47 protein-coding genes, 2 tRNA genes and 1 pseudogene are annotated in these 52,793 nt (G+C 61.2%); 18 read left to right on the top strand and 32 right to left on the bottom strand.

The annotated features are described in order from the left end of the window. The 7 genes and pseudogenes from SYN63AY4M2_RS00750 to SYN63AY4M2_RS00720 form a co-directional block, all read right to left on the bottom strand. Positions 1–374: pseudogene (locus tag SYN63AY4M2_RS00750) on the bottom strand (RNA-guided endonuclease TnpB family protein); the annotation flags it as partial. 233 nt (positions 375–607) lie between these two features. After that, on the bottom strand, positions 608–904 hold the full coding sequence (locus SYN63AY4M2_RS00745) for a hypothetical protein (RefSeq protein ID WP_099834899.1): 297 nt from the start codon (positions 902–904) through the stop codon (positions 608–610). Positions 905–1,011: 107 nt separating this feature from the next. After that, positions 1,012–1,350, bottom strand: coding sequence for a hypothetical protein (locus SYN63AY4M2_RS00740; protein ID WP_099812128.1), 339 nt, complete (start codon positions 1,348–1,350; stop codon positions 1,012–1,014). 76 nt (positions 1,351–1,426) lie between these two features. Next, positions 1,427–1,499: transfer RNA gene (locus tag SYN63AY4M2_RS00735), tRNA-Ala, on the bottom strand. Next, complete coding sequence (locus SYN63AY4M2_RS00730; protein WP_099883985.1) at positions 1,490–2,164, bottom strand: Uma2 family endonuclease; 675 nt, start codon at positions 2,162–2,164, stop codon at positions 1,490–1,492. Before SYN63AY4M2_RS00730 ends, SYN63AY4M2_RS00735 begins: the two co-directional genes overlap by 10 nt. A gap of 66 nt (positions 2,165–2,230) precedes the next feature. Beyond that, on the bottom strand, positions 2,231–2,611 hold the full coding sequence (locus SYN63AY4M2_RS00725; RefSeq protein WP_011430270.1) for a hypothetical protein: 381 nt from the start codon (positions 2,609–2,611) through the stop codon (positions 2,231–2,233). A 228-nt stretch (positions 2,612–2,839) separates the two neighbouring features. After that, positions 2,840–3,139 (bottom strand): ferredoxin, encoded by a 300-nt coding sequence (locus tag SYN63AY4M2_RS00720; protein ID WP_099813185.1) that lies wholly within the window; start codon positions 3,137–3,139, stop codon positions 2,840–2,842. A 483-nt stretch (positions 3,140–3,622) separates the two neighbouring features. Here SYN63AY4M2_RS00720 and SYN63AY4M2_RS00715 point away from each other — a divergent pair, with 483 nt between their 5' ends. The 3 genes from SYN63AY4M2_RS00715 to SYN63AY4M2_RS00705 all read left to right on the top strand — a co-directional run bounded on the left by SYN63AY4M2_RS00715 (position 3,623) and on the right by SYN63AY4M2_RS00705 (position 9,621). Further along, on the top strand, positions 3,623–5,416 hold the full coding sequence (locus SYN63AY4M2_RS00715; protein ID WP_143597404.1) for an Ig-like domain-containing protein: 1,794 nt from the start codon (positions 3,623–3,625) through the stop codon (positions 5,414–5,416). Positions 5,417–5,557: 141 nt separating this feature from the next. Beyond that, a complete protein-coding gene (locus tag SYN63AY4M2_RS00710; RefSeq protein WP_099887132.1) occupies positions 5,558–6,751 on the top strand; it encodes an RNA-guided endonuclease TnpB family protein in 1,194 nt (397 codons plus the stop codon). A gap of 26 nt (positions 6,752–6,777) precedes the next feature. Next, on the top strand, positions 6,778–9,621 hold the full coding sequence (locus SYN63AY4M2_RS00705; RefSeq protein WP_168175096.1) for a tetratricopeptide repeat protein: 2,844 nt from the start codon (positions 6,778–6,780) through the stop codon (positions 9,619–9,621). On the opposite strand, the gene SYN63AY4M2_RS00700 is transcribed toward SYN63AY4M2_RS00705, so the two are convergent. Genes SYN63AY4M2_RS00700 through SYN63AY4M2_RS00690 form a run of 3 tightly spaced genes read right to left on the bottom strand, consistent with a single transcriptional unit; the run spans position 9,608 to position 13,222 of the window. Then, complete coding sequence (locus tag SYN63AY4M2_RS00700; protein WP_099887130.1) at positions 9,608–10,804, bottom strand: hypothetical protein; 1,197 nt, start codon at positions 10,802–10,804, stop codon at positions 9,608–9,610. The genes SYN63AY4M2_RS00705 and SYN63AY4M2_RS00700 overlap by 14 nt on opposite strands. Before the next feature lie 21 nt (positions 10,805–10,825). Then, entirely contained in the window at positions 10,826–11,692 is an 867-nt protein-coding gene (locus SYN63AY4M2_RS00695) for an FkbM family methyltransferase (protein ID WP_099887129.1), read from the bottom strand. A 21-nt stretch (positions 11,693–11,713) separates the two neighbouring features. Continuing rightward, a complete protein-coding gene (locus tag SYN63AY4M2_RS00690) occupies positions 11,714–13,222 on the bottom strand; it encodes an FkbM family methyltransferase (RefSeq protein WP_099887128.1) in 1,509 nt (502 codons plus the stop codon). 136 nt (positions 13,223–13,358) lie between these two features. Between SYN63AY4M2_RS00690 and SYN63AY4M2_RS00685 the strand changes: the two genes are divergently transcribed. Both SYN63AY4M2_RS00685 and SYN63AY4M2_RS00680 read left to right on the top strand, forming a co-directional pair. Further along, a complete protein-coding gene (locus SYN63AY4M2_RS00685) occupies positions 13,359–13,955 on the top strand; it encodes a hypothetical protein (protein ID WP_143597403.1) in 597 nt (198 codons plus the stop codon). A gap of 31 nt (positions 13,956–13,986) precedes the next feature. After that, positions 13,987–14,868, top strand: coding sequence for a hypothetical protein (locus SYN63AY4M2_RS00680; RefSeq protein WP_099887126.1), 882 nt, complete (start codon positions 13,987–13,989; stop codon positions 14,866–14,868). Between the two features lie 54 nt (positions 14,869–14,922). On the opposite strand, the gene SYN63AY4M2_RS00675 is transcribed toward SYN63AY4M2_RS00680, so the two are convergent. From SYN63AY4M2_RS00675 to rpmJ, 15 genes are all read right to left on the bottom strand, one after another. Further along, the gene (locus SYN63AY4M2_RS00675) at positions 14,923–16,191 is read right to left on the bottom strand and encodes a class I SAM-dependent methyltransferase (protein ID WP_099887125.1); all 1,269 of its coding nucleotides are present in this window, start codon (positions 16,189–16,191) and stop codon (positions 14,923–14,925) included. A gap of 39 nt (positions 16,192–16,230) precedes the next feature. Further along, positions 16,231–17,373 (bottom strand): ABC transporter ATP-binding protein, encoded by a 1,143-nt coding sequence (locus SYN63AY4M2_RS00670; RefSeq protein WP_099887124.1) that lies wholly within the window; start codon positions 17,371–17,373, stop codon positions 16,231–16,233. Between the two features lie 229 nt (positions 17,374–17,602). Beyond that, on the bottom strand, positions 17,603–18,043 hold the full coding sequence (locus SYN63AY4M2_RS00665) for an Hsp20/alpha crystallin family protein (protein ID WP_099887123.1): 441 nt from the start codon (positions 18,041–18,043) through the stop codon (positions 17,603–17,605). 184 nt (positions 18,044–18,227) lie between these two features. Then, positions 18,228–18,521 carry a PepSY domain-containing protein gene (locus SYN63AY4M2_RS00660; RefSeq protein WP_099812119.1) on the bottom strand — a complete coding sequence of 98 codons (294 nt, stop codon included), beginning with the start codon at positions 18,519–18,521 and terminating at the stop codon, positions 18,228–18,230. Between the two features lie 75 nt (positions 18,522–18,596). Further along, positions 18,597–21,230 carry a bifunctional aconitate hydratase 2/2-methylisocitrate dehydratase gene (gene acnB, locus SYN63AY4M2_RS00655; RefSeq protein WP_099887122.1) on the bottom strand — a complete coding sequence of 878 codons (2,634 nt, stop codon included), beginning with the start codon at positions 21,228–21,230 and terminating at the stop codon, positions 18,597–18,599. Between the two features lie 74 nt (positions 21,231–21,304). Further along, the gene (gene prfA / locus SYN63AY4M2_RS00650) at positions 21,305–22,390 is read right to left on the bottom strand and encodes a peptide chain release factor 1 (protein ID WP_011430291.1); all 1,086 of its coding nucleotides are present in this window, start codon (positions 22,388–22,390) and stop codon (positions 21,305–21,307) included. Positions 22,391–22,460: 70 nt separating this feature from the next. Beyond that, entirely contained in the window at positions 22,461–22,682 is a 222-nt protein-coding gene (gene rpmE, locus SYN63AY4M2_RS00645) for a 50S ribosomal protein L31 (RefSeq protein WP_011430292.1), read from the bottom strand. 77 nt (positions 22,683–22,759) lie between these two features. Then, complete coding sequence (rpsI, locus tag SYN63AY4M2_RS00640) at positions 22,760–23,173, bottom strand: 30S ribosomal protein S9 (protein ID WP_011430293.1); 414 nt, start codon at positions 23,171–23,173, stop codon at positions 22,760–22,762. Further along, on the bottom strand, positions 23,170–23,625 hold the full coding sequence (gene rplM, locus SYN63AY4M2_RS00635; protein WP_011430294.1) for a 50S ribosomal protein L13: 456 nt from the start codon (positions 23,623–23,625) through the stop codon (positions 23,170–23,172). The genes rpsI and rplM overlap by 4 nt, the downstream gene beginning before the upstream one ends. A 49-nt stretch (positions 23,626–23,674) precedes the next feature. Continuing rightward, positions 23,675–24,538 (bottom strand): tRNA pseudouridine(38-40) synthase TruA, encoded by an 864-nt coding sequence (truA, locus tag SYN63AY4M2_RS00630; RefSeq protein WP_011430295.1) that lies wholly within the window; start codon positions 24,536–24,538, stop codon positions 23,675–23,677. A 5-nt stretch (positions 24,539–24,543) separates the two neighbouring features. Beyond that, entirely contained in the window at positions 24,544–24,894 is a 351-nt protein-coding gene (rplQ, locus tag SYN63AY4M2_RS00625) for a 50S ribosomal protein L17 (protein WP_011430296.1), read from the bottom strand. 72 nt (positions 24,895–24,966) lie between these two features. Next, entirely contained in the window at positions 24,967–25,962 is a 996-nt protein-coding gene (locus tag SYN63AY4M2_RS00620; RefSeq protein WP_011430297.1) for a DNA-directed RNA polymerase subunit alpha, read from the bottom strand. 122 nt (positions 25,963–26,084) lie between these two features. Continuing rightward, a complete protein-coding gene (gene rpsK / locus SYN63AY4M2_RS00615) occupies positions 26,085–26,471 on the bottom strand; it encodes a 30S ribosomal protein S11 (protein WP_011430298.1) in 387 nt (128 codons plus the stop codon). 88 nt (positions 26,472–26,559) lie between these two features. Further along, positions 26,560–26,943, bottom strand: a complete 384-nt coding sequence (gene rpsM, locus SYN63AY4M2_RS00610) for a 30S ribosomal protein S13 (RefSeq protein WP_011430299.1) — start codon at positions 26,941–26,943, stop codon at positions 26,560–26,562. A gap of 214 nt (positions 26,944–27,157) precedes the next feature. Continuing rightward, complete coding sequence (rpmJ, locus tag SYN63AY4M2_RS00605) at positions 27,158–27,274, bottom strand: 50S ribosomal protein L36 (RefSeq protein ID WP_011430300.1); 117 nt, start codon at positions 27,272–27,274, stop codon at positions 27,158–27,160. A 167-nt stretch (positions 27,275–27,441) separates the two neighbouring features. Between rpmJ and SYN63AY4M2_RS00600 the strand changes: the two genes are divergently transcribed. From SYN63AY4M2_RS00600 to SYN63AY4M2_RS00580, 5 genes are all read left to right on the top strand, one after another. Further along, complete coding sequence (locus tag SYN63AY4M2_RS00600; protein WP_240530462.1) at positions 27,442–29,400, top strand: carboxypeptidase regulatory-like domain-containing protein; 1,959 nt, start codon at positions 27,442–27,444, stop codon at positions 29,398–29,400. Between the two features lie 58 nt (positions 29,401–29,458). After that, a complete protein-coding gene (locus SYN63AY4M2_RS00595) occupies positions 29,459–30,496 on the top strand; it encodes a carboxypeptidase-like regulatory domain-containing protein (RefSeq protein ID WP_011430302.1) in 1,038 nt (345 codons plus the stop codon). 186 nt (positions 30,497–30,682) lie between these two features. Next, positions 30,683–32,335, top strand: coding sequence for a phospholipid carrier-dependent glycosyltransferase (locus tag SYN63AY4M2_RS00590; RefSeq protein ID WP_099812116.1), 1,653 nt, complete (start codon positions 30,683–30,685; stop codon positions 32,333–32,335). A 108-nt stretch (positions 32,336–32,443) separates the two neighbouring features. Next, the gene (locus SYN63AY4M2_RS00585; protein WP_011430304.1) at positions 32,444–33,493 is read left to right on the top strand and encodes a Gfo/Idh/MocA family oxidoreductase; all 1,050 of its coding nucleotides are present in this window, start codon (positions 32,444–32,446) and stop codon (positions 33,491–33,493) included. Continuing rightward, complete coding sequence (locus SYN63AY4M2_RS00580; protein WP_240527664.1) at positions 33,444–34,499, top strand: sulfite exporter TauE/SafE family protein; 1,056 nt, start codon at positions 33,444–33,446, stop codon at positions 34,497–34,499. The genes SYN63AY4M2_RS00585 and SYN63AY4M2_RS00580 overlap by 50 nt, the downstream gene beginning before the upstream one ends. Positions 34,500–34,616: 117 nt before the next feature. Here SYN63AY4M2_RS00580 and pheA read toward each other — a convergent pair whose 3' ends face one another. From pheA to sppA, 4 genes are all read right to left on the bottom strand, one after another. Next, on the bottom strand, positions 34,617–35,516 hold the full coding sequence (gene pheA / locus SYN63AY4M2_RS00575) for a prephenate dehydratase (protein WP_011430306.1): 900 nt from the start codon (positions 35,514–35,516) through the stop codon (positions 34,617–34,619). Between the two features lie 3 nt (positions 35,517–35,519). Next, a complete protein-coding gene (locus SYN63AY4M2_RS00570; RefSeq protein ID WP_041438331.1) occupies positions 35,520–35,894 on the bottom strand; it encodes a late competence development ComFB family protein in 375 nt (124 codons plus the stop codon). A gap of 452 nt (positions 35,895–36,346) precedes the next feature. Further along, positions 36,347–37,651, bottom strand: a complete 1,305-nt coding sequence (alr, locus tag SYN63AY4M2_RS00565; protein ID WP_240527663.1) for an alanine racemase — start codon at positions 37,649–37,651, stop codon at positions 36,347–36,349. A gap of 25 nt (positions 37,652–37,676) precedes the next feature. Beyond that, a complete protein-coding gene (gene sppA, locus SYN63AY4M2_RS00560) occupies positions 37,677–38,717 on the bottom strand; it encodes a signal peptide peptidase SppA (RefSeq protein WP_011430309.1) in 1,041 nt (346 codons plus the stop codon). 248 nt (positions 38,718–38,965) lie between these two features. Here sppA and SYN63AY4M2_RS00555 point away from each other — a divergent pair. From SYN63AY4M2_RS00555 to SYN63AY4M2_RS00540, 4 genes are all read left to right on the top strand, one after another. Further along, positions 38,966–39,038: transfer RNA gene (locus tag SYN63AY4M2_RS00555), tRNA-Ala, on the top strand. A gap of 659 nt (positions 39,039–39,697) precedes the next feature. After that, positions 39,698–41,164, top strand: coding sequence for a hypothetical protein (locus SYN63AY4M2_RS00550; RefSeq protein WP_099812113.1), 1,467 nt, complete (start codon positions 39,698–39,700; stop codon positions 41,162–41,164). An 8-nt stretch (positions 41,165–41,172) separates the two neighbouring features. Beyond that, positions 41,173–43,599: a primosomal protein N' gene (gene priA / locus SYN63AY4M2_RS00545; protein WP_228375198.1), complete on the top strand. Its 2,427-nt coding sequence runs from the start codon at positions 41,173–41,175 to the stop codon at positions 43,597–43,599. 159 nt (positions 43,600–43,758) lie between these two features. Continuing rightward, on the top strand, positions 43,759–44,865 hold the full coding sequence (locus SYN63AY4M2_RS00540; RefSeq protein ID WP_011430312.1) for an isocitrate/isopropylmalate dehydrogenase family protein: 1,107 nt from the start codon (positions 43,759–43,761) through the stop codon (positions 44,863–44,865). Between the two features lie 31 nt (positions 44,866–44,896). On the opposite strand, the gene SYN63AY4M2_RS00535 is transcribed toward SYN63AY4M2_RS00540, so the two are convergent. Next, on the bottom strand, positions 44,897–45,823 hold the full coding sequence (locus SYN63AY4M2_RS00535; protein ID WP_011430313.1) for a D-isomer specific 2-hydroxyacid dehydrogenase family protein: 927 nt from the start codon (positions 45,821–45,823) through the stop codon (positions 44,897–44,899). 272 nt (positions 45,824–46,095) lie between these two features. Between SYN63AY4M2_RS00535 and SYN63AY4M2_RS00530 the strand changes: the two genes are divergently transcribed. The 4 genes from SYN63AY4M2_RS00530 to queA all read left to right on the top strand — a co-directional run bounded on the left by SYN63AY4M2_RS00530 (position 46,096) and on the right by queA (position 51,345). Continuing rightward, positions 46,096–47,382 carry a phosphodiester glycosidase family protein gene (locus tag SYN63AY4M2_RS00530; RefSeq protein ID WP_240527662.1) on the top strand — a complete coding sequence of 429 codons (1,287 nt, stop codon included), beginning with the start codon at positions 46,096–46,098 and terminating at the stop codon, positions 47,380–47,382. Between the two features lie 1,352 nt (positions 47,383–48,734). Continuing rightward, positions 48,735–49,385: a cob(I)yrinic acid a,c-diamide adenosyltransferase gene (locus tag SYN63AY4M2_RS00525; RefSeq protein ID WP_011430318.1), complete on the top strand. Its 651-nt coding sequence runs from the start codon at positions 48,735–48,737 to the stop codon at positions 49,383–49,385. A gap of 84 nt (positions 49,386–49,469) precedes the next feature. Then, positions 49,470–50,063 (top strand): dCTP deaminase, encoded by a 594-nt coding sequence (gene dcd, locus SYN63AY4M2_RS00520; protein ID WP_011430319.1) that lies wholly within the window; start codon positions 49,470–49,472, stop codon positions 50,061–50,063. Between the two features lie 91 nt (positions 50,064–50,154). Beyond that, positions 50,155–51,345, top strand: coding sequence for a tRNA preQ1(34) S-adenosylmethionine ribosyltransferase-isomerase QueA (gene queA, locus SYN63AY4M2_RS00515; protein ID WP_099835927.1), 1,191 nt, complete (start codon positions 50,155–50,157; stop codon positions 51,343–51,345). Here the strand turns inward: queA and SYN63AY4M2_RS00510 are convergent. After that, positions 51,342–52,118 carry an HAD family phosphatase gene (locus SYN63AY4M2_RS00510; RefSeq protein WP_011430321.1) on the bottom strand — a complete coding sequence of 259 codons (777 nt, stop codon included), beginning with the start codon at positions 52,116–52,118 and terminating at the stop codon, positions 51,342–51,344. The two genes, queA and SYN63AY4M2_RS00510, sit on opposite strands and share 4 nt — an antisense overlap. Before the next feature lie 28 nt (positions 52,119–52,146). Then, the gene (locus tag SYN63AY4M2_RS00505) at positions 52,147–52,644 is read right to left on the bottom strand and encodes an aldo/keto reductase (RefSeq protein WP_240530461.1); all 498 of its coding nucleotides are present in this window, start codon (positions 52,642–52,644) and stop codon (positions 52,147–52,149) included. Positions 52,645–52,793: the final 149 nt, after the last annotated feature.

Below are 52,793 nucleotides of genomic sequence, written 5' to 3'. Positions count from 1 at the left end.
ATCTTGAGCTTGAGCCATACTCGCCCACTTATCAGGGTCACACCCACGGCTTGATCGGACTCTCGGTACTTAAAAGTACGCACATCCAAAGTCAGGCTGGTGGGGCGAAACTTGTGGACTTGTTTCACCGCTTTGGCGTTGCTAATCACACGGCGGAGCGCCTGACAGACGTGGTTGGCTTTCAACCCCGTTGCCGCTCTCACTGGCCTATAAACCAAGTGGTGCAGCTTGGCGGTGTTCCAGCAGTTCTTTTGTTTGGCGGTGTCGAGAATCTGGTTGCAAGCATTCGCAAAGCCCTGCAAAGTGCGGTCAATTTCTTGACGCAACTCTTGTGGGACTATCAGCTTGCAACGTACAGAGATGGTCTGGCTCATGGGCTTATTGTAGCTCATCCAGGCTTTGACTAGCAGGCGGGCTTTCCTCCCGGCACCAAGCCTGCGGCTATGGTGCGGGCCTCCAGCCCGAAAATAGGTGAGGCCAGACAAAGTTCCTCTAGATTAATCTAGGTGGGATCCCTTCCTACCCAAAATCCCGCCAATTTCCCCTCTCCCTGAGAGAGAGGGGCTGGGGGTGAGGGCGTCGGCAATGCAGAGCGCTTGGGCCCAAGTTACCGCCGTTCCAAAAAGTCGCGGCGCAGATCCCGAATCTCCTGCCGCATCTCCCGCATCTCTTGGGCCATCTCGTCAGTGCGCCGTTCCAAAGCCTCGGTGCGCCGTTCCAAAGCCTCGGTGCGCCGTTCAATGGCTCGGGTGCGCTCGTCAAAGCGATCCAGCGCCTCGCGGAAAAACTGCGCCAGCATCGCCTGCCCTTCCCGCAGCTCTTGGATCAAAACCTGCTGGTTTTGCTGGGCAGCTTGCAACTCCTGGACGGCCCGAATCAGCCACTGCTCTTGCTCAGGTGTCATGGTTACCAAGGCGCTACAGAACAAGGAAATCCTACCACCCTAAATCTCCTCCTGGGAGAAGGATCCGGGGATGGTTACACTAGCAACGCAGAGCGCTTGGGCCCAAGCTACCGCCGTTCCAAAAAGTCGCGGCGCAGATCCCGAATCTCTTGCCGCATCTCCCGCATCTCTCGGGCCATCTCGTCAGTGCGCCGTTCCAGTGCTTCTGTGCGGCGTTCGATGGCCCGAGTACGCTCGTCAAACCGATCCATTGACTCGCGAAAGAACTGCGCCAGCATCGCCTGTCCCTCCCGCAGCTCTTGGATCAAAACCTGCTGGTTTTGCTGGACAAGACGCAGCTCCTGCTGGGCAGCTTGCAATTCTTTTTGGGAGGCTTGCAGCTCTCTTTGGGAGGCTTGCAACTCTTGGATGGCTTGAATCAGCCACTGTTCTTGCTCGGGCGTCATGGTTACTGAAACACTACAGAATAAGGAAATCCTACCACCCCTCTCCTGCTGGGAGAGGGGCCAGGGGTGAGGGCGATGGAGAGTAGGGAACTCGAATCCCTGACCTCTGCGGTGCGATCGCAGCGCTCTACCAACTGAGCTAACTCCCCGTAGCTTTACCAGAATAACCCGAATCCGCAGCCAAGATCTCCCCCGCCTGCAACTCCAGCTTGGGAAAGACCTTTGAGGATACCGGATCGGATCCCTTCAGCTCCAGCACATCGTACCAGCCTTCATGAAGCAGCAGCAGGCTCACCTTCTCCTCCAAGGGATCCACAACCCAATACTCGCCGATCCCCAAAACGCAATACTCTGCTTGCTTGGCCCGGTAGTCCGCCGCCCGGCTGGATTCGCTCACCACCTCCACCACCAATAGCGGCGGCGGATCCTCCAAGCGAATCAAAGCCTCTCGGGATCCCATCTCCTGCCACTGCTCCAAAGGCAGCACCACCACATCCGGGATCCGCACCGTTTCCCAGCGGTTGCCCCGCGGCGACTGGATCCCCAGGCCGCCCTGGATTGTTGTCCAAGGCAACTGCCGTCTGGCGATCTCCGCCTCAAAAACCTGGCTGAGAAACTTTTGGATCTGGACATGCCGTCCGGTTGGAAGGGCCATGGGCACCAACTCCCCCGCCACCAACTCATAGCGGGTATCGCCGCCATCGGAATACTTGAGGTACTCTGCCAAACTCAGGCGAGCCGTTGTCGATCCAGAAGCAGAAACGGATCCGATCGTCAAAGCCACAGCCACCTCCAAAGGCTGCTCTGCTGCCATCCTAACCCCCCTCTCCCTCAGGGAGAGGGGCTGGGGGTGAGGGCCGGCGCGGAGCACTTGAGGCTGCTACCGCCGTTCCAAAAAATCGCGGCGCAGATCCCTCATCTCCGCTGCCATCTCATCAGTGCGGCGCTCTAGGGCTTCCGTGCGCCGTTCCAAGGCTTCTGTGCGCCGTTCCAGGGCTTCGGTGCGGCGTTCAATAGCGCGGGTGCGCTCGTCAAAGCGATCTAGCGCCTCGCGGAAAAACTGCGCCAGCATCGCCTGCCCCTCGCGCACTTCCTGAATCAGAACCTGTTGATTTTGCTGGCCCGCTTGCAGCTCTCGAATCAAAACCTCCTGGTTTTGCTGGACAAGGCGCAGCTCCTGCTGGGCAGCTTGCAGCTCTTTTTGGGCAGCCTGCAGCTCCTGGACAGCTCGGATTAACCACTCTTCTTGTTCTGGGGTCATCGTCAAAAAGTTCTACAGAGGATAAAAAAATCCTACTCCCCTCTCCCTCAGGGAGAGGGGCTGGGGGTGGTCGCGTTAGCGGCGCGGAGCGCTTGGGCTGGGAGAGGGGCTGGGGGTGAGGGCCGCCGGCGGCGCACAGCGCTTGAGGCTGCCGGAAAGAACCACCCAAAACAAAAACCCCTCTCCCCATGGGAGAGGGGCCAGGGGTGAGGGATCGGAGGTGAGGGCTCAGTACAGCGCTTCTTCTTGGTGGGTGATGATGGTGCAGTCGGAGGTAGGGTAAGCCACACAGGTCAGCACATAGCCCTGCTCGATCTGATCGTCATCCAGGAAGGATTGATCGCTTTGATCCACCGTGCCGCTCACCAGCTTGCCGGCACAGGTCGAACAGGCCCCGGCACGGCAGGAATAGGGCAGCTCGATCCCTTGCTCCTCCGCCACATCCAAAATGTACTCGTCGTCCGGCACATCGATGGTGACGTCCAGGCCCCGCTCTTCGTTGATCAACCGAACTTTGTAGACAGCCATCCTGGTTGGATCTCCAGAAAAAACATCCACTCCTCATCCTGCCACCCTTCTGCCCCGGATCAAGCCCTCTTGGGCCAGGAAATAGGCAAATCTTCGGGTTTTGGGCACTTGGATCCGGGAAAGCCTTGCCAGACAAAGATCCCGGCCATGTCCCACCTCGCCTGCCCTGCTGCAATCCAGCACCCTTGAACCAGGGCTCTCCGAAGCAGCAGCCACCGGATCGTGAGCCACGAGCAAGCTCGTGTTCTCCGTCTGTGACCCAGATCACTCTCATTTCAGCCTGCGAAAAGGAGAAAACCCTTGCCAAAACCGACAAATCTACCTGTATGATTGACGGAGAAACAGACCAACCGCCAAGCGGCGTGTCTGCGTCTCCCCTCGATTGGCCACTCCCCAAAGGGCATAGGTTGCCCTGGGTAAGCCGATCGAGTAAGTTAAGGGAAGTGTTCAGCCAAACCCTGCTTTTTGGTTAAGAGGAGAAACATGAACGGAACAATGCACAAGTGGCTGCTCAAGTCACTCGGGTCTCTGTCTCTGGCTTCGACGGTGGTGCTGCTGCCCATGCTGCTCACCGGTTGCGGCGAAGATAGCTCCGGCACTGCGGTGCCCGTACCGCCCCCGCCCCCGCCGCCAGCTCCCCCGGCTCCCCCGGCTCCTACCCCCACGCCCACGCCTGCGCCGGTGGGCCGTGTTATCAGCATTAGCCCCTCGGACGGCTCTACCAACGTTTCCATCAACACCTCGATTGTCATCCGTTTCAGCGAGCCGGTGCGGGAGGCTCCTTTGAAGCAGGCTCTTGGAATTACTTCCGTAGCGCCGCAAGAGGGGAGGGTGCCGCCGCGAGACATCGCCTTTAACGCCGACCGCACCGAAGTTACCATCACCTTCCGCGAGCCACTGAGCAATGACTCGGTGTATCGGGTTACCATTTCGCGGGCAGTGCCGGACTTGTTTGCTTCCGGGCGCAGTCTGCCGGAAGATTTTGTAGCCACCTTCACCACTGGCAATGTGGCTGTTTCGGGCGGCCCGATCAGCCTGCTGCCGACGCAACTGGCCGCTCTCACCCCAACAGGGCAAGTCTTCTCTAACCCCACCGCTATTCCTGTTGGCTTTGGCATCCGCCGCGCAGGTGCGGCTGAGAACCTGCCGGTGGGGGTTTACGACGACTATCGGGCGGTGCTGTCCTTCCCGATTCCGGCCAGCATTCCGGGCAATGCGGTGGTGCAGGCAGCCCAGTTGACGCTGGTGCAGTTGCCCTCCAACGACTCGGCCACCATTCCTGGTTTTGGCAACCAGGGGCGGGGCTTCTTCTTCCTGGATCCGACACCGCACAACCTGCCGTCCAACAACGTGGTGTTCCAGGAAGTGACCTTGGGTGCGCCCAACAACGTGGTTTCCAGCGACTTCTTTGCGCCGGCTTCTAGCCCCACCTTTGTTGCCCTGAGCATCAACGGCAACGTGTTGGGTGGGGATGTGTCGGCGGGGCCGCGCACGGCGGATGTACGGCCTGGGGTGCAGCGGGCGGTGTCGGCGCCAGGCCCGCGCTTCTACCAGGTGCGGCTGCAGTGCGCCAAGGAGGTGTGGAACAACCAGGCTACCCCTGTGTTCCCCAGTGGCTCCACCTTCGTCACCACCTTCGCCTCCACCTCCTCCATCACCGTCACCAACTCGGTCAGTGGCAGGGCCAGTGGATCTCTTTTCTTCCAGGCGGTGGGTCCCGTCACGGTTGGGGTTACAGGGGCTCGTCAGGGACCGGCAAATAATAATGTCTACACCGTTGCTTTGAACAACCCTGTTACGGTCACGATTGCCTTTTTTCCCATCGACCCCATCACGGTGAGCTTCAGTGCGGCGGGCAGCACCTTCTCGGCCTTCTTGCCCACCAGCAGCACGACCGCTAGCCAAACTGGCCTGGTATTTAGCCAGTTTTTTGGACAGACTATTTCTTTTTCGCTCACCCCCCCACCCCAAGAACTTCCTGACGCCGCCTCAACAACCCTCACAGCAGGCCCTTTAGCAGGTGCCAACCCGCTCTCCCAGACCTTCTCCTACACGGCCAGCGTCTCGACTAGCTTCACCGTCAGCGACGTCATCGCAACCACGTCCACGTCAACGGCAGAAGCGCCAGCTGACACGGCTGGTTTTGAGATCAGCCAGGGGGCTACGGGCACCTGCCGCGCCGAGTTCGACAAAGAGCCGGCTACAGGCACGGGTACTGCCCCCATCACCACGGCTCGCGGGCCACGGCTGGACATTACTTTCACTGTCCCGCGCTAGTCGGCAGGCTGTTTAACCCCTCGGCGGGCCTGAAAGTTCAGGCCCGTTTTTTTCTCGCGAAACTCAGCTAGAAATCGCAGGAGCCCCGCACTGTACCCGTAGGGTCAGTGTCGGGAGGAATGCGGAAGTTATGATAGAACCATGACCCAAGTCCTGACTGTAGCTTGCAAACTCAAGGTGTCCCAGTCGCAAGCCGCCAAATTGGACGCGACAATGGATGCCTTTGTGCAGGCGTTGAACTGGGTCAACCAAAACACACCAGAAAAAGTAGTCAACGCAGTCAAACTCCAATCCCTTTGCTATTACCAGATTCGCGCTCGGTTTGGCTTGTCCAGTAATCTGGCCCAGCAGGTCTGCAGACGGGTGGCAGGCGCTCGCAAAGTGGCGAGACAGCGCAACCGTCCAGTTAAAGAGTTCAAGCGTAGGTTCGTTACCTACGATGCACGTATCTTCTCGTTTCGCGAGAAAGACTGGACAGTGTCGCTTGCCACGGTTGATGGAAGAGAACGCTTTGAGCTAGCCATTGGCAACTACCAGAGGGGAATGCTGGCTGGCTCTAACCCCAAATCGGCCACCCTAGTCCAGCGGAAGGACGGCTCCTACTCCATCCAGATTTGTGTCGAGGCAGAGCCCCCCAAGCAACAGAACACCGACAAGGTGATTGGTGTTGACCTGGGACGGCGAGACATTGCACATACCTCCGAAGGAGACAACTGGAATGGACAGCAGCTGAACAAAGTCCGAGATCACTACTGTCGGTTAAGAGCGTCTCTTCAGCGCAAGGCCAGTAAGGGCACCCGCAGTTGCAGGCGGCGATGCCGTCAACTGCTGCAACGGCTGTCTGGCAAAGAGAGACGCTTTCAAGCTTGGGTGAACCACAGTATCGCTAAGCGCATCGTTAAAGCAGCTCAATCTCTTTCTGCCTGCATTGGGATTGAGGACTTGAGCGGCATTCGAGAACGCACCAATCAACACCCCCGCAGTCGTGAGGAGCGGCGGCGTAGCAATAGCTGGGCGTTCTACCAGCTGCGGCGGTTTATCGAATACAAGGCTGTGAGGGCGGGTGTCAAAGTGGTAGTTGTCCCTGCGGCCTATACCTCGCAGATCTGCCACAAGTGCCCGCATATTCATCCCGACTCCGCTCAATCCTATCGCAAGGGTAAGCAGTTCAAATGCGGGCACTGCGGTTGGGAAGGGGATGCGGATTTTAACGGTGCGAAGGTGATTGCGCTTTTGGGGGCTGCCGTAAACCAGCCTAGAGGTCCGTGGTTGGCTTGCCAACTGCAGGGCTACCGAAAGCCCGCCCTGTACTGCGAAGCAGTCAGGGTCGGGTAGTTTACATGGGTGTAGGATTAGAGGTTATGAAATCTAGAGATCCAGGCCAAGTGACACCCGATGCGCTGATAGCTACTTTGGAAGTGGCCATCCGCCACCACCAGGCGGGGGATCTGCAGCAGGCGGAGGCGGCCTACCGGCAGGTGCTGGCTCTCCAGCCCGACCAACCGGAGGCTCTGCATTTTCTGGGCATCCTCTGCTACCAGACGGGCCGCCTTGAGGAAGCCGCGGCCCACATGGCCAAAGCCACTCAGCTGCGGCCAGAGCAGGCAGCTTTTCACAGCAACTTGGGCGCTGTATATCAAGCGCTGGGCAAGCGGGAAGCAGCCATCGGATGCTACAGCCAAGCGGTGGCTCTGCAGCCCGATTACCTGCAGGCCCTCTTCAACCTGGGCCTCTGCCACTTCCAGCTGGGCCAGTATGACCAAGCCGAGGAGTATTACCGGCGGGCCCTGGCCCTGCAGCCCCAAGATCCTCAGATTTTGACAGATTTGGCCCACATTGAGCGGCAAAAAGGGCGGCTGGCAACGGCCATTGAGCATCTGGAGCAGGCGCTGGCGCTAGAGTTTACCCCAGAGCGGGCGCAAGAACTGGCCGAGCTCTGCCGCGAGGCGGGGCAGTTGGAGCGTTCTGTTGAGCTCTACCGGCAGCTTCTGGAGCAGGATCCGCAGCAAGCGGCCTTGCACAATGGCCTGGGCTTGACCTTGGCAGAGCAAGGGAACTGGGAGGAAGCTATTGCTGCTTTCCGCCAGGCGCTGGAGCTGGATGGGCACTTGGTGGAAGCTCACATCAACCTGGGCACTGCTCTATTGGAGCAGGATCAGCCGGAGGCGGCCATTGAAGCCTATCGGGCGGCTTTGGCGCTGCAGCCGGATCGCCCGCGGGTTTACTTCAACCTGGCCACAGCCTATCGCAAGCTGAAGCAGCCGCAACGGGCGTTGGACTACTACCATGTGGCCATTGGCCTGCAGCCTGAATATGCCGAAGCCTACCGGGGCTTGGCGAGCTTTCTGTCGGATCGCGGGTTGCGCAAGGTGTTCCCTTGCGGCATGGCCGATAGCATGGCCCACCTCAGCCGCGCTCTGGGCGTGCGGCCCGACTTTGCCCAAGCCTACTTTGAGGCCGGCTGCCTGCTGCTGGATCAACTAAGGTTTAAGGAAGCCATCCCCCTACTGGAAGCGGCCCTGGAGCACAAGCCCGATTTTGCCCTGGCCTACAACAACCTGGGCCTGGCCTATCGGCATTTGAACGAGCCGGAAAAAGAAGAGATTCAATATCGGCAGGCGCTGGTGCACGACCCGGAGTTGGGAGAAGCCTACTGCAACTTGGGGCTGTTGTTGCAAAGCCAGCACCGCAACGAAGAGGCCCTGCCGGTTTTGCAGGAAGCGGCCCGCCTCAAGCCGGACTTCCTGGACGTTCACCGGGCCCTGGGATCCGTTTACAAAGAGTTGAACCGCCTAACCGAGGCGCTGGAATCTTTCCAGCGCGCCCTGGAGATCAACCCCGAGGATCCTTCCACCTATGCAGGGTTGGCAGGCACCTTCCTCCAGCAATGCCGCCACGAGGAGGCCATCAAAGCCTATCGCAAGTCGGCCAAGCTGGCGCCGGGGGTGATCGCCTTCCACGGCAACATCCTCATGGGTCTGCACTACGCGCCCGATTTCGATCCCGAAGAGACCCTGCGGGAGCACAAGAAGTGGGGGGATGCCACCCAAGCCTCGGTGGCCCATCTGCGGCGGCCCTACCACCGGGATCGCGACCTAAAGCGGCCTCTGCGCATTGGCTACATCTCCGGTGACTTCAAGCTGCACTCGGTAAGCATGTTCTTTGAACATGTCTATAACCACCACGACCACGAGCGCTTCCAGATCTACTGCTATTCCAACACACCGCACTCAGACATGGTGACCGAGCGGATGAAAGAGAAGGCCGATGGCTGGCGGGATATCTACAAGATCCGCTCCGACGTGGAAGTGGCCGAGCTCATCCACGAGGACAAGATCGACATTTTGGTGGATCTGGCTGGCCACACCGCCTACAACCGCCTGGGGGTGCTGGCGCTCAAACCTGCCCCCATCCAGGTCACCTATCTAGGCTACCCCAACACCACTGGCTTAACCTTGGTGGACTACCGCATCACCGACGCCTATGCCGATCCGCCGGGCATGACGGAGAAATACCACACGGAAAAGCTGATGCGGCTGCCCAAGAGCTTTCTTTGCTACAACCCTGTGGATATTTTCCCGCCGGTTTCCGAGCTGCCGGCCCTCTCGGCGGGCTACATTACCTTTGGCTGCTGCAACAACCCCACCAAAATTACCCCCAACGTGGTGGCCGTGTGGGCGGAGATCCTCAAGCGGCTGCCCAACGCCCGCATCCTGCTCAAAAACATGCGCTACACCGACAGCAGCGTCTGCGAGATCTTCTGGGGGCACTTCGAGCGGCACGGGGTGGATCGGCAGCGGGTGCACCTGGTGGGAGATCGCCGCAGCATTCCAGAGCACCTCCAGATCTACAGCGAGATTGACATTGGCCTAGATCCTTTCCCCTACAACGGCACCACCACCACCTGTGAAACCCTCTGGGGCGGCGCGCCGGTGGTGGTCTTGGCGGGCAACGCTCATGTCTGCCGCGTGGGGGTCTCCATCCTCACCAACGTGGGGCTGCCGGAGCTGGTGGCCCAAACGCCGGAAGAATACGTGGAAATTGCCGTGAACCTGGCCACGGATCTGGAGCGGCTGCGCCATTTGCGCCACAGCCTGCGAGGCATGATGGAGAAATCGCCCCTGCGGGATCCGCAAAGCCATGCTCGCGCTTTGGAGCGGGCCTATCGGCAGATGTGGAAAAACCTGGTGGTCAGCGGCCAGTAAGTTTGCCGCCAGCGGCTGATCCTGGTGATTCCTGGGATTCGCGGGAAGTCTCACCAGGGGGGGCAACCCGGTCAAAGATCTCCCACAGCTTGTCGGCAACGGTTGACCAGCTCAGCTCCTTGGCCTGTTCCAACCCCTTGGCAATGAGGGGAGAGCGTACCGGGTAGCTCTGGATGCGCTGCAAGGCGTCAACCAGCTCTTGAAGAGAGCCTTGGCAGAGCAGGGCTGTCGAGTTCTGCAAGGGATCCTTATCTTTTTTCTCTCCAGAGGCAGTTGCCGACTCCGAGCCGGAGGCATTTGGCTGCTCATCCCGGTAATGCACCACAGGACAGCCGCAGGCCATCGCCTCAAGGGGGCTGCTGGGCCGAAAGGTGGAGTGGAAAACCAGCGCCAGAGCCGAGGAATAGGCGCAGGCAAGCTCGGGATTGTTCAGGCTGAGGTAGCGAATGCCTTGTTTTTGGGGCAGTTGCGCTTTGACGGGATCCACCTCCAGAGGACTGGGAAAGGCAAAGACCAGCTCGGTGCGGGAGAGCCTTTGGCCCTGCAGGATCTCCCAAGCTTGGCTGACAGCCTGGATGCCACGGTAATCAGCCAGCTGTTCGGGCAAGACGGCCAAGAAAAAAGGGCGAGTCAACTGAAACTTGCGGCGAAACTCGGCCATGGCATCGGGAGCAGCCGGCTTGGCCCAGCCTTCAATGGCCGGATAGACCAGCGACATCTGCTCGGGAGGGATCCCGGGGTAGTGGGTTCGGAAGCCAGCAAGCACTTCATCGGAGAAGAAAACGTAGTGGGCAGCAGCCAGGATGGCATTTTTCTTCTCGATGTATTCCGAGTGAAATTGGCTGCCGGCCTCTGCTTCTAGGTCGTAGATGAAGGCGATGGAAGGGGTGGAGATGGGGGTGGTGTAGCCGGTGGAGAGAAACAGCCTGGCCTTGAGCTGGTCGCAGGCGCTCTGCAGGCCGGTGCGATCCTCATCTGCCTCTGCAAAAGCAAAGCGGGGGATCTCGGAAAAAAAAGTTCCCGGTGGCAACCAAGTTTGCCCGCGGGTGAGCACCACAAACTTCGTTGCCTTCTTGGCCTTGACCCACTCTTCAATGAGGCTCAGCCACAGGTAGGACTGATCCAAAAGTGGAGAGCGAGAAAACCCTTCCGACTGCCAGATAACCCCGTCGATGACGATCATCCCCCACCTCGTCTGAGCAATTTAAGAGACATTGAGAGCGGCAAACATCCTGGCCAGGTAGAAGTCTTTGTAGCGGGTTTGGGCAATTTGGTCATGGACGCCCAGGATGAAAGCTACCAGATCGTAGGACAGGTAAATCTCATGCAAAACTACCGCCATAGCCAGCCGCTGGCGCGAGGAAAGCCGACCCAAGTGCATAAAGTTTTTTACGTAAACATAGTCGCACCATAGCACTTGGGTGTAAGGGCGATAGGTTCTGGCTGAAAAGGGCTTGAGGCAGGCGCCAATGTTGCTGGCCATGCCGTGGAGGAGAAAGCCCTCTTCTCTAAGGGCAATATCCACATCGCTAAAAAGAGGCTGGTTTTTGTAGAGGGGTATGTACTCGACTTCTGTTTGGATAACAGTAACACTCTGTAGAGTTTTTCTAGCGCCCCGGATAACATCCAGCTCGGCTCCCTGAACATCCATCTTGAGAAAGTCCACTTCGCCCAGTTCTGGAATGTCATCTAGCCGAGTAGTCTGGACTTCCTCGACCCGAGTTACCCGACAAACTTCCGCCAAGTTCTCAAAATGCTGGGCCAGCTCCTGATCGGGCTCGTAAAGAGAGGAGGTGTAGCCGGCATTGGTGAAATAAAACTTGCGCCGGGATCCATCCCCAATGAAGTAGGGAAAGTACTGCCGTCTGACCTGGTCGGCGCGGGGAGCCTCAGCCAGAGCCCTAGCATTCAGCTTTTCGCATTCTTCTTTTTGGGGCTCAAATCCTATCACTTGAGCATGCCCTTGCTGAACCAGCTTGTCGATATCGCCGACGAGAAACATCGCCCCCACTTCTGCAATTCGGATAAAAGGCATGTCTTTGTCGAGGATCTCGCTAATCGGGAAAGGCATTGTTCTACTCCACAGAAACGGCTAGATTAGACCGGCTTTGCTGACAAGAGAAAAGCGATTCGGATGCACAGCAACCAGGTTGAGCGCAGTTGGCATTTGCACAGAAGCCTGAACAGTGCTCAGATCTTGGATTACCGGGTTATAGACATAAATAAGATAACCCCACTCAGCAAGAAGCTTTGCCGATTCCAAACCGGAAAACTGACCGGTACTTTGATTCTCAAACAAGATCACCGGAGCGCAAGTCTCAATGAGCTTTCTACCGCCCTTCAAAACAGGAACCTCTGCCCCTTCCGCATCGATTTTGACGAGATCAATGTTGGGGCTGCCCTCTGAAATCCATAGCTCATCTAGGGTAACCTGCTGCACCGGACGGGTTTCTTCCACAACCGACATGGGATCCGTAACGATGTGGTTGAAAACGCTGGCCCCTTCGCAAACTAGATAAACCTCGCGAGACTCTTCGCCTACCGCAGCTTCCACAACTTGCACGGATTGGTCGAGCTTGTTTTGAGCGACCGTTGCCTGCAAGCACTGCACACATCCCGGCGTGGGCTCGATGGCATAGACTTTTCCGGCCTTGCCCACACAGCGGGCAAATAGAAAAGTATAAACGCCAACGTTGGCCCCCACGTCAATGGCGTTCATGCCCGGCTTGAGGATTTGCCGACACAGCTCGATTTCACTTTCAAACCAGCGATCTTGAGCCAGGAGGACGAAGGTCACAATGCTTTTAAGATCTGGCTCTAGCCTTAGCTTGTACCCCTCATACTGAGTCCAAATTTCCACACTGGCCACCGCCTCCGAGGCTGGATCTCCGTTAGGAGGCGTTTCTAACTCTTGCTCTGCTGAATCCGGCTCCGCCTTGGAGGGATCCTGCCGCGGAATGTAGCGATCTAGAGCCAGTTGCAGCACTTGCAGGGCCCTGTCCTTCTGCCCAGGGAAATGGTCGGCTATTTTCTGCAGCAAGAAAGCCCCTTCCGGCTGCGCCTGCGCTGCCGCATTCATGGCAACCACCATTTGCGCCTCTAGATCCTCTGGGTCAATGGCTGCAGCCAGCCGCCAGTAGGGCAATGGCTCCGGTCGGTAAACGACTCCGCTGTGGTGGGCTAGCCAACGGGCCAGAGTGTGAAGATAGCGTTCGCGAGGGCCGAGGCGGGAGGTAGCCTTGGAAGAGCGGCGGGCCTTTTTGCCGGCGAAAGCCAAGCGGGGGGGATCCCAAGCGAGCTTGGGCTGGGATCCGGTTAGGCCCAAGCTGGGATCTTCTAGGTAACGCTGGGTCAACAGCCGGGAGAGCAGCTCTTTTCCCTCTTGGAGGGCCGTGTAGCGGCTTCCCAAGGCCAAAAGGGCATGGAGGCGATTGAACTGGGAGGGGAGATGGTTGGGATCGAGATCCAAACCCTGCCGCCAGGCCGCCAGAGCCATGGCCCAAGCCGCACGTCGCTCCCGCGAGGTTTTGGCTTGCTGGGCCTTCAAGCAGTGAGAGATGCCCAGCTCGTTACATTCATCGGCAGTGGTGGGGATCCCCATGGCTTCGCTAACTAAGCTGCTGAATTATCCTACCACCTTGCCGGAGCTGCACTGGGTCTTCTGAACAGGCAGAAGAGAAGGCGGAAAAAGTTTGGTAACCTAGGAGAGCGATGCCGCTTGTGGTTGAGGGATGTTCATGGTACGCCGTTTCCCCGTCTGGATTGCTGCTGCCGCCTTGGCAGGAGGGATCGCCTGTACCCAGGCAGCTCCTGTGCAAGCTCCTGACCAGGTGGTGAAAACGTTTATCGCTGCTGCCGAGAAGGGGGACTGGGGCACGGCAGACAGCTACCTGACGGAGCGCTTCAGCAATGCCCTCCGGCCGGGATCCCTGCCTTCGATTTGGGGCATGGCGGGGAAAAACGTGCAGGTGCGCAACCAAGAGGTGAGCGGGAAGACGGCCTATGTCTGGGTGGAGGGCACCGACTCGCTGGAGGATGCAGCCCAGCGGCTGGGGCTGGATCCCTTGACGTTGCGCAAGTATTTGACCCAGCCGGATCTTGCCGATCCGACCTATCAGCAGTTGGCCCCTCAGTTGGTGGGTCTGCGCCTGGAGGGAGACACGGTGACCTCCCGCGTCAAGATCACCCTCTACCAGCAAGACCGCGGCTGGCGGATTGAGGTGTGGCAGCCGGATAAGCCACCTGCTGCTTCGGGATCCCAGTCGGAAAACCCAGAAGAGACAGAAGCAGCGGATCCCGGTGAAAATTCTGCATCTCCAACCGAGAACCCCTAGGACTGTTACCTACAGGGAGATTGGGGAGGGTGTGGATGTGAGAGCGTGGTTTTTCCTGGTGCTGGCTTTGCTGCCTCTGGGGGGCTGTTGGCAGGCCAAAACGGCTGAAGAAACGCTGCGGGAGTTTGTCCAGGCGGCCAATGCCCGCGATTTTGCCACCGCAGAAGCCCTGCTCACTCCGCGGCTGCTAAAAGGGATCCCTCCTGGAGCCTTGGATCAATCGTGGCCCTCAGCGGAGGAGTTTACCCTCACCCCCATTCAAGCGGTGGGCAATACGGCCATTTTCCGGGTGGAGGCAATCCTGAAGCCAGAAGCGGTGGTGCCGACTTTGCGTTTCCAGTTCACTGCCGAGGAGCTGCAACAATTTTTAACAGACCCGAATCGAGAGGATCCCCGGTTTCGCCCTTTTCGCTCCCAGTTGGGCTTCTACGAGCCTTTGCCGGAGGGTCGGCTGCGCGCAGTTATGGAGGTTACCCTCTATCGCCAGGCTCAAGGGTGGCGGGTGGAGTTGGCTCGGCTGCAGCCTTTAAATACAGAGGTTCTCTACGAGCCAATCAAGTTAGCGGAAGAAGCACAGCCTTTCCAACTAACTGGGACGGTGCGACTTCTCAACCGCAAGGAGGGCTGGATTGGGGTCAACTTGGAAAAAGTCAGCCCCAGCTTGGAGCGCTACGCGGGCACGTGGGTTTCGGTGGTTCCCGCTGAGGAGGTGCAAGTGACTCGCCTTGGCCGCTCTGCCAGCTGGCTGGATCTGCTCCCGGGAGATGTGGTGGAAATGGAAGGCACCGTTCGGTTCGCCGTCAACGTCGATGCGGAAGGGGGGATCCCAGCAGCCATTCGGGCCGAGCAAATCAGGGTGCTGCAGACCCTCACCCCCAGCCCCTCTCCCAGCCCAAGCGCTCCGCGTCGCTAAACGCAAACACCCCCGGCCCCTCTCCCAGGGGGAGAGGGGGGTAGGTTCTTGAACTCAACGCAGCGGCGAGTGCAACAGCACCACCAGCCGCTCTTCCAGGAACTTGAGATTGGCCACCACTTGGTTAAAGGCCTCTTCGGGGGTCCAGTCCATGAGATCTAGGGCCTTGGCCGCCAGGGCCTGCACGGGCACAGGCTCTTCCCCAAAGACGTCGATTAGCCAGCGCACCGAGAAGGGATCGATGACGATGTTGCCTTCGGATCCCGGCCAGCCATTGATGTTGACCGGGCCGTTGTCGCGGATGGCGTTTTCAAAGGCCAGCTTGGCATTGAGACGGATCAACAGGGGATGGGCCTGCACGGAGCCGTTTCGCCATTCTTCCAGGGTAAAAGGGGCTGGTGGGGTGGGGCGAGGATGGCCGCACCAAAAATCGATCAGCCGGGTCAGGTTGGGGAAAATCAGCTCGATAAAGTGCAGCAGCTCCTCTTGGCTGAGCTTTTTGATGTGGCGCAGGGCATAAGGGACAGGCTTGGTGAGGACTCGCTCCAGCTTCCACTGCTGCCAGTTCACCATGCTAATGAACTCCAGCTCCGCCTGGCGCAGCATCTCAAACACCTGGGGCACCGTGAAGCCCTTGTCGCTGCGCAGCAGAAAGTTGGCCAGGATGCCGTTGGTGGTTTTGATGGCGTCTCCCTGCCAGTGGCTTTTGACGAAGCTGCCTTCGTGGAGAGCATCCATCAGCTCCCTGAGGATGGGGACAGCCTTGGCAGCGGGCTCGTCCATCACCCCCAGCAGCTCCATGGCATCCTGCATGTTGAAAATAAACTGGCGCTGGTAAAGGCTGTGGACATTGGTGCGGATGATGCCGTCTGGTTTGAGCACCTGGCGCATGCCTTTCAGCCCCGCCACCGGATCGTCCAGCAGGTAGAGCACGTCATTGCAGGCGATGAAATCGAACTGCTCCCCCAAGGCTTGCAGGTCGGTGATGTCCATCACCTCGAAACGCGCCTCTTTGATCTGGTGGAACTCGAAGCGCTGCCGGGCCATCTCCAGCGATTTCGGCGAGATATCCACCCCAACAAAAGAAGCGCCTGGGTTGGCCGTGGCCAGGACCAGGGTTTCCCAGCCGGAGCCGCAGCCGGCGTTGAGCATCACTTTGCCCTCGGGTTTGACCACCTTGCGCTCTCGTACATAGCAGGCGGTGGTGTAGCTGTTGGCAAACAGGGCAAAGGTATCCGTAACCGTCTGCTCAATGGGGACGTTGGGATAGGGAAATTCGTCAAACTGCGCCTGCACCAACTTCGAGGCAGATTGCTCCGGCATAGGGATCCCTTTTTCTCTGGAGCTTATGGTAGCCAATCCTTAACTGAACAGGGCCTGTGTTGATCCCAGCCGCTCTTCGGTCTGGGGATCAAAAAGGTGGAAGCGATCCATGTCGAAGACCACTTCGGCCCATTGGTTGACGCGCAGCTCGGTGCGGGGATCCACGCGGGCCACAAACTCCTGCTCGGGGAGGATCCCTTCGGGGTCAGCGGCGCTGAGGTGGAGGATGACCTCGCTGCCCATCTGCTCGGCGACCGAGACCTTAGCCCGCACCGGGGCAGGTTGGATCCCTGGGGGCTGGTACTGGGGATCGTGGATGTTTTCTGGGCGGATGCCGAAGATGACCGACTTGCCGACGTATTGCCAATAGGGCTCTGCCTGGTGGGGCGGGATGGCCACGCTGAAGGCGCCGGTATCGACCCAGAGGGTGCCCTCTTGTTCCCGCAGCTTGGCCTGGAAGAAATTCATGGCGGGGCTGCCGATGAACCCGGCCACAAACAGGTTGGCAGGGCGGGTGTAGAGGGTGTGGGGGGTATCCACCTGCTGCAGGCGGCCATCCTTCATGACGGCGATGCGGTTGCCCATGGTCATGGCTTCCACCTGGTCGTGGGTGACGTAGATGAAGGTGGTGCCCAGTTGCATGTGCAACTTGCTGATCTCGGCCCGCGCCTGCACCCGCAGCTTGGCGTCGAGGTTGGAGAGGGGCTCATCCATCAAAAACACCGCCGGGTTGCGCACAATGGCCCGCCCGACGGCCACCCGCTGCCGTTGCCCACCCGAAAGTTCCTTGGGCTTGCGGTGGAGCAGGTGTTCGATCCCCAGCCGCTTGGCCACCCCCCGGACGCGGCTTTCGATCTCTGCTTTGGGCAGGCCGCGCAGCTTGAGGCCAAAGGCCATGTTCTCGGCCACGGTCATGTGGGGGTAGAGGGCATAGGATTGGAAGACCATGGCGATATCCCGATCCTTGGGGGGGATATCGTTGACCACTCGGTCGCCGATGTAGATGGAGCCGGCGCTCACCTCTTCCAGTCCGGCCAGCATGCGCAAAGAGGTGGTTTTGCCGCAGCCGGAGGGACCGACGAAGACGAGAAATTCCCCGTCTTCGATGGCGATGTTCAGGTCGTGGACGGCAGTGGTGTCGCCGTAGCGCTTGGTAACGTGTTCGTAGGTCACGCTGGCCATGCTCTCGCTCCCCAGCCACTTCGCCCTCAAACTTATCCAACCCTAGGGGCAGAGGTCAAATCGGATCCCTGGGCTGGAGTAAGCTGGGGTCGCCCTCACCCCCAGCCCCTCTCCCAGAGGGAGAGGGGAGTTGAGGATCGAAAAGCCAAAAAACCCAAAAAGGTAGGCCACGAGCCTACCTCTGGGATCTGGATCTTGTTAAGCCAAAAGTGGCGCTCGCCTCCCCCCCTTAGGAGACAACGTTCACTTTGACCACTTGGGCTTTTTCGGAGTCCGCCTTGGGCAGAGTCAGGGTGAGGATCCCATCTTTGTATTCCGCTTTCACCTGATCGTGTTTGATCCGGTTCGGCAGCGGGATCACCCGTTGGAAGCGCCCATAACGGAATTCAGTCCGGGTTACCCCTTTGTCTTCAGAGCGCTTCTCAAATCGCCGTTCCCCGGTGATGGAGACCGCTTCGGCTGTCGCCTGGATGTCCAGATCGTTGGGGTTCAAGCCGGGCAGCTCCAGCTTCAGGGTAATGGTTTCGGGATCATCGTGCATTTCCACCGCCGGCACAAAAGTATAGGCATCGGTCTCGGCGGGGCGAGCCATCAGCCGGTCAAACATCCGGTTCATTTCCCGTTGAATTTCGTCAATTTCCCGAAAGGGATCCCAGCGAACCAGAGCCATATCTATCCACCTCCTGAGCAGATTTTGGTTAACTTTTGGTTAGCTTCTCTTTAAGTTAAGATTTACTCACCAGGCTTTAGCCTAGCCTCTGTACATTAGGATAAGTGATCTGGCTGGCTCAAGAGGGCGAGTTTTCTGGAAATCGATGGGGGTATTTTCTCGCCCAAGGAATAGGAGAAAGCTGTCAGGAATCGGTGCGCTTGGGGGGGCGGTGGGATCTCGTCTGCAGCCACAAACTCAGGCCGGTAGCCACCATCAGCAACAGCCCCAAGCCGTTTAAGAACGGGTAGACGGCCTGCAGATCCAGAGGCCCCCATTGCCCTTTGTGGATTTGGATCAGCCAGTAGTAGTCGAAGTTGTCGTTGAGGCGGGCAATTTGGTAAAGGGATCCCGTTACCACCGTTACCACCAAGGGCAGAGCCAGGATGGGGGCCAGGGCGCGGTGGATCTGGCGGGCGAGTTTTCGAGGCGGGGCCATCAGGGTTTCTCCAAGGCTAAGGCCACCACCTTGCCATGGTAGCAGGGCAGCCCAAGCTGCCAAGCCCCCCTGGGTCTAGGGACGGATCCCGAGGGCTTCCTCCAGCTTGGGCATTTGCTCGCGGGGGATAACCCGCCCTTCGTCCTCAAAGCCGGGGATCTCGTGGAAGTTGAGGTAGCGGTACAGCTCGCCGGCAAAGGGCTGGATCTTGGTGGCGACGATCTCCCGGTATTCCTCAGGGGTAGGGATCCGGCCCAAGAGGGCGCAGGCGGCAGCCAGCTCGGCGGATCCCAGATAGACCCGCGCGTCTTTGCCCATGCGGTTGTTGAAGTTGCGGGTGGAGGTGGACATAACCGTGGCCCCGTCTGCCACCCGCGCCTGGTTGCCCATGCACAGGCTGCAGCCGGGCATCTCCGTCCTCGCCCCGGCAGCGGCAAAGGTGCCGTACACCCCTTCGGCGCGCAGTTGCGCCTCGTCCATGCGGGTGGGAGGACAGATCCAAAATTGGCGCACCTTGGCCCGCCCCTGGCCTTCCAAAATCTTGGCGGCGGCGCGGTAGTGGCCAATGTTGGTCATGCAGGAGCCAATGAACACCTCGTCAATGTGGATGGGTGTGTCGGGGTTGCCGGCCGCGTGCTGGGCGTGGACTTCGCTCAGGGTCATCACCTTGTCGGGATCGTTGGGGGCACAGACAATTGGCTCGGTGATGGTGCTGAGATCAATCTCGATGACGGCGGCGTATTCGGCGTCGGGATCCGCCTCCATCAGGGTGGGGTTGGCCAGCCAGGCCTCCATCTTGGCAATGCGCCGCAGCAGGGTGCGAGCGTCCTGATAGCCGCGGGCAATCATGTTTTTCAGCAGCACCACGTTGGAGCGCAGGTACTCGGCAACGCTCTCAACGCTTAGCTTAATGGTGCAGGCGGCGCAGTTGCGTTCCGCCGAGGCGTCGGTGAACTCGAAGGCTTGCTCCACCTTCAGATTGGGCAGGCCCTCGATCTCCATAATTCGCCCGGCAAAGACGTTTTTCTTGCCCTGTTTCTCGACGGTGAGCAGCCCCCGCTGGATGGCCACGTAGGGGATGGCGTGGACAATGTCCCGCAGGGTGATCCCGGGCTGCAGTTCCCCCTTAAAGCGCACCAGCACCGACTCCGGCATATTCAGGGGCATCACCCCCATGGCGGCGGCAAAGGCCACCAGCCCAGAGCCAGCCGGGAAGGAAATGCCCAAAGGGAAGCGGGTGTGGGAGTCGCCCCCAGTGCCGACGGTATCGGGCAGCAGCATGCGGTTGAGCCAGGAGTGGATGATGCCGTCGCCTGGCCGCAGGACGACACCTCCCCGCGAGGCAAAAAAGTCGGGCAGCTCTTTGTGAACCTGGATATCCACCGGCTTGGGATAGGCGGCGGTGTGGCAGAAGCTCTGCAGCACCAGGTCGGCGCTGAAGCCCAGACAGGCCAATTCCTTGAGCTCGTCGCGGGTCATGGGGCCGGTGGTGTCCTGGGATCCCACCGTGGTGATCAGCGGCTCGCAACTGGTGCCGGGGCGCACTCCGGGCAGCCCGCAGGCTTTGCCGACGATTTTCTGGGCCAGGGTATAGCCCTTGCCCGTGTCGGCGGGCGGGGTGGGGCGAATGAACAGGGGGGAGGGATCCAGCCCCAGGGCCTGGCGGGTTTTGTCGGTAAGGGCCCGGCCAATCAAGAGAGGGATGCGGCCCCCGGCCCGCACCTCGTCGGGCAGCGTCACAGGCTGCAGGGAAAAGGTGGTGAGGACTTGGCCATCCTCAGAGCGGATAACGCCCTCGTAGGGGTAGATCGTCACTACCATGCCCGTCTCCAGGCAGGAGACATCGCACTGGATGGGCAGGGCGCCGGCATCTTCGGCGGTGGTGAAGAAAATGGGCGCGATCGTGCCCCCCAGAATCACCCCGCCGGCCCGCTTGTTGGGCACATAGGGAATGTCGTGGCCGATGTGCCAGAGCAGGGAATTAAGGGCGGACTTGCGGGAAGATCCCGTGCCCACCACATCCCCCACAAAGGCCACCGGATGGCCGCGGCGCTTCAGCTCGGCAATGGCTGCTATCGCTCCCGGCGCCCGCGATTCCAGCATGCTCTGGGCATGAAGGGGAATATCGGGGCGGGTGGTGGCGTGGGCGGCCGGGGAGAGGTCGTCGGTGTTGATCTCGCCGGCAATTTTGAACACCGTCGCCGTGATCGCCTCGGCCAGGGGCGGCCTGGCGGTGAACCACTCCCCTTCCGCCCAAGAGTGGAGCACCTGTCGGGCATAGGCGTTGCCCGCTTGGCTCAGCTCCAGCACGTCGTGGAAGGCGTCGAAAACCAGCAGCGTGTGGCTGAGGGCGCGGGCCGCTGCGGCGGCAATTTCCGGTCGCTCATCCTGCAGCAGCTCCAGCAACACCTGGACGTTGTAGCCCCCCAGCATCGTGCCCAAGAGCTCTACCGCCCGCAGGGGGGTAATGAGGGGCGAGTGCACTTCTTCCTTAGCCACAGCGGCCAAAAAGCCCGCCTTCACATAGGCCGCTTCGTCCACCCCCGGCGGGACGCGCTCTGTAAGCAGATGCAACAAAAAGGCCTCTTCGCCGGCGGGGGGATCCTTGAGCAGCTCGCACACCTGGCTGGTCTGGGCGGCGTTCAAGGGCAGCGGCGGGATCCCTTGGGCCGCGCGGGCAGCAGCATGTTGGCGGTACTCGGCCAGCATGGGGAGGATTCCTTAGGTCACTCGATGTGGGTATTCATTCTACCGCCAGCTCGGCAGCAGCCAGCTCTGCCCCCTCAGGATAGCTCCGCCAACAGCTCTTTTTGGTATAGGCCAATACAAGCCTGGATCAACTCGTCCAGCTCCCCTTCCAAAATTGGCTCGAGCAGGAAGTTCTGGTTGAGGCGGTGATCGGTAACCCGGTTGTCTTTGTAGTTGTAGGTGCGAATTTTTTCCGAGCGCGATCCCGTTCCCACCTGCATGCGACGGGCGGAGCTGATGGAGGCCTGTTGCTCCTGCAGCTTCATCTCGTAGAGCTTGGCCCGCAAAATCTGCATCGCCCGCTGCCGGTTCTGCAGCTGGGAGCGCTCCTCGGTACAAAACACGCGGATGCCGGTGGGCTTGTGGAGGAGGTCCACCGCCGTTTCCACCTTGTTCACGTTTTGGCCGCCCGCCCCGCCGGAGCGCGCCGTCTTGATCTCGATGTCCTTCGGGTCGATCACCACCTCCACCTCGTCCACTTCCGGCATCACCGCCACCGTGGCCGTCGAGGTGTGGACGCGCCCCTGGGCCTCTGTCACGGGCACCCGCTGCACCCGATGCACGCCGGCCTCGAACTTCAGCTTGCTGTAGACCTGATCCCCGCGAATTTCCAGGATGGCCTCTTTGTAGCCTCCCATCTCTCCTTCCGAGAGGCTGGCCAGGCGCACCGACCAGCCCATCTTCTCGGCGTAGCGGGTGTACATGCGGGCCAAATCCGCCGCCCACAGGGCCGCCTCCTCGCCGCCGGTGCCGGCGCGGATTTCCAACATAATGTTTTTCTCGTCGTTGGGATCCCGGGGCAGCAGCAGCAGGGTCAGCTTTTCCTCCAGTTGTTCTTGGCGGACGCGCAGTTGCTCCAGTTCTGCCCTGGCCATCGCCTCCAGCTCTGGGTCGTCGGAAGCCACCTCCCGCAGCAGCTCTTCCGTCTGCTTCAGCTCGCGAGTGAGCTTTTGCCACTCGTGAAAGGTCTGGACGGTGGCTTCTAGGGAGGAGCGGGCCTTGGCAATCCGCTGCAGCTCAGCCGGATCGGTCGCCACATCGGGATCGGCCAGACGTACCGTCAGCTCCTGAAAGGTGGCTTCAACGTTTTTAAGCTGCTCGATGAGTTGAGCAGAGGCCATAGATCCAGTGTCAGCGAAGACTCACAGCAATGCCCAGCAAGGCAGAAAAGAAACTCAGATTGAAGCTCGGCTACCTAGCTTTCTTGCCGCCCATGCCGTACTTGCGCATGAACTTGTCCACGCGGCCTTCGCTGTCAATGATCTTCTGGCTGCCGGTGAAAAAGGGATGGTTGCCCGACCAAACATCGACCTTCAGCTCCGGCTTGGTGGATCCCACTGTCATCACCACTTCGCCGTTGCAGATGACTTTGGCTTCGGGATACCACTGGGGGTGTATTCCTTTTTTGGGCATGGCAATCTCCTCCTCTGGGCCTGTTCCTATACCCTTGTCTATCAACATCTAACTTGAAAAAGCAATGGCAGGGATCCCTAGCGCTTCGAGTACTGGGGAGCCTTGCGGGCCTTGCGTAGGCCATATTTCTTCCGTTCCACGGCGCGCGGATCCCGTTTTAGGTAGCCCTCTGTCTTGAGGGGGCCGCGGTTAGCCGGATCCACCTCGCAGAGGGCGCGCGCCACGCCCAACTTGATGGCATCGGCCTGACCGTGGACGCCGCCGCCATGAGCCCGCACCAAGATGTCGTAGGAGTTCTCTAGGCCGAGGAGCTCCAACGGCGCTTTCACACTGGCCAGTAGCGCCTCCTGGTATTGCAGGTATTGGTCGCCGGGCCTGTCGTTGATGATCAGCTTGCCGGTGCCGGGCACCAGGCGCACGCGGGCGACAGCCGTTTTGCGGCGTCCGGTTCCCCAGTAGACGGCTCGTTGGCTGCTGGCTGCTTGGGTCATACTTTGGCTCCTGGGATCGTGTGGATGGGGTAAACCTGAGGTTGCTGGGCCTCGTGGGGGTGGTGGGGCCCGGCGTACACTTTTAGCTTGGTGAATTGCCGCCGGCCCAGGCGGGTGTGGGGCAACATCCCCTTCACTGCTTTCTCAATCACCCGCTCCGGCAGGCGAGCTTGCAGTTGGGCAAAAGTCTCGACTTTCATGCCGCCGGGACGGCCAGAGTGGCGGCGGTAGAGCTTTTGGGTGCGCTTTTTGCCGGTGACCACCACTTTCTCGGCGTTGATCACGATCACGTAGTCCCCCGTATCCAGGTGAGGGGTGAAGTTGGGTTTGTGCTTGCCCCGCAGGAGCTTGGCCACAACCACGGCCAAGCGGCCGAGGCGCTGGTTGGCAGCGTCCACCAGATACCAGCGAGGGGTTAGAGTTTCGGGGGGAGGAACGGGAGTTGTGTTCATGGCAGCCAAGGATGACATCAACCGCAGAATGGAATGGACAAGAAAACGCCTAGGCCAGGGAAGAAACACACAAAGCCGCCGACCAATCGGGGGTTTTGGGCAACCCCTGCAGGGGCAAGGCCCAAAAGGGCGGCGAGTGAGCGAAGCGGCGGCCAAAGGGATCCCCAGCATAGCCCACATCCACCAGGCACAGCCCTTGCGGAGGGGCGCTGTAGCGGGTGCGCATCCGGCTCCAGTCGTTGTGTTGCCAGAGGTGGACAAATTGTTGTGGGCTGATCTCGCCACGGCCCACCACCTCCAGGGATCCCACCAGCAGCCGCATCATGCGGTAGAGAAAGCCGCTGGCCTGCACCTCGATGCTGATGAGATCCCCCAGCCGCTGGCAGAGCACCTCCTGCACCTGCACCCGCGAGTGGGGCCGGTCGGATCCCCGGCGGCGAAAGGCTTCTAGGCTGTGCTCGCCCAGAAGAGAGTTGAGGGCCTCCGCCATCGGCTCCACCTGCAAAGGCCAGCGCACCTGCCAGCTAAAGAGGCGCCAGAACACATCCGGCAGCTCCCGGTTCAGGATCAAGTAGCGATAGCGGCGCCAGCGAGCCGAAAAGCGGGCATGCCAGAAATCGGGCACCTGAGCGGAAGCCAATACCACCACATCTTCCGGCAGACAGTCGTTGAGCACCCGCGCCCACTCCGTCGGCGGGATGCCAGAGGTGGTGTCGAAGTGGGCCACCTGGCCCGAGGCATGAACCCCCGTATCGGTGCGACCTGCCCCGTAGAGGGCCACCGGGTGCCCGGCCCGCAACGCAATCGCCTCCTCCAGTACCCCTTGCACGGTGCGGTGGCCCGCTTGCCGCTGCCAGCCGCGAAAGCCGCTGCCGAGGTACTGAATTTTCAGGGCAATGCGACGGCTCTGCATGGGGCCTACACCAACTCGATGACCGCCATTTCTGCCCCGTCGCCCCGTCGACGCACCGTGCGCAGGATGCGGGTGTAGCCCCCAGGCCGATCGCGGTAGCGCTCCGGCGCTTGCTCAAACAGGGAGCGCACCAGCTCCTTGTCATAGATGTAGGCCAGGGCCTGCCGCCGCGCTGCCAGAGAGCCGTCCTTGGCCAGGGTGATCATTTTCTCAGTGGTGGCGCGAATGGCTTTGGCGCGGGCTTTGGTGGTCGTGATCCGCCCTTCCCGCAGCAGGGCCGTGGTCAGCGCCCGCATCAGGGCCTTGCGCTGGTCGGCGGGCTTGTTGAGGTGAGGGGTACGACGGCGGTGACGCATAGTAGCCTCTGCCTTTTATCTTGTGTCCTGTGGAGATGTTGACCGGTTTTGCCGCAGCGAGCCGGCAAGGCTCTACGTCTTGCTCCTTTCGCGGGGCAAGGTTAGGCCTAGGCGGTTCTTCAAAGCTTGCACCACCTCTTCCGCGGATTTTTGGCCGAAGTTTTTGATCTCCAGCAAATCCTCTTCGGTATAAACCAATAGATCCGCCACCGTATTGATTTGAGCGCGCTTCAGGCAGTTGTAAGCCCGTACCGAGAGCTGCAGCTCTTCGATGGGGATCTGGTTCTTCTGGTTATCCTCAGCTTGCCGGGGCTCTGGCGGGGTGTCGAAGCTGACCTCCTGCAGCGGCGAGAACAGGCCCACCAAAATGCGAGCCGCCTGGCTGAGGGCCTCCTGGGGGGTGAGGCTGCCGTTGGTCCAAATCTCCAAAATTAGGCGATCTTTTTCCAGAGATTGTCCCACCCGCGCCGCCTCAACGGTGTAGTTGACTTTGCGCACCGGCATGAAGACGGAGTCGATCTGGAGAAAGTCGATGGCCATCGATTTGCTGTCGGAGTAATCGACGGCACGGTAGCCACGTCCGCGGCCAATCATGAACTCCATTTCCAGGATCGCCCCTTCCGCCAAGGTGGCAATGTGATGGCGGGGGTTGATCACTTCCACCTCGCTGGGCAATTGCAGCTTCTCGGCGGTCACCTCTCCCGGCCCTTGTGCCACCAAACGGCCCACCTGCGTGTCGGGAGCGTTGGAGCGCAGCACCAGCTCCTTCATGTTGAGTAGGATCTCCATCACGTCTTCCCGCACCCCCGGCACCGTGGAAAACTCGTGGGTCACCCCGGCAATGCGTACAGCGGTTACTGCCGTCCCTTCTAGGTTGGAGAGCAACACCCGCCGCAGGGCGTTGCCCACCGTGATCCCTTGACCCCGCTCCAGTGGCCCCAGGGCAAATTTGCCGTAGTGAACGCCATTGGCTTCCTGATGGGATTCGACGCACTCGGTCTGGTAGGGAGCAGCACTAGAAGCGGCTTTGCTGCCCAGATTGTGGAGGGTTCGGCTGGTCTGCATCATAGAGTAGCCCCGTCCGTCTGGCTCAACATCTGTTTGGAGAACTTAGAAGACTGGAGGCCATGCCTCACATCCTGCAGGAGGGCAAGCCTGTCGCCAGCGCTTGGCCCGCCCTGGGGATCCCTTTAGACGCGCCGCCGCTTGGGGGGACGGCAGCCGTTGTGGGGAATGGGAGTGATATCTCGAATCAGGGTGATTTCTAGACCAGTGGCCTGCAGAGCGCGAATGGCGGTTTCCCGACCGGCGCCAGGGCCACTCACCATTACCTCAATCTGGCGCATGCCGTTCTCCATGGCCTGACGCGCTGCGCTCTCTGCCGCCATTTGGGCTGCAAAGGGGGTGCCTTTCTTGGCGCCCTTGAACCCCGTAGAACCTGCGGAGGCCCAAGACACCACGTCGCCATTGGGATCCGTGATGGTGACGATGGTGTTGTTGAAGGTGGACTGAATGTAGGCCACACCGTTGGGGACATTCTTCTTGACCTTGCGTCCGCGCCGTTGCTGCCGAGCCATGACCTGTGCGTCCTTTGAACAACTGTTTACATCCCGTTTTGCAGTTTGGAGAGGGTGGGAAACTCTGCCCGCCGCCCCAGCCGCGCCACTACTTCTTGGCGGGAGCTTTCTTCTTGCCGGCCACCGTCTTCCTGACCCCCTTGCGGGTGCGGGCGTTGGTGCGGGTGCGCTGGCCACGCACAGGCAGGTTCAGACGATGGCGGCGGCCCCGATAGGTGCCGATGTCGATCAGCCGCTTAATGTTCATCGCCTCCTGCCGGCGCAGATCTCCCTCCACCTGGTACTCGCCTTCTACCACTGCCCTCAAGGCGGCCACCTCGGCGTCGGTAAGGTCGCGGGTGCGGGTATCGGGGTTGATGCCGGTCTTCGCCAAAATTTGGCGGGAGCGGGTCAGCCCAATGCCGTAGATGTAGGTGAGGGCGATCTCGACTCGCTTGTCGCGTGGGATGTCAACTCCCGCAATCCGTGCCATGGTCGGTGGTACCTTTCAAACAAACTTAGATAAACTTGCTCCATAGGCCAGGCCGAGGTTGGCGGCGTGGAGCTTTGGCCGGAAGACGTCGCTGTTGAGGTGAAGAACCCAGAGTCTCCTCTCGCCAAGAGAGGGGTTGCTTGATCTTCCGCGGCGGCAGCAGGGCCGTTTGGATCTGTTCCCCACCGTCGGGCGCACTCCTCCATCCGCCCCTCTACCCCTGCCGCTGCTTGTGCTTGGGGTTGGCAGGGCAAATCACCATCACCCGGCCATGGCGGCGGATGACTCGGCACTTTTCGCAGATTCGACGGACGGAGGGCCGCACCTTCATGGTTTATCCTGACGAAACCAGCGAATATCCATTTTAAGGTCGCCGCGGCAGACTGTCAAAAATTGTTTGGGTTTTCTGACGTGAATCCAATAGGGAAGGGCGAGCAGGTTGGCTATGCTGGTTGGGCGCAGAAGCAGAGCAGGCGCGGTTGAGGAGCGAAGAAGGCGATGCGCTGGCAATGGCTGGTTGTGCTGATGAGCGGCGTGCTGGGCTTGGGATCCCCCGTGTTGGGGCAAGGGATCCCTTCGCCGGAAACAGGCTCTCCCGCTTCTGGGGGGAACCTCTCGGCGGACGGGAATGAACTGAGGACAGAGGGGGATTGGCTGTTGCCCTTGCCCAGCTCTGCCGATTGCCTCGATGCGGTGCCGGAGCGGGGCTGGCTGGCGGTGGGACTGTTGGAAGCGCAGGCAGTGGCGCTGCTGGATGGGGCGAGCGGGGATCCCTTGTGGCAGGTGGCGGTGGGGTTTGCCCCCGGCGTGGTGCGGGTGGATGCGGCACGGCAGGTGGTCTATGCCGCCGGCCCCCATGCTCCTGGGGTGGTGGCCCTCGATCTGCTCACCGGAGAGCTGCTGCAGGCCTACGGGCTGCCGGCGGGGGTTCTGGACATGGCTGTGGATGCGGCCAGGGGGCGGGTTTTCGCCTCCCTGCCCGCCGCCCAAAGCTTGGCGGTGATTCCCGCTCCGAACCGCCAACGGCATGGATCGGAGCCGCCGCAGGCCCGCAACTTGCCGCTGCCGGGGCCACCTTTGGCTTTGGCCTATGCCCCAGAGCGGGGATCCCTGTTTGTCGGCCTGGCTGGGGAGGATCCCCTCAGCCTGCTGGTGGTCAACCCCGACAATGGAGAGCTGCTGGCCCGCTGGCGCGGCGGCAACACGCCGGAAGCCATGGTCCTAGATGCGCAACAGCAGCGCCTGGTGGTGCTCAACTCGGGCAGCCAAGATCTGACGGTGCTGGATCTGGATCGCAGCGGCGAGGCTCTGCAGCGGATTGGCTTGGATTGGCGACCGACGCGGCTGGCCCTTTCTCCCGATGGCCGCTGGGCCTACGTGACCTCCCGCAACAGCGACCGCCTGCAAATCGTGGATCTGGAGGCGGGGCGATTGGCCGCCTCGCTGCGGCTGGAGGGGCAGCCAACGGGTCTGGTGAGGCTGGGCGATCGGGATCTGTGGGTGGTGGCGGCAGGGATCCCGGCTTTGCGGCGTCTGGTGGATATTGAGGCTCAAGTTGGCGAGCGCGAGACCGAGGCCCAGATCCCCTCTTCAGGCAACCGCGGGGTGGTGACGGGGCGGGTGCTGGACATTGCCGGCCAACCCGTCCAGACGGGGGTTTTGCGCCTGGCCGCCACCTCTACCCAACCCCAGCAGACGGTTCGCATCGCCGCCGACGGCACCTATGTCCTGCCGGAACTGCCGGCGGGGCTGTACCTGGTGGATGTGGAGGTGCCGGGGTTTCCGCCCACCAGCACCCAGGTGGAGGTGCGGGCCGGTTTTGTATCCAGCCAAGATATTCGCCTGCCGCCGGGGCAGCCGGCCCGCCAGCCGGAGGGCATTGGCCTGTTGCCGGATGAGCCGGTTTACTCGGATGAGCTGGCCCGCCACCTCAGCCTGGCCCTGAAGGAGTTACAGCCGCAGCGACCCGTGATCCTCCTCAAGGGGCCACTGGGGCCGGATCCCCGCTTTGAGCCGCTTTTGCCCCTCGTCCAGGATCTGACACTCTTGGATCGGGATGAGCGCTACACCGCCGACTTGGCCAAGCTGAAGGCCGTTGGCGATGCCCTGGGCTTGCGCTACATCCTCTTGACTCACCTGCAGATCTCGCGGGATTACAACCGCCAGGGCAGCCCGCTGCTGAATACGGCCTTGCGCTTTCTGGCGCCGACGGTGCCGGTGGAAATTCCCAATTTCACCCCCAACCAGTTGCGCAGCCGCGGGGTGGTGGTGGTGGTGGACTTGCAGCGGGATCGACCGGGGGATCGGGCTCGCTACTACGAGGCCTATGGCCGGGACGACGTGGGCGGGGATCCGCTGTTTGAAGATGCGGCGGCGGGCCTGTTTCGGCTGCAGGTGCGCAACATGGTGCCCGTCTTTATCCAACAATGGCAGGCCAACAATCCCTTTGCGGGGTGAGGATCCCTGCAGCAGGATTTTGTCTCTCCAGAACCCACTGCGATTAGGGGATGTCGCCATGCCTTTCTTCTTCCTCACTTCGCTGCGGCGCAGGGTCCGCTTGGGCAGTCTGGCTCTCTGGTGCTGGCTGGCACTGACTCCAGGAGCGCTGGCCCAGGCGCCGGCCACCCCCCTTCCCCGTTTCACGCCGCTGTTTCCTTCTCATAACAGAGATCAAGCGGGATCCCAGGCGCGGCTGGTGGGCCAGGTGAGCAACAGCCTGGGTCAGCCGGTGGCCGGGGCGCAGGTGCAGTTGGAGGGCTTGGAGAACCTCGATCAGCCGATCCAAACGGACGAGCAGGGGGCGTTTGAGCTCAACCAGGCTCCTGCCGGACGTTGGATGTTGACCGTATGGCACCCCGACTACGAAATAGTGCAACAGGAGATCCTGCTGCAGGCGGGCCTGACCACCCCTGTAGATGTGGTTTTGCAGGTGCCCATCCGGCCCCAACCCCGGCGTCGCCTCGGCGTTTTGGGAGTGGGAGGACTGGAGCACACCCAGCTTTTAGGCCAGCGCCTGGCCATGGAGGCAGTGCGCCTGGGCCTGATCCCCAATAGCGAGAAGGTGGTGCCCCTGGACAACCGCCGCCTGCAGCCGATTCTGCGCCAGGTGGGCTGGCCGATCTACGAGCTGTTTGAGTGGGATCGCCGCAAGCCGGAAGCGGTAGGCCAGTTTTTCGATTACCTAGGCCTGGAGGCCATCGTCATCGCCCGCGTCGATGTCCTCACCCGCCCGGCCTCGCCCACGGAGGTGAGCCTGCGCTCCCGCAGCCGCCTAGAGCTGTGGCGGTTTGACGAGCAGGGCAACCTCGTGGCGGAGGTATTGGCGGAGGCCAGCCGCGACCAGGTGGAGCGGGGCAACCTCAACGCCGCTGAGCTGGCGCAGCTCTACCAAATCCAGGTCACCCAAATCGCCGCCGAAATCGGATCCCGCTGGCAAGCCAATCACCCCCTGGCCTCCTACCTAGAACTGGCCCCAGGCGAGGCCCCACCCCCGCCCTCGCGCCTGGATACAGCGGTGGAGCTGGTCATCCCCACCCCTACACCCACTCCCTAGAGCTCGCCCCCTCCCGTAGCCCCAGAAGTGGGGGTTCCAAGCAGCCGCTGTCAGCCCTATGCCCCGCAAAGTCGGAGCAAATGGCTGTTCTCGAGATCCTCCAGCTCTTCTAGGGAAGTCCAAAGAAGGGGAGCAGGGGCTAAAGTAACACTGGGGATCCTCGCCGTTTGTTGTTGGCTGCTGCCCATGAGTTCCGAACCCAACCCTCTTGCCGAAGATCGAGATCTAGGCCCGGAAGGAGATGAGCTGTCGCCAGCGTCTTCCGAGGGCGTTGGTGGAGTGGGATCCGGCGATCCTCCCGCTGCAGCAGAGCTCGCCACTTCCTCGTCCGCTTCTGCCTTGGTCGGGATTTGGCCGGAGGGATCCCGCCGCTGGCTGCTGGGGGGAGCGCTCGCCATCTTTCTGGTGGGCCTGGGGCTGCGCCTGTGGCGACTGGCCGAGTTGCCGGCGCCGGTGTTCGACGAGGTGTACTTTCCCAAGTTCGCCCAGAACTATCTCGACGGCGAGCCCCTCTACGACGTGCATCCGCCGCTGGGGAAGTACTTCATCGCCCTCAGTATCCAGCTTTTTGGCCGCAACGAGTGGGGCTTTCGCCTGGCCACCGCCTTGTGCGGATCCCTGATCCCGCTCTTGCTGACCGGCTTGGCCTACCGCCTCACCTATCACGTGGGCTTTGCCCTGTTGAGTGGGGCCCTGCTGCTCACGGACGGGGTGTTTCTGGTGGAGTCCCGCTTTGGCCTGATTAACGTGTACCTGGTGGCTTTTGGCCTGGCGGCCACCATTCTGCTGCTAAGCGGGCTGGAACGCCGCGGTTGGCAACGGGCCGTTCACCTGACCGGCTCGGGGATCCTCCTGGGGGCGGCGGCTTCCGTGAAGTGGAACGGCCTCTGGTTTGCCTTCATGTTTGCCCTGTTGGGGATCCTTGTTTGGGCGGTGGTCTGGCTGCGCCCGCAGTGGATCCCGCGTCTGGGCATTTTGATCCAAATCCGCCACCTGCGCTGGTGGCACTATGCCTTTTGCTTTGTCCTTGCGCCGCTGGCTTTCTACGCCATCCAGTGGATCCCCCACCTGCAGCTCAACCCGCAGCAGGGGCTAGCCCTGGGTTGGAGCTGGACTGGGATCCAGAATTACTTTCGCTCTCTAGTGCTCATCAATCAGGCGGTTTACAGCGGGCACCTGCATGCCGATCTCGTGGTGGACGAAAACACCCCCGTTCACCCCTACTGCTCCACCAGTTTGCGATCCCTGGTGGCCTGGTTCCCGGCGCTGCGCCCTTGGCTGACCACCCCCTTGGCCTCGGCAGGAGCCTGGTCTTGGCCGATTATGGGCCGCCCGGTGGGCTACTACTTCGCCGCGCAGGGCGACCTGTGGCGAGTGGTCCACGGCCTGGGCAATCCCTGGCTGTGGTGGCTGGGGACGGGATCCATCCTGGTGCTGGTCTGGCGGGGGATCCGCCGCTTCCATGGCGTGGAAGCCTTTATCTTAATTGGCTATGCGGCCAACTACCTGCCCTGGTTTATCGTCAGCCGCTGCGTTTTCATCTACCACTACATGAGCGCTCTGGCATTTAGCACCCTGGCCCTGGCCTGGCTGGTGCTGCTGGGCTGGCAGAGCTATCGCCGCTTCTGGCGCGGGGCGAGCATCACGGCAGTAGCCTTGGTTTTGGCGTCTTTTCTCTTCTTTTTCCCTGTTTGGTTTGGCCTTCCCCTCAGCCCCGGCGGATTTTATGCCCGCATGTGGTTCCGACCCACCCCTGTGCCCCTATTCTGCTTCAGTCCCCAAGCCTGCGAGCGGGCCCCCCTGCGCCTGCCGCCCATTCCCGGCTTGAACTGGATTTGAGGAGGGCATGGTAAGCTTTGTGCAGTTTGTTTCAGGAGTAGCTGCGCTTCGTTGCCCAAAGGCGGGGTGCGGTTTGTCAAGCGCTTGTGGTGGAGGTAGTGGAAACCTATGGCTCGATCCTGCCCGCGTCCTGCCAACTCTCCCCGCCGTTACCCCGGGCAGCCGGTGCCTGTGGGCGTCATTGGAGTCGGCAACATGGGCCAGCACCACGCCCGCGTCTTCAGCTTGATGAAGGATGTGCAGGTCGTAGGGGTAGCCGATATCAATGTGGAGCGGGGTTTGGATGTGGCCAGCCGCCACCGCGTTCACTTCTACGAGGATTACCGCGACCTGCTGCCCCACGTAGCGGCAGTAGCCATCGCCGTGCCGACGGTTTTGCACCACGAGGTGGGCATCGCCTGCCTGGAGGCGGGGGTCCATGTGCTGATCGAAAAGCCCATTGCCGCCAGCATCGCTGAGGCAGAATCCCTGGTGAACCGCGCTGCCGATTGCAATTGCATTTTGCAGGTGGGGCACATCGAGCGTTTCAGCCCCGTTTTTCAAAAGCTGGGCCAAGTTTTGCAAAGCGAAGAGCCGCTGGCCTTCGAGGCCCACCGCCTCAGCCCTTACTCTGACCGGGCCAGCGACGTGTCGGTGGTGTTCGACCTGATGATCCACGACATCGACCTGTTGCTGGAGCTGATCCCCTCCCCAGTAACCCAAATTACCGCCAGCGGCAACCGCGCCTCCAAGCTGGGCTACCTGGACTACGTCACTGCCACCCTCACCTTTGCCAACGGTGCCATCGCCACCCTCACGGCCAGCAAGGTTACCCATCGCAAGGTGCGCAAAATTGCCGTCCACTGCAAAAATGCCCTGGTGGAAGCCGATTTTTTGCACAACGAGATCTCCATCTATCGCCAGGGATCCAGCAGCAGCGACTACGGCCAGGTGTCCTACCAGCGGGACTGCCTCATCGAGAAGGTTCACATCGAACCCATTGACAAGCTCCACGCCGAGCTGGAGCACTTTATCAACTGTGTGCGGGGGGGCAGCCAGCCGTCGGTGGGCGGGGAGCAGGCCCTGAAGGCCTTGAAGTTGGCTTCCGAGGTGGAGCGGATCGCCTTAGATGGATGCGCCTGGAGGGAGGCCAAACCCTGCCGCAGCTTTTTGTCTTAGCTTTGCCGCCGGCCTCCAGGCGGGGGCAGGTGGTATCTTCTGCCAGCCGGTCATGGGTGGGGAGGGCGAGGAGGGCAGAGGCTTTGTGGAGAGGCAAGGTCGGGCAATCGTGGTAGAAGAGGGGTTGGCCTTAGCAATCGGCGGCCTAGCGGCAGGGATCCTGGCCGGTTTTTTGGGCATTGGCGGCGGGACGATCTTGGTGCCCTTGCAGGTGAGCTTGGGGATCCCGCCGCTGCAGGCGGTGGCCACCAGCAACTTTTCCATTCTCCTCACCTCCTTGGCCGGCAGCATCCAAAACTGGCGCATGGGGATGCTGGATCCCAAACGGGTAATTTTGCTGGGGATCCCGGCTCTGTTTACGGCGCAGGTTGGGGCGATCCTCGCCAGTCGCCTGCCCGGCTATCTGCTACTAGCGGCCTTTGGGGTGCTGTTGCTGGCGAACATTTACCTGGTGGAGCTGCGCAAAACCGTGGTCGCCCACGCCCAAGCGTTGGAGAGGCCAGGGGTTGCTGCCGGGGGGACGGACGACGCTGGAGAACTCCGCGACCGCCCTGCTGCCGAGGGGCAGATGCCGCGGTGGCTGGCCCGCACCCTCACCGGTGGCGCTGCCGGCTTGTTGGCGGGGCTTTTCGGCATCGGCGGTGGCGTCATCCTGGTGCCCCTGCAGATCCTGCTGTTGCGAGAAACCCTCAAGGTGGCCATCCAAACCAGCTTGGGGGCAATTGTTCTCACGGCAACTGCTGCTACCCTCAGCCATGCGGGCCTGGGCAACTGGATGGCGAACGCGCTCGGCTTTGGAGATGGCACCATCCGCCAGAATGTGCTCTGGATCCCGGGCCTGATCCTGGGTGCAGGTGGGTTGGTCGGCGTCCAGATCAGCACCCGCACCCTGCCCAAGCTGCCGGATGAGATCGTCGGCCTGCTTTTTCGAACCTTTCTCGCCGGGCTTTCCCTCTACGTTTTTTGGCAAGCCTGGCAGGACTACCAAGCCCTGGACAACCAGTAGCAATTCCCAACTTCGACGCCTCACCCTCCCCTATTCTTTTAGCGTATCTGGGTCTAGGAGGGGAGGGAAAGGCTTCGGGATCCCCGCAGATAGCAAGTCGGGCCTGGCCGGCCTGTCCTATTCTGAGTTGCAAGGACGACGCTCGCTCGGCTTGCTGAGGTCGTGGACGGGGTAGCTGCCGAAAAGCTTCAGGGTTTCTGCGATCGCTTCCAGGGCAGCGATTACCTCTGCATCCAGATAGGGTTGGCCGACCGGATTCTCCAGATCGACAAAAAAGACATAGGTCCCCGCCGATTTCTTGGTGGGGCGCGACTCAATGCGCGACATATTGAGGCCCCGCTCTGCAAAGACTTGCAGCGGCTTTAGCAGCGCCCCTGGCACATTGTGGGGCAGGCTGAAGGCCAAGGAAGTATGGGATCCCCCTGGCGAGGAACGGCGACGGCCCACCACCCAAAAGCGGGTGCAGTTATCCGGGTGGTCGTTGATGGGACAGGCCAAAACCGGCAGTTGGTAGAGCTCAGCGGCCCGCTCTGAAGCAATGACGGCAGCGTTGGGCTGTGCTCGCAGCCGCTCCAATTCTTCGGTGGTGGAGCGGGTTGGAATCAAGGTCGCCCGGGGCAGATGGGATCCCAGCCAAGCCTGACATTGGGCCAAGGCTTGCGGATGGGAATAGACCTGCTCGATCTGCTCCAGCCGGGAGGCGCAGCCGATGAGGGCATGGCGGATGGGCAGGATCAGCGCCTGGCGAATGCTCAGCCCCTCCAGTTGCCAGAGGGCATCCAAGGTCATCGAGACCCCGCCCTCAACGGAGTTCTCCACCGGCACCACCGCCCATTCTTGCTCGCCCGCAGCCACGGCTGCCAAGCAGGCGCTAATGGTGGGGTAGGGCACCAGAGGATGGGACCCCTGGCTATGGAGATGGGGCTGCTCGGGACAGGCGAGCAGAGCGGCCAACTCCGTGTAGGTTCCAACAGGGCCGAGGAAGGCTACCGGCGCAGAGGAGACGATTAAAGCCATTCTTTAGTTTTGTTTGCGAGTGTCGCTAGGAGCCAGCTCTAACTCTACTGCCTCGACGTTGCGCTGCAGCGGGCAATCAGGCTCTGGGCAACGGGGATTTGCCGCCACTATCTCCATAGCCTTCCCCACCTCCCGCCGAATCAGGCTCTGCAACTCTTGATCTGCTTGGATGGCTTCCAGGGTGTATATGGAGCCTTCAAAACTGGTGGTGTAGCGGGGCTGGAGGTTGTTGAGGGCCAAGGCGGCGGCATCGTGACAGAATCTCTCACAGGAGCAGTAGCGCTGCTGGCTTTCCAGGAGCAGCAGCTCGTTCACCATCTCCAGAACAGCCCGCTCCATCTGATTTTCCAACCTCTTCAGAGGTTTGCGTGCCTCCATGGCTGCCTCCCGATGTCACTGATCCCGCCGCCAGTCCTCATTTTCCCAAAAACAGGACGGTTCTCGGCTTACTTCTGAGGCTGCTATATCCTTCACTACTTGACAAGTCAGGAAAAGCTACCCTACGTAAACTACCCGACTCCGACCGCCCCCCAACCCCCTGTATACGGGCCCCCAACCCCCTGTATACGGGGGGCAGGGGGGCGGGGGGATATAGGGGGCTCCTGCGGTTTCTAGCTCAACAGGAAGAGAAGTGACCGCAAACCCCCAGGCGCCGACGCGGCCAGCTACAATTTCACCCCAACTCCTCTGCTGGCGGGAGTCAGTTCTCACTTGCTAGCCCCTCTACCAGAATTGAGGGGGGAGGTAGGGATCCGAACCCACGCTTAAAACCTCGCCTGCATTTGCTGCTACCATAAACCGCCCAACAAAAACGTGCCATAGCGTCAACGTCAGCTAGCTTCCCCGAGCACGTTGACCAGCACTCTCGGCAGGCGGGCAGAAAGTCCGCACAGCAGTTCATAGGAAATGGTGCCCAACTGATCCGCCCAATCCTGGATTGAGAAACCCGCACTCGCCAGATGGGGGCCCAGCAGCTCCACCACATCACCCACCTGAATATCCGGCCTCTCGGTGACATCCCACATGCACTGATCCATCGTGATCGTGCCCACCTGCTGGATCAGGCTGCCGCGCACCCACCCCCGCAGCCAGCCGGAAAGCCGCCGTGGGATCCCGTCGGCATAGCCGATGGCCAGTGTGGCAATGCGACTGGGGCGAGAAGTGACGTAGCGATGGCCATAGCTGACGCCGGTGTGGGCGGGTACGGTTTGGATGTGGGTCAACCGCGCTTTGAGGCGCAGGATCGGCCGCAACCCCGGCACCTGCAGGTGCGGGGCAGGAGACAAGCCGTAGAGGGCCAGCCCCAACCGCACGCGGGGATAGTGGAGATGGGTTAGGGCGCCGGCGGAGTTATCCAGATGCAGGGGGGGCAGGGGATCCCCGGCCTGGCGGATCTGCTCCACCACCTGGGCGAAGCGGGCCTCTTGCTGGGCCATCACCGGAGAATCGGGCTCATCTGCCGTTGCGAAGTGGGAAAACAGGCTACAGCCTTCCAGCTCGGGGATCCGGCAGATCTGCCCCCACACGGCGGCGGCCTCTTGCCAGGGAATCCCCAGGCGGGTCATGCCCGTATCGACGTTGACGTGGACAGGAACAGGCCGCCCGGCCCAACGGGCCACCTGGCGCATCACGGGGATCTGCTCGGCCCGGGTGAGGCTGACCTCCAGCCGCGCAGCCATGGCCTGCTGCAGCTCGGCCCAGGTATTCAAAGCCCCCAACACCAAAATCGGGGCCTGGAGGCCGGCCTGCCGCAGCTCGATCCCTTCTGCCAGGGTGGCCACACACAACCCCTTGGCACCGGCAGCGAGGGCTATGGGAGCCACCAAGCGAGCTCCATGGCCGTAGGCATTGGCCTTGACCACTGCCCAGATCTCAGTGTCTGGCGACAGGCGCGCCTGCAACAGACGCAGATTTTCTCGCAATTGGGCTGCGTCAATTTCCACCCATGCCCGGCTGGTCAGCAGCTCCAGCTCTGGGTTGAAATCCGGCCAGAACCCCGTCTCGCCGACGGGATCCGCTCCCTGGGATCCCTGGCTCTGGGTCCACGAGGCGGACGCCGTGGCCAGGGGGCTATGCCCTGCCGTCGCCAGCGCAGAAGCGTCGTCCGGCGTGTGATCCACAGCTTCACCCCTCACACCAAGCCTATGATCACTGTCAGGTTTAGCGCAAAGTCCACCCGGGCGCCATCCACAGCAGCGGCACTTCCGGGATCCCGGCCACCTCGTGGCTCCCCAACAGTCGAGCGGGCCAGAGATTTTGCCCTTGCGGAGGCAGTCCTTGGCTCAATAGTCGCTGCAGGGCGCGTTGGAAGGGATCTCTCGCCGTTGCTGGCGACAAAGAGGGATCCCCGGTCATGCGCCGCAGATCTTCCACGGCTTCGGCATATCCTCCCAGGGCATCTACCAGGCCCAACTCCACAGCCTGCGCCCCGGTGAAGATGCGCCCATCGGCCAACTGGCGCACCCGCGCCTCATCCAAGCTTTGCCGTCGGGCGATCATCTCCGCATCCAGCACCTTTTCTGCCCCTTTGTCCGGCAAGCGCTGGCGTCCGCGGGCCACATCGCGAACGAACTGGTCGAGGGTATCCTCCACCAACTCTTGCAGCAGACGTTGCTCTTGGGGGGTGGCAGCCCGGAAAGGGGAAAGAATGTCTTTGTACTCGCCGGTTTTGAAGGTCTGCGGCTCTATGCCGTAGTTGTCGAGCAGTTTGCCAAAGTTGAGGCCGCTGATGATCACCCCTATGCTGCCGGTCAGGGTGCCCGGGTTGGCGTAGATCTTGTCGGCAGCACTGGCTACATAGTAGCCGCCGCTGGCGGCAACGTCTTCCATGACGGCAATCACCGGCTTGCCGGCTTCCCGCAGAGCCGTGACGGCGCGGTAGAGCTCCTGGCTGGATCCCACAGCCCCGCCCGGGCTGTTGATGCGCAGCAATACAGCCTTGACGGCGCGATCCTCGACAGCTTCCCGCAACTGATCTAAGGGAGAGGTGGGCAAACCTACCAAAGTCGAGCCCCGTGGCCCTCCTATCGTTCCCTCGATGGTAACCACCTCAATGCGATTCGCCCCTCGAGGGGCCTCTAGCCCGACGCCACCCCGAACCGACTCTGCGGCAGGTCGTGTGCCGCCAATAACAGCCGCAATCAGGCAGACCACCAGCAAGGAAGCGGCCAAAAGGCGGTTAAGCTGAGATCCCTGTGTCACAAGCCCCCCAATGTCGCTGACTCCGTTCTATCACCCGGCAAGCTCCTGCAACAGAGGGCAGGAGCCAGGTGGATCCAATCTCCACTTTTGCAAGTGGACGCTCCAACCCAACTCTTGACAAGGATCTCCCGTCTATTTAGGATAGATTCCCGTACTTTTCACCGCCAAAGCAGCTTCTACAGGCTAAAATTGTAGTCTGGAGCGGGCATAAATCAATTGCCCAGGCTCTTGCCGGAAGGCTGCATCTTGGGGCTTTAGCTCAGTTGGTAGAGCACTTCAATGGCATTGAAGGGGTCAGCGGTTCGAGTCCGCTAAGCTCCATTGGCCTGATAGCATCCGAGGCCCAGCAAATGGTCACTCCTTCCCTCCGACCGGAGGAGACGGCTTCGGCCATGGGATCCCCGCCTTGCGGGAGGTATCTGAGCCGCCGTGAGGCAACCCGGCCATGGTCGCCCCCCTTTCCCCGTATACGGGGGGAAGGGGGTACGGAGCGGGGCTCCTGCGGCTTCTAGCTGACGCTGCCTCAATCCCTTGCAGATCTGCGCCGATCCCTGGGCGAAGGGCCCCTGCCATTGGACAAAGATGCTCTAAAACGCCGCCGAATTATAGGGTGCAACTAAATAAAAAATGGTGCAAACTATTGGTGGTGGCAGGCTGGAGGGATCCCGGGCAGCGATAGTGTGTAGTGCGGGTGAAGCAAGGGGGGCAATCGTAGCAAGCTCTCAAGGCAACCCCAGGCCGCAGCTGACCTCTGGGGGGAAGGGAGACGTCTTCTGGCGAAAAAACGGCCAAACAGAGGTTCCGCTGCCAGCTCAACTCCCTGATGAGGAGCCCCCAAGACAAGAAGGGCGGCCAACAGGCCTCGGAATCGGAAAGAAACCTTACAAGATCCCTCCCCTGGCTTGAACCCACCGGAAAACTTCTCTATACTGCAGGGAACTTTATCCTGTACCTCCCCTTCTTCATCTTCGCTTTAACCTATGCGTGCTCCCTCCTCAGGCGACTCGGATCCCACCTTTCCCGAAGCTCAAGCCGGCCAGTCGGCCAAGGACTCCGTCCCGCTTACGCGAACGGAATCGGATCCCAATCCAGAGCGGCATTCGGCCCTGAGGCAGCGGCAGCAGTTGGAGGCTCGGCTACTCGAAGCCGAAGCGGAGCTGCACAGTCAACTGGCCGAGAGGGAACTGCAGTCTCGCAAGCAGCAACAGCAGATAGAGCTCTTGCAATTGAAAGCCCAAACGCCTGCAGACGCTGCTTGGGAAGCCGAATGCCGAGCCCTGCGCCAGAAGGTGGCCGAGCAAGAAAAGGCGCTGCAGGAGCGGGAACATGCCCTGCGCCAGTTGCAACAGACTTTGGCAGAGCAAAAAGTTCAGCTCTCGGAGCAGGAAGCTCAGCTGGCGGCGCGGCAACGCCTCAACGAGCGGCAGCGCCAAGATATCGAAGCCCTACAGGAGCAGATCGAGCAGCTACGGCTGGCCCATGCTCAGGAGCGCCGTCAGTGGGAACACCGTCAGCAGGAGCTACAGGCTTCTCTGGTGGAAGCTCAAGACCTGGCGGAAAAACGGGTGGAGATGTTGCAGCGTTTCAAGGCAGAGCTTTCGTTGGCCCGCACCCAAATTGCAGAAACTCAGGCGGAGCTGAACAGCCTGCGGGCTCTGTACAACGACCAACGGGCAGCCTGGCAAGAACAGCGGGAACATCTCGAGGCGCGTCTGGCGGGCTATGCCGAGACAGAGGCGGAAGCGGAGCAGCGCTGGCAGGAACAACGGCAGGAATTGGAAGCGGCGCTGGCCGATGCCCAGGCGCAACTGGCCGCTTTGCAAGCTCAGCAAGAGCAATGGCGTCAGGACTCCCGGGAGCAGCAACAGCAGTGGCAAGCCCAGGTCGAAGCGCTGCAAGCTGCCCTCGCCCAAGCGCAGGCGGAAATTGCCCATTGGCAGCAGGAGCACCGCCGTCTGGAGGAACGGTACGCCCAGGCCCAGCAGCGCCTCGGCGATCTGGAGCAGCGGCTCCAAGCAGCTCTGGCCCAGCTTGCCGACCAACCCACCTGGCAATCGCAATTGCGCTCTGCCCAGATCGCCGTCACCCATCTGCAGGAGCAAACAGAGGCCTTGGAGGGGCAGGTGAGGGCCCTGCAGGCGGAACGCGCCGCCCTCGCCGAAGAAAACCGCTCCCTGAGAGAGAAGTACGAGCAGCAGCAGATGCACCTGCTCAGCCTGAAGACGGCTTTGGAGCGCAAGGGAATAGACATCCCGCCTCGCGCTGGTGCAGCGGCTCCCAATGCTGCCGACACGCCAACACGGTCTGAGTCTCTCGCTTCGCTCCAGGCCGCCAAGCCCAAGTCTGCCCTATGGACTCCGTCCCGCTTACGCGAACAGTCCCGGCCTTTGCTGGCTCGCCCTGATAAGCGGGCAGTGGATCTGCCGCGGTTCTTGCCCCGACCGTGAGGGATCCGGTGGCGCAGCCTGCTCCTCCCCGCTGGCTGGAGGTGTGGGTGGATCATCCCCACTTGGGGGGCTGCTTCACCTACCGCGTGCCAGAGGGATGGGAGCCAGAAGCGGGCGATCTCCTCAGCGTTCCCTTTGGCCAACAGGTGGCAGGGGCGGTGGCTCTGGGCTGGCGCTCGGAGTTGCCGACAGGAGTAGATCCCCAGTCGGTGCGAGAGATTGAAGCGGTGGTGGCCAAAGGGATCCTGCCCAAGGATTTCTGGCCTCTGCTGCAGCGGGTAGCCAACTACTACCTCACCCCCCTAGCCCAGGTGGTGCGCACCGTTTTGCCGCCGGGCTTGCTGAGCCGCTCCCAGCGGCGGATCCGCCTGGTTGGATCCCCGCCAGGGGAATGTTCGCCGGCTGCCCAGGCTTTGCTGCGGCTGCTGCGGGAGAAGGGAGGGGAGCTGTCTTGGCGTTACCTCCAGCAGCAGGTGCCCGGCGCCGAGGTCGCTCTGCGGGAGCTGCAGCGGCGGGGTTGGGTGGAAAGCTTCTGGCAGGAGCAGCAGGGGGGCAGGGTGAAAACCCAACAGGCGGCCACCTTGGTGGAGGACTCGCTGGAGGGGCTGAGCTTGCCCCAGCAGAAAGCGCTGCAGATCCTCAAGCAAAAGGGGGGGGAGCTGCTGCTGGTCGAGTGGGAGCGCCTGGCGGGGGTGAGCCGGTCAGTGCTGCAGAGCCTAGCCCGCAAAGGCCGGGTGCACCTCTACGAGCGACCCTTGCTGCGGCTGGGAGAGGCCGAGCGGCCTGTGGAGAAAGATTTGCCCAAGCCTCTGACGCCAGCCCAGGCCGAGGCAGTGGCGGCCATCCAGCAAGCCCTGGGGCGAAACCAACGCTTTCTGCTGCATGGGGTCACCGGCTCCGGCAAGACAGAGGTGTACCTGCAAGTCATTGCCCAGGTGCTGCAGCAGGGGCGGTCAGCCTTGGTGCTGGTGCCGGAGATCGGCCTTACCCCGCAACTGACGGATCGCTTTCGGGCGCGGCTGGGATCCCGCGTGTGGACCTACCACAGCGGCCTCTCAGCCGGCGAGCGCTACGACCTCTGGCGGCAGATGTTGGTTGCTGTCCCCCAGGTGGTGATCGGCACCCGCTCGGCGGTGTTTGCCCCCTTGGCCAACCTGGGCCTCATCGTTCTGGACGAGGAGCACGACGACAGCTTCAAGCAGGATCAGCCCCAGCCCTGCTACCACGCCCGTCAGGTGGCGGAGTGGCGGGCTGAGCTAGCCAACTGTCCCCTAGTTCTGGGCAGCGCCACACCGGCAGTGGAAACCTATGCGGTCCACCTGCAGGATCCGCAGCGCTGGGTTCGTCTCCCTTTGCCGCAGCGCATCCCCCAGGCGGGGATCCCGGCCACCCTGCCCCGGCTGGAGCTGGTGGACATGCGCCAGGAGCTGCAGGCGGGCAACCGCAGCATTCTCAGCCGCCGCCTGCATCAAGCTTTGCACGAGACTTTGAAGAGGGGGGAACAGGCCATCCTCTTTGTCCCCCGGCGGGGGCACAGTACCTTTGTCTTGTGCCGCAGTTGCGGCTTTGTCCTCACCTGCGCCCACTGCGACGTCTCCCTTACCTTTCACCTGGAGGGCGGGCAGGAGCTGCGCTGCCACTACTGCGGCGCCCGCCAACCCCACCCCCAGCACTGTCCTGCCTGCGGCTCGCCCTACCTCAAGCACTTCGGCACCGGCACCCAGAAGGTGGTGGAGGTGCTGCAGCAGCACTGGCCGCAGGTGGCGATTTTGCGCTACGACAGCGACGCCACCCGCCGTAAGGGATCCCACCGGGATTTGCTGGAGCAGTTTCGCAGCGGCAAGGCCCAGGTGCTGGTGGGCACCCAGATGCTCACCAAAGGGCTGGACATCCCCCAGGTGACGCTGGTGGGGGTGGTAGCCGCCGACGGGCTGCTGCACCAGCCTGACTACCGCGCTGGCGAGCGCACCTTTCAACTGCTGACCCAGGTGGCGGGCCGGGCAGGCCGCGGATCCTTGCCAGGCCAGGCCATTATCCAGACCTATTTGCCAGAGCACCCCATCTTGCAAGCGGTGCTGGCCCACAACTACGAGGGCTTTGTCCAGGCCGAGCTGCGCCAACGCCAAGAGGGGGGCTACCCTCCCTACCGGGCGTTGATTTTAATTCGCCTGAGCAGCAGCCGCCTGGAGGCGTTAGAGCGCTACTGCAGCCGCCTAGCTGAGGGCCTGCAAGGGATCCCGGCGGAGGTGTTGGGGCCAGGACCGGCCCGAGTGGAGCGGGTTGCCGGCCGCTACCGCTGGCAGATCCTCCTCAAACAGCTTCCCGATCAGCCCTGGGATCGCGCCCAGATCGATACCCACCTGCGCCGCGCCCTTGGACATATTCCCCAGGGGATTCGCGTCAGCCTCGATGTGGATCCGCTGCGGATCCTCTAGGGGCGGCAGTTTTGCCGCAGCTTGGCGTTGGATGGCCCCAACCTGTTTTATAGTCGTTTAAGCTTCGTTTAAGCTCAGGGATCCCCCACGGGCTCAAAGGCCGGCGCTAGGCGGGATCCCGTCAAGCTGCCAGCGTCAATCCTGGGAGGAGAAGGATTTGTGGCCTATCGTGTAACGTTGATCCCCGGCGATGGCATTGGCCCGGAAGTAACCAGGGCAATGACCACAGTCCTGGAGGCCAGCGGGGTGGACTTGGAGTGGATCCGAGTAGAAGCAGGGGTAGAGGTGATTGAGAAATACGGCACGCCTTTGCCACCGCAGGTGTTGGAGTCCATCCGGGAAACCAGAGTGGCCATCAAAGGGCCCATCGGCACCCCTGTAGGCACGGGCTTTCGCTCAGTCAATGTAGCCATCCGCAAAGAGCTGGATCTCTACGCCAACCTGCGCCCGGCCAAGTCCCTCCCCGGCATCAAAAGCCCCTTTCAAGACATTGACCTGGTGGTGGTGCGGGAAAACACCGAGGATCTCTACGCCGGGATCGAGTTCGAGCGAGGCACCCCCGAAGCAGCCCACGCTCGCGAAGAGATGATGCGTCTTTCTGGCAAGTTCATCCGCGAGGGATCTGCCATTGGCATCAAACCCATTTCGGAGTTTGGCAGCCGTCGCATTGTCAAGTTTGCCTTCGAATACGCCCGCCAGAATGGCCGCAAAAAGGTAACGGCCGTTCACAAAGCCAACATCATGAAGTTTACCGACGGCCTGTTTTTGCAGGTGGCACGGGAGGTGGCCCAGGAGTACCCCGACATCGAGTTTGAAGATCTCATTGTCGACAACATGTGCCTGCAACTGATGCAAAAGCCCCAGCTCTACGATGTGCTGGTGCTCACCAATCTTTATGGGGATATTATCTCCGACCTGTGCGCCGGGATGATCGGCGGGCTGGGGGTGGCGCCAGGGGCCAACATCGGCGATGGCATTGCGGTTTTTGAGGCTATCCACGGCTCAGCGCCCAAGTATGCCGGCCAAAATAAGGTCAACCCCTCTGCCCTCATCCTCTCCGGGGCCATGATGTTGCGCTACCTGGGCGAGCGGGAAGCCGCCGCGAGGGTAGAAGCGGCAGTGCAGTCGGTCATTGCCGAAGGCAAATACGTCACCTATGACCTGGCGCAAGGGGAGCCTGTGGGCACCCAGGAGATGGCCGAGGCCATCGCCGCCCGCGTCCAGGAGATGGCTCCTCCCCAGGATCCTATTCCCATCGAGTCCTAGATCCCTGCTTCCCTCGGGAGAGGGTGAGGGCTCAGTAACCTAGAACCGGATCCACCACCCCCAGCAAGGGTTCTCCCAGCCGAAAGCGGCTCACATTTTCCCGCACCCGCTCGGAGAGGGCAGGGACAATCATGGCGTCGGTGATGGCCGTGTGGGGGGTAATTAGGCAATTGGGCAAGCGCCAGAGGGGATGTCCATCGGGCAGCGGTTCTGGATCCGTAACATCCAGGGCGGCACCCCGGATGATCCCCTCCTGCAAGGCGGCCACCAGGTCAGGGGTGACGATATGTTTGCCGCGCGCCACATTGACCAACCAACAGCCGGATCCCATCTGCTCCAGCTCTGGCCAGGCGATGATCCCCTCTGTCTCGGGGGTGAGGGCCAAGGCCAGGATCACCACATCCGCTCCTGCCAGCACTGCCTGCCGCTCCGCCAACGTCACCACCCGGCTGGCTCCCGGCAAGGGATCCGCCCTGCGCCGCACCACCTCAACGGAACACTGGAAGGGCTGCAACAAGCGGATCAGGGCCTGGGCAATGCCCCCCGCCCCGAAGATGACCACGCGGCTGCCCCAGAGGCTGGTGCCGGATCCCGGCTGCCAAGTCTGGGCCAGAGCGCGGTGCTTGAGATCCCGCAGGCCGGCCAAGGTGAGGGCCAGGGCATGCTCGGCCACCGCTTGGGCATAGACCCCCTTGCCGCAGGTCCACACATAGGCGGGATCCAGGATCCCTGCCTGGGCAAAAGGCTCCACGCCCGCCCAGGGCAACTGCACCCAGCGGATCCCCTTTCCTTCGGCAAGACACTGCTTGAGCTTGGGCACGTCAAAGGCATCGGCCCACACCAGAGCCTCCGCTTCCGCCAGCGGCACCAGTTCGCCACCCCCCGCCAGGACTGCCTCTTTTAACCAGGGTCGGAGGTGGTCGGGTTCGACGGCTATGCGTCTGCCTTGGATGCCCATCAGAGCTCTCGAAGATGACTTCCCCTTTGCCAGGATATCGCTGGCAGAAGGGGGTGGGAAAAGCCTCAGAACTGTTAAGGGATCCCAAAGGGAGGATGGGAAGGGATGCCGGAATCGCTAGGTTAGGAGCTGTAGCCTCTGCCTCTTCTTCTCGTCTTCAGCCCATGACCCTTTCTGAGTTTTTGACCTTGGTGCTGCTGCTTTTTCCGGGCATTCTGCTGTCTTTGATTTTGATGGCCACTTTTGCCGCCGGCGGATAGGAGCTGCCAAGCTTGCTCAAAGCCAAAAACTTGCCCTCTTCCTGCCAGATGCAGTTTCCCAACTTGGCGCCTTGGGTGGTGCCGGCAAGGTGGGTCTCTTGGTCCAAAGCTGTGGCCTGGGCGGGGGCAGCTCTCCTCTTGCTCAGCAACCTACCTGTCCCTGCCCAGACGCTCCTCAACGGGCAGCCTGTGCGGGTAGTAGAGGGGATCCCTTTGTACCAAAGGATGGTTTGGCTGGAGGATCGACGGATCCTGGTTTCCGTCGTGGCAGTTTCCCTAGCCGCCGGCCAGTTGCGCCCCATTTGGGCCGACCCTGCCAGTCTAGTGGGCCTGGGGGAGCTGCCCGCTTTTAGCCGCGAACGGGGAGCGGTGGCTGCTATCAACGGCGGCTTCTTTAACCGCAATACCCGCCAGCCGCTGGGGGCCATTCGCCTGGAAGGCCGCTGGATCTCCAGCCCCATCTTGGGCCGAGGGGCGATTGCCTGGTTTGACGCCGCCAATTCTCCCCCTGGCTTGGAGCCGGTGCGCTTTGCCCGCCTGCGGATGCAAATAGAGCTGCGCAACGACTTGGGGGATCGGATCCCCTTGGTCGGCATCAACAGCGGCTACATCCTGCCCGGGATCGCCCAGTACACCCCTGATTGGGGATCCACCTACACCACCCAGACGGACGACGAAGTTCTCCTCATTGTGCAAGAAGACCGGCTGCAGCAGATCCTGTCGGCAGGCGTGGCCGGCAAAGTGACGGTGCCGATCCCTCCCAAAGGCTACATACTGGCAGCACGAGGGCTAGAGGGCGCTCTAGAAGCCGGCAAGCTGATCCCAGGAGATCGCCTCCGGCTGGACTGGACGGTGGATCCGCTGGAGCTGGAAGCCTACCCCCACATTCTGGGGGCAGGGCCGCTCTTGCTCTTGGACGGCCAGGTGGTCCTGGATGCCGAATTGGAGGGGTTTCAGCCTCTCTTCCGCCGGCAACAGGCTGCCCGCAGCGCCATCTGTCTGCGGCAGGGGCAACCGGACAACAGGGATCTGCTCCTGGTGGCCGCCGGCAATGCCCAGGAAAACCAAGGGCTCACCCTGTTGGAGATGGCGCAGTTGTTGCGGCAGTTGGGCTGTCGCCACGCTTTGAACCTAGATGGAGGCCGCTCTTCCACACTGGTGCTGGGGGAAGAAGCCGTCAATCTGGAGCCAGAGATCGGACTAGCCGACGGCGAGACTGATCCCAATACAACGAGATCTCGGCGGCGCCTACCCCGGGTTCACAATGGCTTGGGTTTTTTCTCCAACCTAAGTCGCTAGCGGCAAACCAAGACAACTCTTCCGGCAGCAGGATACGGTTCTTTTGATGTACGGCTCGAGCGTCGGATCCCCATCTGCTTTCTGGCTACTTTTTAATCAGCTTGACACTCCCTCTGCCTGAAGGCGCAGTCCACAAACGAACTCGTAGAGGCGTTGTCAAGCCACCCCTAGACAGCCCCTTGAGGCAGAGCCCCAAGGTTCTACTTACTTTTCTGAGACTAAAGGAGGCTTCTCAGAGAAGAAAGAGCCTTGCCCCCCTTGCGCCATAGGATCCCGGCAACATCGGTACCCAAGGATCTGGAGCGCGGAGTGACCGGCTTCAAATGGGATCCAACCCCAGCTTTTTCCGGCAACCCTGACGGGAGCCGCTACGGATCCGTTCCTTGTCTGCAGCGATCCTGCTTGCCTACAGAACCCTCATAAAGTTGGCAAAAACCCAATAGAAATTCCTATTCATTTGATCAGGAAACAGCGACGCAATCTATATAGAAATACTGAAGTTTAATTCAACAGAAAAACTATCAAACAACCAACTGTACAAAAAATTGGTCTTGCAATAAGTTTTACATTATTTTCCAATTAACCGCCGATCCTGATAGACCTTATCAAAAGACCATCTTTATGACGGCAGTAAACAATCTGCGTTTATCGACCTAAGAAAGTAGACCTTCTGGCTCTGTGGTCGCAACCTTTCTCAAATGAACTACTTTGGAATGCACACAAGTTCTTCGACTTCCAATCAAGCGGATTAGTCTATAGTCTATGCCGAGCAAGGCTCCTGGGACGCCTCAAGTCTCTTTTCTATTGAGTTCTATTGAGTTGAGCAAGCCGCCGTCATTGGCCTTCTCATGTATTGAGAGTTAATCTTATCTAGAAAAAGTGATCTTTTGCTTGCATCTTTTTGGGGCACATTTTCGTGATTAAGCAAGATGGCTAGACGCTTAAGCTTTTACACCTCGGCGGAAGTTTTATTAAGATCTCATCCAAAAGCTTTTCTTCTCGCCCATCGCCTCCGCCTGGCAAAAAGCTAGGATGGGCAAGGATTATACTTTCTAACACCGTATTCGGGGCGGTTTGTGTGTCGACGGGAAACAGAACTGACTCGTTGACGAATAGGCACAGGTGGTGTTTCATGGAATCCGTAGTCAATGTTTTCCACCACTTGTAAGCCTTGCGTCCCATCAGTTGCCGTTTGCCTTGGCAGGCGGTAGTTGCTTGTGGCTCTCCTTCGCGTCTCCGCAACGGTGACGGATAGGGCTTTTGTTCCTCGGCAAAGCCGCCCAGACCAAGGGCCTTGTCCCCTAGCCCCCTCACGAGATAAAACCGTGGTTCGCACTGCCTCACCCAATCCTATGCCCTCCCCCAAGGATGCCGTTCCTGTTGCCCGCATCAAACAGCCTGCAGCCCAGGCCAACCCTGCTGCCGGCGACCGCTTTTTCCAGCGGGACGGAGCCTTTTCTGCCCAGCTGATCCCCCAGGGATCCCTGCAGCTCTACACCCATCCCAGCCGGGGCATGTTCACTCCTGTGATGGCTCAGGCACTGCGCTTGGCCGGCCAGGGGACGCGGGTGTTGATCGTGCAATTTCTCAAGGGCGGGATCAACCAGGGGCCGGAAAATCGTCTTTTGCTGGGCAGCTCGCTGGAGTGGGCCCGCTGTCGTCTGCACCGCTGCATCGATACGCCTCACCTGGAGCCGGAGGAGCGGGTGGCTCTGGACGAGCTGTGGCAATTTACTCAGGAGGCGGTCAGGAGTGGCCGTTATGGCTTGGTGGTGCTAGACGAGTTGGGCCTGGCCATCAAGCTGGGCCTGATCCCGGAGGCGCAGGTGCTGGATTTGATCGATCAGCGCCCAGTCTGGATGGACATGGTGATCACCGGGCCGGAGATGCCGGATTCTCTCCTGGAGCGCGCCGATCTGATCACCCAGCTACGTCCACGGCGGGATCCAGTCCTCGTTCCTCCTTCCCCAGAGAGCGGCCCCCCGCCGAGAATGGATCCCTAGCGGGTCAGCAGCTCGTAGCCTTGCCAGCAGCGACTGCGCTCTCTTCTCCAAACTCTCTGGCCTGTCGGGCAGCCTGTTGCAGCCATGTTAAAAAACGACCGCTGGATCTACGAGCAAGCGCAACGGGGGATGATCGAGCCGTTTTGTCCTGAGCTGGTGCGCCGCGTGGAGTGGAACGGCCAGATGCGGCCCGTCTTGAGCTACGGGCTCTCGTCCTACGGCTACGACATTCGCCTGTCACCGGTGGAGTTCAAGATCTTCCGCCACGTGCCCGGCACGGTGGTGGATCCCAAGCGGTTTAACCCCAAAAACCTGGAACCTGTGGAGCTGCACCACGACGAGATGGGGGACTACTTCATCATCCCCGCCCACTCCTACGGCCTGGGCGTCTCCCTAGAACGGCTGCAAGTCCCGGATAACATCACCGTCATCTGCATTGGCAAGTCCTCCTACGCGCGGGTAGGGCTGATCGCCAACCTCACCCCAGCCGAGGCGGGGTGGCGGGGCTATCTCACCTTGGAGTTCTCCAACGCTTCCAGCGCCGACTGCCGCGTGTATGCCAATGAAGGGGTGGTGCAGCTCCTCTTCTTGGAAGGGGATCCCTGCCAGACCACCTACGCCGACCGCCAGGGCAAGTACCAGGATCAACCCCAGCGGGTGGTGGTGGCCAAGGTCTAGGTGGCACACCCTCCCCCCAATCCCTCCCGGACAAAGCCTCTGGCAACCGGCATCCGTCGGCTATGCTGGAGGCGTGCTGCTGTGTTTGTCCATGAGCCATTCTTTCCTACTGGCTGCTTCTGCTGGCCAAGCCGAACCCGGCCAGCTTCTTCCAGGGAGCGTTGGAGAGCTCAACCCGGATCTCCTAACGGCTAGCTACGACTACTCCCTGCCCCCTGAGCGGATCGCGCAAGCCCCTGTGGAGCCACGGGATCAGGCGCGAATGCTGGTGGTGTACCCAGATAGGCACGAGCACCGCCGCTTCTGCGACCTCCCCGACTACCTGCAGGCCGGGGATCTGCTGGTTCTCAACGACACCAAGGTAATCCCAGCCCGGCTATGGGGGGCTAAGGTTTTGCCGGGAAAGGACGCTTCCGGGGCACGGGTGGAGGTTTTGCTGCTGGAGCCCATCCCGGCCAACACCTCCAAGCAGGAGCAAATCTGGCGGGTCTTGGTTAGGCCAGGCAAACGGGTCAAGGTGGGGGATCAAATCCGGTTTTGGGATCGCCAGGGATCCCCGGCTGAACTGGGGGCCACAGTGCTGGCCGTGGACGCGGAGACGGGTGGCCGGGTGGTGCAGTTGACCTGGGAAGGGGCGGATACCTTTGAGCAGATCCTGGGGCGGGTGGGGCGGATCCCGCTCCCTCCCTATCTGAAAGCTGCCCACGCCCTTGATCCGACAAGCGCGGGAGTCCGACCTGAAGACTATCAAACGGTCTGGGCCAGACACCCGGGCTCGGTGGCCGCCCCCACCGCCGGGCTGCATTTTACCCCCCAGCTCTTGGAGCGGCTGGCCCAAAAGGGGATCCAAACTGCCTACATCACCCTCAACATCGGCCTGGGCACCTTCCGCCCGGTGGAGGCGGAGCGAGTAACCGACCACCGCTTGCACAGCGAGTGGCTCAAGGTGCCAGCGGAAACGGTGGCCACTATTCGCGAAACCCAGGCCCAGGGAAGGCGGGTGATTGCCGTGGGGACAACGGTGGTGCGGGCACTGGAAACGGCAGCCCTCTGCGGCACCCTGCAACCCTGGCAGGGAAAAAGCGACCTCTTTATCTACCCCGGCTACTCCTGGCGGGTGGTGCAGGGGCTGATCACCAACTTTCATCTGCCCCGCTCCAGCCTGATGATGCTGGTGGCAGCCTTGATCGGGCGAGAGCGTTTGCTGGATCTCTACCAAGAGGCCATCCGGGAGGGTTATCGGTTCTACTCCTTTGGGGACGGCATGCTGATCCTGCCCTAGGGAGAACCCTGCCCTTTGGCTAAGGGTTTGCCAGGAGGGTCGGCAGGACGGTCTTGGCCAGTGGCAAACCAAGTTTGGAGGCGCTCCCATTCCACTTGGGGGTAACCATCCACCGCCCAGTTGGCCCGCCGCTGCAACATGTGCAGCGGGAAGAAGGTGGCTAGGGCCAAGACCGGGATCCCTTGCGAGCGAGCTGCTTGAATGCCGGCGTAGGTGGCTTCAAAACTCAAGCACTCCTGAGGGGAAAGCCCCATCCGCTCTAAAAGCAGACGGTGCAACTGCCCCGGTGATAGGGCGGGATCCCCTGCCTCGCCGGTTACGCGGTAGCGAAAGTCATGAGTCAGCCGCGCCAGAGCTGGACAGGGGAAGCGCTCCAAAAAAGCCTCCACCTCAGCAGCGGCGTGGCCGCTCACTAGGCCCACCTTGAGCTGCAGCCGCTCCAGCTTCTCTAGGGCCTCTGCCAAACCGGGGACAAGAAGGGATCCCTTCTGCTCCTGCAGAGCCTGTTGATAGTAAAGGGCCTTGCGGCGCAACAACTCTTCTCGTTGCTTGGGGCTGAGCACCCGTCCCTGGGCTTGCCAAAGCGCCGGCAGGCGCTCCCAATCCGGTCGGCCCAGATAGTGCAGCCGGTAGAGCTCCTTTTGCTCCCGGGATCCCAGATCCCAGGGACGCAGGTTCTCCTCCAGCAGCACTTGGTTGATGGCGTGGAGGTGCAGCCCCTCGTCGTCGGCCACCACACCGCTCCAGCTTAGGATCACCCCTTGCAGCGCCATTGGACAGCCTTACCCCCCACTCCTTGCTCTAGGCAGCACGGGCAGGGGGGGCCATGAAGCTGGGGGGGATGGGTTCGGGGACATGCCTTTGCAGGATCGCGTCGATGGCCTGCATTGCCTCCGCCTCCAGCGACCAGCCCCACACGCCGGCTAGGTCCTCCAACTGCTGGCGCTTGCGCGCTCCCCACAGGATTGCACTTACTCCCGGCTGATCCAAGAGCCAGCGCACCGCCAACTGGGGCAAGGTTTTGCCGTAGCGCTCCCGCGCCAGCCGGCTCAGCTCTTCTGCCGCTTGCAGGTACTGGGAGTAGCGAGGCTCTCCAAACTTGGGATCGATGCCGCCGCGCAGATCTCCAGGCGGAAACTGGGTTTGCGGCGTCAGCCGTCCCCCCAACAGCCCTCGACAGAGGGGGCTGTAGATCAGCGTGGCAATACCGTTGGCACGACAGTAGGGCAGGACATCTGCTTCGATCTGGCGCTCAAACAGGTTATAGGGCGGCTGGGCCGTGTGTAGGGGTCCCGGCAAGGACCCGGAGCTAGAGGATGGCAAGCCCCAGAATTGGCGGCAGTATCTGCTGGAACTCAGTGGTATTCCCTGGTGGATCGGCAAGCTCAAGACGTACTTTTACCTGGCGACAGGACAACTGCAGCGATACCCTTACGTTCCCGAAGCGG

The sequence above is a fragment of the Synechococcus sp. 63AY4M2 genome (assembly GCF_002760475.1).
Taxonomy (GTDB): domain Bacteria; phylum Cyanobacteriota; class Cyanobacteriia; order Thermostichales; family Thermostichaceae; genus Thermostichus.
Note: the sequence above shows the minus strand (reverse complement) of the source record. Positions and strands in the feature narration are given on the sequence as shown.

Coding starts and splice junctions, on each gene's coding strand:
- SYN63AY4M2_RS00675 (WP_099887125.1), bottom strand. CDS start 16,191: ATGCCGGAGCAATCTGCCTCGAAGTTGGTGCAGGCGCAGTTTGACGAA.
- SYN63AY4M2_RS00695 (WP_099887129.1), bottom strand. CDS start 11,692: ATGCCTTTCCCGATTAGCGAGATCCTCGACAAAGACATGCCTTTTATC.
- rplQ (WP_011430296.1), bottom strand. CDS start 24,894: ATGCGTCACCGCCGTCGTACCCCTCACCTCAACAAGCCCGCCGACCAG.
- SYN63AY4M2_RS00665 (WP_099887123.1), bottom strand. CDS start 18,043: ATGGCTCTGGTTCGCTGGGATCCCTTTCGGGAAATTGACGAAATTCAA.
- prfA (WP_011430291.1), bottom strand. CDS start 22,390: ATGGCCTCTGCTCAACTCATCGAGCAGCTTAAAAACGTTGAAGCCACC.
- SYN63AY4M2_RS00690 (WP_099887128.1), bottom strand. CDS start 13,222: ATGGGGATCCCCACCACTGCCGATGAATGTAACGAGCTGGGCATCTCT.
- SYN63AY4M2_RS00705 (WP_168175096.1), top strand. CDS start 6,778: ATGAAATCTAGAGATCCAGGCCAAGTGACACCCGATGCGCTGATAGCT.
- rpsK (WP_011430298.1), bottom strand. CDS start 26,471: ATGGCTCGGCAGCAACGGCGCGGACGCAAGGTCAAGAAGAATGTCCCC.
- SYN63AY4M2_RS00725 (WP_011430270.1), bottom strand. CDS start 2,611: ATGACCCCAGAACAAGAAGAGTGGTTAATCCGAGCTGTCCAGGAGCTG.
- SYN63AY4M2_RS00660 (WP_099812119.1), bottom strand. CDS start 18,521: ATGGCCCCGCCTCGAAAACTCGCCCGCCAGATCCACCGCGCCCTGGCC.
- acnB (WP_099887122.1), bottom strand. CDS start 21,230: ATGCTGGCCGAGTACCGCCAACATGCTGCTGCCCGCGCGGCCCAAGGG.
- SYN63AY4M2_RS00510 (WP_011430321.1), bottom strand. CDS start 52,118: ATGGCGCTGCAAGGGGTGATCCTAAGCTGGAGCGGTGTGGTGGCCGAC.
- SYN63AY4M2_RS00715 (WP_143597404.1), top strand. CDS start 3,623: ATGAACGGAACAATGCACAAGTGGCTGCTCAAGTCACTCGGGTCTCTG.
- rpmE (WP_011430292.1), bottom strand. CDS start 22,682: ATGCCCAAAAAAGGAATACACCCCCAGTGGTATCCCGAAGCCAAAGTC.
- SYN63AY4M2_RS00525 (WP_011430318.1), top strand. CDS start 48,735: ATGCCCTCCCCCAAGGATGCCGTTCCTGTTGCCCGCATCAAACAGCCT.
- SYN63AY4M2_RS00570 (WP_041438331.1), bottom strand. CDS start 35,894: ATGGAGGCACGCAAACCTCTGAAGAGGTTGGAAAATCAGATGGAGCGG.
- rpmJ (WP_011430300.1), bottom strand. CDS start 27,274: ATGAAGGTGCGGCCCTCCGTCCGTCGAATCTGCGAAAAGTGCCGAGTC.
- SYN63AY4M2_RS00740 (WP_099812128.1), bottom strand. CDS start 1,350: ATGACGCCCGAGCAAGAACAGTGGCTGATTCAAGCCATCCAAGAGTTG.
- pheA (WP_011430306.1), bottom strand. CDS start 35,516: ATGGCTTTAATCGTCTCCTCTGCGCCGGTAGCCTTCCTCGGCCCTGTT.
- rplM (WP_011430294.1), bottom strand. CDS start 23,625: ATGAACACAACTCCCGTTCCTCCCCCCGAAACTCTAACCCCTCGCTGG.
- SYN63AY4M2_RS00700 (WP_099887130.1), bottom strand. CDS start 10,804: ATGATCGTCATCGACGGGGTTATCTGGCAGTCGGAAGGGTTTTCTCGC.
- truA (WP_011430295.1), bottom strand. CDS start 24,538: ATGCAGAGCCGTCGCATTGCCCTGAAAATTCAGTACCTCGGCAGCGGC.
- SYN63AY4M2_RS00710 (WP_099887132.1), top strand. CDS start 5,558: ATGACCCAAGTCCTGACTGTAGCTTGCAAACTCAAGGTGTCCCAGTCG.
- rpsI (WP_011430293.1), bottom strand. CDS start 23,173: ATGACCCAAGCAGCCAGCAGCCAACGAGCCGTCTACTGGGGAACCGGA.
- SYN63AY4M2_RS00595 (WP_011430302.1), top strand. CDS start 29,459: ATGCCTTTCTTCTTCCTCACTTCGCTGCGGCGCAGGGTCCGCTTGGGC.
- SYN63AY4M2_RS00745 (WP_099834899.1), bottom strand. CDS start 904: ATGACACCTGAGCAAGAGCAGTGGCTGATTCGGGCCGTCCAGGAGTTG.
- SYN63AY4M2_RS00730 (WP_099883985.1), bottom strand. CDS start 2,164: ATGGCAGCAGAGCAGCCTTTGGAGGTGGCTGTGGCTTTGACGATCGGA.
- SYN63AY4M2_RS00720 (WP_099813185.1), bottom strand. CDS start 3,139: ATGGCTGTCTACAAAGTTCGGTTGATCAACGAAGAGCGGGGCCTGGAC.
- SYN63AY4M2_RS00590 (WP_099812116.1), top strand. CDS start 30,683: ATGAGTTCCGAACCCAACCCTCTTGCCGAAGATCGAGATCTAGGCCCG.
- dcd (WP_011430319.1), top strand. CDS start 49,470: ATGTTAAAAAACGACCGCTGGATCTACGAGCAAGCGCAACGGGGGATG.
- SYN63AY4M2_RS00685 (WP_143597403.1), top strand. CDS start 13,359: ATGGTACGCCGTTTCCCCGTCTGGATTGCTGCTGCCGCCTTGGCAGGA.
- SYN63AY4M2_RS00580 (WP_240527664.1), top strand. CDS start 33,444: ATGGATGCGCCTGGAGGGAGGCCAAACCCTGCCGCAGCTTTTTGTCTT.
- rpsM (WP_011430299.1), bottom strand. CDS start 26,943: ATGGCACGGATTGCGGGAGTTGACATCCCACGCGACAAGCGAGTCGAG.
- SYN63AY4M2_RS00670 (WP_099887124.1), bottom strand. CDS start 17,373: ATGGCCAGCGTGACCTACGAACACGTTACCAAGCGCTACGGCGACACC.
- SYN63AY4M2_RS00585 (WP_011430304.1), top strand. CDS start 32,444: ATGGCTCGATCCTGCCCGCGTCCTGCCAACTCTCCCCGCCGTTACCCC.
- SYN63AY4M2_RS00535 (WP_011430313.1), bottom strand. CDS start 45,823: ATGGGCATCCAAGGCAGACGCATAGCCGTCGAACCCGACCACCTCCGA.
- SYN63AY4M2_RS00600 (WP_240530462.1), top strand. CDS start 27,442: ATGCGCTGGCAATGGCTGGTTGTGCTGATGAGCGGCGTGCTGGGCTTG.
- queA (WP_099835927.1), top strand. CDS start 50,155: ATGAGCCATTCTTTCCTACTGGCTGCTTCTGCTGGCCAAGCCGAACCC.
- SYN63AY4M2_RS00620 (WP_011430297.1), bottom strand. CDS start 25,962: ATGATGCAGACCAGCCGAACCCTCCACAATCTGGGCAGCAAAGCCGCT.
- SYN63AY4M2_RS00550 (WP_099812113.1), top strand. CDS start 39,698: ATGCGTGCTCCCTCCTCAGGCGACTCGGATCCCACCTTTCCCGAAGCT.